At 34.5% G+C, this 57,671-nt stretch carries 35 protein-coding genes (1 of these 35 only partly in view); 2 read left to right on the forward strand and 33 right to left on the reverse strand.

Annotated features, from left to right (window positions below; all coding sequences use genetic code 11):
• The 10 genes from NQQ59_RS07805 to NQQ59_RS07850 all read right to left on the reverse strand — a co-directional run.
• A protein-coding gene (locus NQQ59_RS07805) for a SusC/RagA family TonB-linked outer membrane protein (RefSeq protein ID WP_222104881.1) crosses the window boundary here: on the reverse strand, positions 1–2,130 show its 5' portion. 1,020 nt of this gene lie to the left of the window's left edge; the window shows 2,130 of its 3,150 coding nt (coding positions 1–2,130); it begins with the start codon at positions 2,128–2,130; the stop codon falls past the left edge of the window.
• A 918-nt stretch (positions 2,131–3,048) separates the two neighbouring features.
• Positions 3,049–4,140 carry a TlpA disulfide reductase family protein gene (locus NQQ59_RS07810; protein ID WP_144215090.1) on the reverse strand — a complete coding sequence of 364 codons (1,092 nt, stop codon included), beginning with the start codon at positions 4,138–4,140 and terminating at the stop codon, positions 3,049–3,051.
• 48 nt (positions 4,141–4,188) lie between these two features.
• Positions 4,189–5,688, reverse strand: coding sequence for an aminotransferase class V-fold PLP-dependent enzyme (locus tag NQQ59_RS07815; protein WP_144215091.1), 1,500 nt, complete (start codon positions 5,686–5,688; stop codon positions 4,189–4,191).
• Between the two features lie 12 nt (positions 5,689–5,700).
• On the reverse strand, positions 5,701–7,707 hold the full coding sequence (locus NQQ59_RS07820; RefSeq protein WP_144215092.1) for a protein-disulfide reductase DsbD family protein: 2,007 nt from the start codon (positions 7,705–7,707) through the stop codon (positions 5,701–5,703).
• A 184-nt stretch (positions 7,708–7,891) separates the two neighbouring features.
• A complete protein-coding gene (locus NQQ59_RS07825) occupies positions 7,892–10,684 on the reverse strand; it encodes a M16 family metallopeptidase (protein WP_144215093.1) in 2,793 nt (930 codons plus the stop codon).
• 86 nt (positions 10,685–10,770) lie between these two features.
• Entirely contained in the window at positions 10,771–11,904 is a 1,134-nt protein-coding gene (locus tag NQQ59_RS07830) for a TlpA disulfide reductase family protein (protein ID WP_144215094.1), read from the reverse strand.
• A gap of 145 nt (positions 11,905–12,049) precedes the next feature.
• Complete coding sequence (locus NQQ59_RS07835) at positions 12,050–13,255, reverse strand: TlpA disulfide reductase family protein (protein ID WP_144215095.1); 1,206 nt, start codon at positions 13,253–13,255, stop codon at positions 12,050–12,052.
• A gap of 67 nt (positions 13,256–13,322) precedes the next feature.
• Positions 13,323–14,726, reverse strand: coding sequence for a RagB/SusD family nutrient uptake outer membrane protein (locus tag NQQ59_RS07840; RefSeq protein ID WP_144215096.1), 1,404 nt, complete (start codon positions 14,724–14,726; stop codon positions 13,323–13,325).
• 17 nt (positions 14,727–14,743) lie between these two features.
• Positions 14,744–18,310 (reverse strand): SusC/RagA family TonB-linked outer membrane protein, encoded by a 3,567-nt coding sequence (locus NQQ59_RS07845; RefSeq protein ID WP_144215097.1) that lies wholly within the window; start codon positions 18,308–18,310, stop codon positions 14,744–14,746.
• A gap of 220 nt (positions 18,311–18,530) precedes the next feature.
• A complete protein-coding gene (locus NQQ59_RS07850) occupies positions 18,531–19,679 on the reverse strand; it encodes a FecR family protein (protein ID WP_144215098.1) in 1,149 nt (382 codons plus the stop codon).
• A gap of 280 nt (positions 19,680–19,959) precedes the next feature.
• On the opposite strand from NQQ59_RS07850, the gene NQQ59_RS07855 reads away from it, so the two are divergent.
• Positions 19,960–20,571, forward strand: a complete 612-nt coding sequence (locus tag NQQ59_RS07855) for an RNA polymerase sigma factor (RefSeq protein WP_144215099.1) — start codon at positions 19,960–19,962, stop codon at positions 20,569–20,571.
• Between the two features lie 94 nt (positions 20,572–20,665).
• Here the strand turns inward: NQQ59_RS07855 and NQQ59_RS07860 are convergent, their stop codons facing one another.
• The gene (locus tag NQQ59_RS07860) at positions 20,666–21,421 is read right to left on the reverse strand and encodes an MBL fold metallo-hydrolase (protein WP_144215100.1); all 756 of its coding nucleotides are present in this window, start codon (positions 21,419–21,421) and stop codon (positions 20,666–20,668) included.
• A gap of 102 nt (positions 21,422–21,523) precedes the next feature.
• Here NQQ59_RS07860 and NQQ59_RS07865 point away from each other — a divergent pair, with 102 nt between their 5' ends.
• Entirely contained in the window at positions 21,524–22,399 is an 876-nt protein-coding gene (locus NQQ59_RS07865; RefSeq protein WP_144215101.1) for a LysR substrate-binding domain-containing protein, read from the forward strand.
• A 95-nt stretch (positions 22,400–22,494) separates the two neighbouring features.
• Here the strand turns inward: NQQ59_RS07865 and NQQ59_RS07870 are convergent, their stop codons facing one another.
• The 22 genes from NQQ59_RS07870 to NQQ59_RS07975 all read right to left on the reverse strand — a co-directional run bounded on the left by NQQ59_RS07870 (position 22,495) and on the right by NQQ59_RS07975 (position 57,385).
• The gene (locus tag NQQ59_RS07870; RefSeq protein WP_144215102.1) at positions 22,495–24,408 is read right to left on the reverse strand and encodes a sialate O-acetylesterase; all 1,914 of its coding nucleotides are present in this window, start codon (positions 24,406–24,408) and stop codon (positions 22,495–22,497) included.
• A 221-nt stretch (positions 24,409–24,629) separates the two neighbouring features.
• Positions 24,630–26,252 (reverse strand): GH35 family beta-galactosidase, encoded by a 1,623-nt coding sequence (locus NQQ59_RS07875; RefSeq protein WP_144215103.1) that lies wholly within the window; start codon positions 26,250–26,252, stop codon positions 24,630–24,632.
• Positions 26,253–26,491: 239 nt separating this feature from the next.
• Entirely contained in the window at positions 26,492–28,705 is a 2,214-nt protein-coding gene (locus NQQ59_RS07880; RefSeq protein ID WP_144215104.1) for an endo-1,4-beta-xylanase, read from the reverse strand.
• A 15-nt stretch (positions 28,706–28,720) separates the two neighbouring features.
• The gene (locus NQQ59_RS07885; protein ID WP_144215105.1) at positions 28,721–30,091 is read right to left on the reverse strand and encodes a glycan-binding surface protein; all 1,371 of its coding nucleotides are present in this window, start codon (positions 30,089–30,091) and stop codon (positions 28,721–28,723) included.
• 32 nt (positions 30,092–30,123) lie between these two features.
• Entirely contained in the window at positions 30,124–31,755 is a 1,632-nt protein-coding gene (locus NQQ59_RS07890; RefSeq protein ID WP_144215106.1) for a RagB/SusD family nutrient uptake outer membrane protein, read from the reverse strand.
• Between the two features lie 10 nt (positions 31,756–31,765).
• Complete coding sequence (locus NQQ59_RS07895; protein WP_257698167.1) at positions 31,766–34,933, reverse strand: SusC/RagA family TonB-linked outer membrane protein; 3,168 nt, start codon at positions 34,931–34,933, stop codon at positions 31,766–31,768.
• Between the two features lie 566 nt (positions 34,934–35,499).
• Entirely contained in the window at positions 35,500–36,156 is a 657-nt protein-coding gene (gene fsa, locus NQQ59_RS07900; RefSeq protein WP_144215108.1) for a fructose-6-phosphate aldolase, read from the reverse strand.
• 576 nt (positions 36,157–36,732) lie between these two features.
• A complete protein-coding gene (xylA, locus tag NQQ59_RS07905) occupies positions 36,733–38,058 on the reverse strand; it encodes a xylose isomerase (RefSeq protein ID WP_144215109.1) in 1,326 nt (441 codons plus the stop codon).
• A 13-nt stretch (positions 38,059–38,071) separates the two neighbouring features.
• Positions 38,072–39,553 carry a xylulokinase gene (locus NQQ59_RS07910; RefSeq protein WP_144215110.1) on the reverse strand — a complete coding sequence of 494 codons (1,482 nt, stop codon included), beginning with the start codon at positions 39,551–39,553 and terminating at the stop codon, positions 38,072–38,074.
• Between the two features lie 3 nt (positions 39,554–39,556).
• The gene (locus NQQ59_RS07915; protein ID WP_144215111.1) at positions 39,557–40,564 is read right to left on the reverse strand and encodes a GntR family transcriptional regulator; all 1,008 of its coding nucleotides are present in this window, start codon (positions 40,562–40,564) and stop codon (positions 39,557–39,559) included.
• A gap of 717 nt (positions 40,565–41,281) precedes the next feature.
• On the reverse strand, positions 41,282–43,015 hold the full coding sequence (locus tag NQQ59_RS07920) for a glycoside hydrolase family 43 protein (protein ID WP_144215112.1): 1,734 nt from the start codon (positions 43,013–43,015) through the stop codon (positions 41,282–41,284).
• 7 nt (positions 43,016–43,022) lie between these two features.
• Entirely contained in the window at positions 43,023–44,057 is a 1,035-nt protein-coding gene (locus tag NQQ59_RS07925; RefSeq protein WP_144215113.1) for a glycoside hydrolase family 43 protein, read from the reverse strand.
• A gap of 21 nt (positions 44,058–44,078) precedes the next feature.
• Positions 44,079–45,512 carry an MFS transporter gene (locus tag NQQ59_RS07930; protein WP_257698168.1) on the reverse strand — a complete coding sequence of 478 codons (1,434 nt, stop codon included), beginning with the start codon at positions 45,510–45,512 and terminating at the stop codon, positions 44,079–44,081.
• Between the two features lie 253 nt (positions 45,513–45,765).
• Positions 45,766–46,875 carry an endo-1,4-beta-xylanase gene (locus tag NQQ59_RS07935; RefSeq protein ID WP_144215115.1) on the reverse strand — a complete coding sequence of 370 codons (1,110 nt, stop codon included), beginning with the start codon at positions 46,873–46,875 and terminating at the stop codon, positions 45,766–45,768.
• 191 nt (positions 46,876–47,066) lie between these two features.
• Positions 47,067–49,676, reverse strand: coding sequence for a glycosyl hydrolase 115 family protein (locus tag NQQ59_RS07940; protein WP_144215116.1), 2,610 nt, complete (start codon positions 49,674–49,676; stop codon positions 47,067–47,069).
• Between the two features lie 111 nt (positions 49,677–49,787).
• Positions 49,788–50,951: a mannonate dehydratase gene (gene uxuA, locus NQQ59_RS07945; RefSeq protein WP_144219762.1), complete on the reverse strand. Its 1,164-nt coding sequence runs from the start codon at positions 50,949–50,951 to the stop codon at positions 49,788–49,790.
• Positions 50,952–51,067: 116 nt separating this feature from the next.
• Positions 51,068–51,805, reverse strand: a complete 738-nt coding sequence (locus tag NQQ59_RS07950) for an SDR family NAD(P)-dependent oxidoreductase (protein WP_144215117.1) — start codon at positions 51,803–51,805, stop codon at positions 51,068–51,070.
• A 16-nt stretch (positions 51,806–51,821) separates the two neighbouring features.
• A complete protein-coding gene (locus NQQ59_RS07955; protein ID WP_144215118.1) occupies positions 51,822–53,975 on the reverse strand; it encodes an alpha-glucuronidase family glycosyl hydrolase in 2,154 nt (717 codons plus the stop codon).
• A 277-nt stretch (positions 53,976–54,252) separates the two neighbouring features.
• Positions 54,253–54,795: a YbhB/YbcL family Raf kinase inhibitor-like protein gene (locus NQQ59_RS07960; protein WP_144215119.1), complete on the reverse strand. Its 543-nt coding sequence runs from the start codon at positions 54,793–54,795 to the stop codon at positions 54,253–54,255.
• Between the two features lie 86 nt (positions 54,796–54,881).
• Positions 54,882–55,718: a helix-turn-helix domain-containing protein gene (locus NQQ59_RS07965; protein WP_144215120.1), complete on the reverse strand. Its 837-nt coding sequence runs from the start codon at positions 55,716–55,718 to the stop codon at positions 54,882–54,884.
• A 59-nt stretch (positions 55,719–55,777) separates the two neighbouring features.
• Positions 55,778–56,806, reverse strand: a complete 1,029-nt coding sequence (locus NQQ59_RS07970; protein WP_144215121.1) for a LacI family DNA-binding transcriptional regulator — start codon at positions 56,804–56,806, stop codon at positions 55,778–55,780.
• Positions 56,807–56,938: 132 nt separating this feature from the next.
• A complete protein-coding gene (locus NQQ59_RS07975) occupies positions 56,939–57,385 on the reverse strand; it encodes a PepSY-like domain-containing protein (protein WP_144215122.1) in 447 nt (148 codons plus the stop codon).
• Between the last annotated feature and the right edge of the window lie 286 nt (positions 57,386–57,671).

Genomic DNA, 57,671 nt, shown 5'->3' on the forward strand with positions numbered 1-57,671 from the left:
TTTTTCCCATTTTAAATTTTTATCAGCAAAATTTGAGGTGTAAATACCTTGGTTTACAGTACCAGAACTTACATACGGGCTATATCCTAATACACCAATAGATCCGTAGTTTGGAATAGAATTGTTACCCGTTTCTCCATAACTTAACCTAACTTTCAAATTATTCAACCAAGTAGATTCCTTTAGAAAAGATTCTTCAGAAATACGCCATGCAAGCGATCCCGATGGGAAATACCCCCATTTGTTATTGGCTCCAAAACGGGAAGAACCATCAGCTCGAATTGCTGCCGTTAGCAAATATTTGCCTTTATACGAATAATTGGCACGAGCCAAATAAGAAAGCAATGACCACTCTTCTGAAAAAGTATTACCAGCATTCACAACACCAGCATTCAAAGTATGCACTAAATCATTTGGGAAATTTCCAGCTGTCATACTGCTCAAATCGGTACGTTGTTCTTGAGCAGAAAACCCTGCCAAAACATTCAAACTGTGATTTTCATTAAATTTCTTGTTGTAATTCAGTGTACTTTCCGAAATCCAATTGTTAGATTGTAATGTTTTGAAATCAGCTTGTGCTGGTACCCATCCAGAGTATCCCCAATTCTGACCTGCATTCCAATAGAAATTATGAACCGTATTCTCAATATTAGAACTCACAGAAGTTTTAAAAGTCAAATCCTTTATAATATCCCATTCTACAAAAGAAGTAATTATCGATACATTGGTTGTTTTTTTAGCGATTGCTTCTCTTGTTAATGAATACGGATGCCATAACTGGAATCCATATTTAGCAAATGTATTCCATATGGATGCGGGATCCTTAAAACCTAAACTTCCTGTTTCAACATAAAGAGGAAAAAACGGATCACTTTGCAGGGCCAAACCTACTACGTCACTTTTTCCAGCTGTACCATATGGTGCTTCTTTTATTTGGCTAAGACCAATATTGATCCCCATACGAACTTTATCATTAAACTTATGTTTCAGATTTGACCTCACATTAATTCTATCATATGTATTACTGTCCACTACACCTTCTGAATTTATATACCCCAATGATGCCATAAATTGTGTTTTCTCCGTTCCTCCCGAAGCCGACAGCTGAAAATTTGTATTAAAAGCCGTTCTCAATGCTACATCCTGCCAATCGGTTCCTTGTCCAATACGGGCAATCCAAGCTGGATCAGAGAATTCTGTGGGAACCGTTACGCTAAGACTTCTTGTAGCCGATGGATTTGCAGCAACAATTGTCGCCCATGAATTATTTCTTGCCGCTGTGTTGTAGGCAATAAATTCTGAAGAGTTCATCATATTAACCTTACGATTGACTTTAGAAATACCAGACTCGAAAATTGCATCAATTTTAGTTTTACCAGCTTTCCCTTGTTTTGTCGTAATGATCACAACACCATTTGCTCCTCTAGAACCATAAATAGCTGCAGAAGATGCATCTTTCAAAATATCAATCGACTCAATATCGTTAGGATTAATTGAATTCAATGGATTTCGATTAAAACTTAAATTACTTCCTCCACTAATTCCCGAATCAGTTGAGTTTGTTGTATTATCTTCCAACGGAATACCATCTATAACATAAAGAGGTGTAGTTCCAGCATTTATAGAAGAAGCTCCACGAATTTTTACTGTAGGCGCAAGACCTGGAGCACCTTGAGACTGTATAATTTGAACACCAGATGCTTGCCCTCCCAATGATTGAAGTGCATTAACATTTGACCTGCCTTCTAATTTATCTGCGCCAACGGAAATTACCGATCCGGTCAAGTCTTTTTTCTTGACAGAACCATAACCTACAACAACCACTTCGTCTAATTTGGCTGAATCTTCTTCTAATTTAATGGAGATATTTGTCTGTCCATTTACCAAAACTTCTTTTGTTTTAAAACCGACATAAGTAACCACTAATACTGCTTTTTCATTTTTTACTTTTAATGAAAATTGACCATCTAAATCGCTTTGAACTCCATTTGTAGTTCCTTTTTCAATAATATTTACTCCTGGCACGGGTAATCCGAAACCATCAGTAATTTTTCCTTTAATTTCTTTCTGTTGCTGCCCGTAAATCGGCATACATAATAATAGTCCTAGAAAAAATATATAATACTTCACTTTCATATGGTTTATCGGTTAGTTAGTTGTTCTAAAATTTTATGTTTTTCACCTTTAGTGAATTTGAATCGCTTTTTTAATTTGTCAATACCATTTTTAGATTAATAATTTGAAACTATAGAAGTGTAATGTGACACTCTCATTATTTACTTTTAAAAACATTTATCTGTTTTTCATGTAAATATTTCTACTGAGCGAATGACTTTATTGAGTTAGTCTTTTTCAGTTTTGATTTCTTCAGATTTTTTCATTTTACTTTCACATTTTGGATTGCTTAGTAAATGACACTGTTGTATTACAAAAGAAGTCGGAGCAAAAGATCAGGTCCTTTTAACCTGTCTGGAATTTTAAAAAGTCTTAATTTTTATTTTTTTTCCATACATTTTTTTTTTAGGCATTTATAAAACTTCTTCATTCTCTCCATTCATAGTTTTAAATAAATTTTAAGAAATAAAAAATCAAATATAAATAAATAACTATTAAAAATTATTAAAAACAAATAAAAAAGAAAGAAAAAGAAAGAAAAAGAAAATAAAAAGATAAAAATTAAAAAGCAAAATAGTTAGGAAAACGTGAATAAAAATTACCTTAAAACGAAATAGTCTGATGAAAAACCAAAAAATAGCTTAAATTTCCTATATTTTTTAGAGAAAAAATAAAAGTAATACCTAGCAAAAAAATCAATATATAAAGTTCAATTAAAAAAACAATCTACCTTTTCTTTATTTTCTTTTTCTTGAGTGCCATATCGCAGAAAATTAACGTATTGAATAGAGAAATACGTAAAGTGGCAAATTTTGAAGTTACTCCATTAAAAGAAGTTCAGAAATAGAGAAAAACGTTTTATGGAGAACGTTTTTAAAAATAAAAACCTCCAAAGTCAAATTAGATTTTGGAGGTTTTATTCTTAGTATGTTTTTATTTTTTTTGAGGCGACTTAAATTCTTTTAAAAGATTATCATACTCTCGTAGCTCTTTTTGAAGTGCTGGATTATTTTTGTCGGCAAGAATTTCTAATTTTAAAATTTCTATTGCTTTCTCCTGTTCTGCTATTGCCTCTTTCTCTTTGCCTATTTTAGCCAAAAGCATGGCAATTGCACTAAGCTGATAACGATCGACAGGTTTTTGACGAAGAATTTCAACACTTACTGCATAAATAGCTGGTGTCATATCCTCTCGTTTAGGCATTATCCTTGCAATTTCAAATGCGCCGTTATCGTTTTTGTTTTTTAAATCAACTAGATAAGCCAATGCTTTATCTTTAGACACATAATCGGCTAAAACTTTAAATTTCTGTATTTTATAAGCTGGGCTTGCACTTTTTGCAATTCCTGCATCAATGAGTTCAATAGCTTTATTATAATCTTTCTTGTTTAAAGCTTCATCTATTTTCATCTGCTCTACTCTTGCTTTCTCATAAAATGCCCGCTGTTCCTCATTCTGTTCTTTAAAAGCTTTCACATCAAATGTCCCATCGATAAACTGATCCATTAAACCATCAAGAGCAAAAGGATGCCCAATCCAAATAAGACTTCCTTCCCTGATCACAAAAGTAGACGGAAGTCCCTGACTTCCGACAGCTTCAATCCAGTTCTTTTTCATGTACTCGTCGTTACTATCAGCAAAACCTGGATATGTCATTTGATTCAAGTCACTGTTGATGAAGTCCATTACTTTTGGCAATACTGTTTCATAAGATTGTCCTTTTGTCTTTTCCATCACATTGACGCCCAAAAAGGAAGCTTTTCCTTCATACTTCTTTGACAGCTCAGATAAATGTCCCATTGCCTGTCTGCAGGCACCACACCACGTAGCCCAAAATTCTAATACGTACACTTTTCCATCTTTTACTGAGGAAACAGACTCACCCTGAAGCCATTTTGAATATTTTATTTCCGGAGCAACATCACCAATACTAAGTTGGTTCTTATTTTGAGAATTTATCGTCTGTATACTGAAAAATTGTGTTAGGAATAAACTCAACACAACCACTTTGTTCATAAGTTTCATTAGCTATTTCAATTGTGTTAACTTCTTTTAGTTTCTATTTTTTATGATTTATAAAACAAACCATTCTTTCACATCTTCCTCAATAGTTTCTTTAATCAAAAGATTATCAAACTCATTAGTAACAGGGTTATATTGATACGCTTTCTGCCAGCTTTCAATATTTAAAACAATCTCTTTAACCGAATTTGTAATAAACAAAAGCTCGTCATTTTTCATTGTTGGATGAAGCGAAACCCTTACCCAACCTGGTTTTTCAGTTAAATTCTTTTGAAGGATTCCATTAGTAATTTCGTTTGATTTTTCTTCATCAATACCTAGCAGAAAATGAGCATAAGTACTCGCACACGACCAACCTCCACGAACCTGAATTCCGAAACGATCATTTAGTAAACGTACCAAAAGATTGTAATGAATATTTTCTATCGTAAACGAAACACAGCCAATTCTTTCGGTTTTTAAATCTCCTAAAATGGTTAGGCCATGAATTTTCTGTAATTCAGAAAAACAAAGCTGAAGCAGTTCTGTTTCTCTTTCTTTCATTTTTTCAACTCCCATTTTATCTTTTAATTCCAAACACAAAGCTGTTCGCATTACCTGCAAAAAACCTGGAGTTCCACCATCTTCTTTTACTTCAATGGCATCGCTGTAGTGATATTCTCCCCAAGGATTGGTACATTTTACATTTCCTCCACCAGGGTTATCAGGAAAATTAGATTTATAAAGTTTTTCATTGAAAACTAAAATTCCACACGTTCCAGGTCCGCCGAGAAATTTATGCGGCGAGAAGAAAATCGCATCCAGCTGTTCTTCGGGATCTTTAGGATGCATATCGATTTTTACGTAAGGCGCCGAAGCTGCAAAATCGACAAAGCAATAGCCTCCATTTTGATGCATTATTTTGGCTAGTTCATGATACGGTGTAATAATTCCGGTTACATTCGAACAAGCGGTAAACGAACCGATTTTTAATCTTCTACTCTCGTATTTCTTAAGTTCTTCTGAAAGTATCTTAGGATCAACTAAATTGTTCTCTCCGCAAGGCAAAACCACCACATCTGCAATTGTTTCATACCACGGAACTTGATTGGAATGATGCTCCATGTGTGTGATAAAAACAACTGGTCTTTCGTCATCAAAATTCAGTTTTACATTGTAAATATTATCCTCAGAACGTAATCCCATGATACGCTGTAACTTGTTTAAAGCCGCAGTCATTCCGGTTCCAGTCGCTACTAAACAATCTGAATCAGATGCGTTAACGTGATCTTTTATCATCTTTCTCGCGTATTGATACGCATAAGTCGAAGCTTTTCCAGTCTGGCTGGAAAATGAGTGCGTATTGGCAATCATGGGACCGATTTTGCGAAGCATTACGTCTTCGATTGGGAAATACAATCTCCCGCTCGCAATCCAGTCGGCGTATAATAAATTTTGTGTTCCATAAATCGATTCGAAACTATGGTTTACGCCAATTGTATTTTCTCGAAATTCTGAAAAATAGTGTTCTAATTCGTTTGTTTTCAAAGTAACTTCCATTTCATTTATCATTTTAAAAGCATTTTACTTTTTAAAGTTTTTAATCCCAATTTGCAACCAATTGTAATATTCTTCAATATTCGGATTGTAAGCAGATGGTTCTGTCAAGTTTGCACTTTTATGATCTACAATTACATAAAACGGCTGCGCATTTGCTTTGTACGTTTTAATCTGTAAATCACTCCATTTGTTTCCAATGGTTTTAATCTTTTTTCCCGTTGTTTCAGAAACATATTGCTCATTTTCTGGCAGTTCTTTTTTATCATCAACATACAATGAAATCAAAACCACATCATTATTTAAAACACCCAAAACTTTAGGATCAGACCATACCAATTCTTCCATTTTTCGACAGTTTACACAAGCATATCCTGTAAAATCTAATAAAACTGGTTTTCCTTGTTTTTTCGCATATTCCATTCCTTTGTCATAATCATGAAACGTGATGATGTTTTGCGGACCGTGCTCTGCTCCTTCTGGCAGTGAACCTGTAATCTTTAGTTCAGAATTACCCGAAACTCCTAAACCATTTGGAGATTCGCTGTACTGCATTGGTGGTGGAAATCCGCTGATTAATTTTAAAGGCGCCCCCCAAAGTCCTGGAATCAGATAAATAGTAAAACTTAGAACAACCAGTCCAAAACCTAATCTTCCAACTGAAATATGATTTAATGGCGAATCATGCGGCAGCGTAATTTTTCCGAATAAATAAAAAGCCAGCATTCCGAAAACTGCAATCCATATCGCTAAGAAAGTTTCTCTTTCCAGCCAATGCAATTGCAATACTAAATCGGCATTTGATAAAAATTTGAAAGCTAAAGCCAGTTCCAGAAATCCTAAAACAACTTTTACCGTATTCAGCCAGCCACCAGATTTTGGAAGTGCATTTAACCAACCCGGAAAAGCAGCAAATAATGAAAACGGCAATGCAATGGCAATTGAAAACCCTAACATTCCAACGATTGGCGCGATTCCTCCTTTTGAAGCGGCTTCAACCAATAAAGTTCCTACAATTGGGCCTGTACAAGAAAAAGATACAATAGCTAAAGCCAATGCCATAAAGAAAATTCCAATTAGTCCTCCTCTATCAGCTTGCGAATCTACTTTGTTGGCTAATGAACTTGGTAATACAATTTCGAAAGCACCCAAAAATGAACAAGCAAAAACAACCAATAAAATAAAGAAAATCAAATTGAACCAAACGTTGGTTGAAAGTGCATTTAACGAATCTGCACCAAAAACAGCAGTCACGATTGAGCCCAATAAAACATAAATAATTACGATTGAAATTCCATAAATCATAGCGTTTCTAATTCCCGCCGCCTTGCTTTTACTTTGTTTGGTAAAAAAACTTACCGTCATTGGAATCATTGGAAAAACGCAAGGTGTTAACAAAGCTGCGAATCCTGATAAAAATGCTAAAATAAAAATCGTCAGTAATCCTCTTGATTCTGTTTTCTTTGGTGAATCTGGTATTGCACCCTGAACTTTTTCTTCGGTTTGAACAATTGTTTTTTCTTCACTAATTACAGTATCTTCTTTTACTGTTGAGTTTTCTTCAACTGCAGCAACTTTCTTTTCACTTGGAATTTTAAATGTCAATTCTTCCGAAGTTGGTGGTAAACAATTGCTGTCATCGCAAACCATAAATTCAACTTCTCCAGCAACATTTGAAATTTCGTCTGAAGTAAATTTTATTTTTTGGGTAAAAAGGGCTTTATCCTCAAAATATTTTATTTTCATATCGAAGATTTTATCCACTACTTCGTGTCCTTTTTCTTCGGTTGTTTTTCCGATAAGTTCAAACTTTTTATTCGAATTTTTGAAAGTAAAAGCAGTTCTTGAAGGTCCGCCTTCTTCAATATATTGTCCGTATAAATGCCAGCCAGATTGAATTACCGCCTGAGCTTTTAAAACATATTCTTTATCTGATATTTTTTCTACTGATGTTGACCATTTTACAGGATTGTACATTTGTCCAAACATACTGAAAGAGAACAACAAGAGTATTATAATTGTGGTATTTTTCATTGTTATTTTTGTTTTTGATAGGATAAAAAAAGAGCTGTCCGTAAACAGCTCTTAAGGCCTTTCACAGAAAATTGCTTACTAATTCAGATTCTAAAATGAAATAATGAAAGACTTTTTTAGTGGCCAGTCGCCGTCTCAGTTTTCAGTTAAAAATTGAACTGAAAACTGAGACTGAAAACTGAGACTATTTTAAAGGTAAACCGTCTTTATCAAGAGATCCAGATTTGATGATAATCATCTTATCCAATTTAACATATTTCTTAATCGCGTCGTTTACTTGTTGTAACGTTGCTTTATCAATGTCTTTTGGATATTGGTCGATGTAGTTTGGTTCTAAACCTCTTTCGATGAAGCTCAAAATAGTTCTTGCCATTCCGTTTGTGGTAGACATTCCAACTTTAAAACTTCCGATTAGGTTCGTTTTCTTGTTTTCCAATTCTTCTGCTGTGATTCCGTCTTTTACCCATTTATCAACCTGAACCATAGTAGCATCCAGACCTTTTTGGAATAAATTCGGATTGAAGGAAGCATTCACAAACCAGTAACCTCCTGTTTCAATATTTCCTCCCAAACCAGATGAAATGTTATACGTCAAACCGTCATTGTCGCGAACGGTCTGCATTAAACGCCCTGCAAATCCTGCTCCTAAAGTATAATTTCCGATGAAAAACGGAACATAATCAGCATCAGCTCTTTTTAATCCTGTAAACTGTCCGATGAATAATTCTGCACTTGGTTTTTCTGGAATTGTGACTACTTCTGTTTTTGCTGCGGCTTTTGAAGCTTCTTCAAATTTTAGTTTTTCTGTAACTCCGCCGTTCCAGTTTTTGAATGATTTTTTTAGGGAATTATTCAAGTTTGCTCCATCGGTATCTCCAACAATTACCAGACGCATTGAAGCCGTACCGAAATACTTTTTATGGAAAGCTTTTACTTCTTCCAATGTCGCTTTTTTGATATTTTCGATGTTGTCCTCGACACTTAAACTGTAGTTTGGATTGTTTTTGGTGTAAATTGACTGAGATAAGGCAATGCTTCCTCTTTCTCCTGGATCGTTTAAACTTTGTTGTATATTTCCAATAAACTGTTGTTTAAGGTTTTCAAATTCTTTGGCGTCAAACAATGGATTTCGCAATTCTTCAGCCAATAATGTAATGACCTGATCCAAATCTTTTTTCAGACATTTGAAACCAATATTCACTTTGAAGGCTGAGGCGTTTACATTTAATGAAACTCCTAATTTTTGAAGCTTTTCTGAGAATTTGAATTTGTCGTTAAGCGTTGTTCCTTTTGACAGCATCGAAGCTGTTAAAGCTGGAATCATATCATTTTTGCTTTCGCTGGCATAATTTCCAAGTGAAATACTCGCTGCAACAGTCACAAAATCTTTTGCTGAAGTTTTTACAGAAACCACATCAATTCCTGAAACTTTTTCTCTTTTAAAAGCAGAAGCCGTTTTTTCAATTGTAGTATCTAATGATTCATCTTCTGTTAGTATATTTTTTACTGATGAAGAAATAGCCGCTGAACTTTCTTCATGCAAATGCCCATCTTCTGAATGTCTGTAATAAAATGGTCCATTTTCTGGCATAAACTTCCCTGCCTGAGCTGTCTTTTGATTTTGAGATCCCGATTGTTTCGGAATAAAATAACCTGTTGTACTTTGGTCTTCTACTAAATATTGGTTTGCAACACGCAAAACATCTGCCGGAGTTACTTTTTTCAATCGGTCAACTCCTGTAATGTAATCGGTCCAATCTCCTGAAGCGATTGCCTCATTCAAAGCCGAAGCAATTACGCCAGAACCATCACGCGCTAAAACGGTCTGAGCGCTTATTTTTGCTACTACACGGTTTACCTCATCTTGAGTTACACCTTCCTTTTGAATTTTAGCTATAACCTCACTGATTTTTGCATCAATATCTTCATGTTTTGAAGTGGTTGGAAAACCTACACCAATTGTGAAAAGTCCCACTTCTTTGAAGTTTGTTGCACTGGCGTAAGAATAAATTCCCAAACGGGTATCAACGAAAGTTTTGTTCAGAATTGCCGATGGACCATTCCCAATAATTTGAGCCAGAATGTTTAAAGCTGGTAGATCTTCGTGCAAAGCGCCTGGAATTTTATAGGCTTTGTTTACAACACCCAATTCTCCTGGTTTTCTCACCACAATTTTACGTGCTCCATATTGCTGAGGCTCTTCTGTGTAGGGCTGTGGCATTACATGCGGCGCTTTTGTGATTTTTCCGAAATACTTCTCAATCAGTTCAAAAACATTTTCTTTTCTGAAATCTCCGATGATGGTCAGAGTCGCATTGTCTGGCCAGTAATAAGTATTATAGAAATTCTTTAAAACTTCAATCGGCGCTTTTTCAATATCCGATTTCCATCCGATTGTTGAGTGATGATATGGATGAGCAATATAAGCTGCCGCCCAGATTTCCTTGTCAAGCAAACTGTTCGGGTTGTTTTCTCCACGTTCAAATTCGTTACGTACAACGGTCATTTCAGCTTCTTTGTCTTCTTTCGTCAATAAAGAATTTCGCATTCTGTCGGCTTCGATTTGAAGCGCCAGTTCGATTTTATCACTTGGAAGTGTTTCAAAATAATTGGTTCTGTCATACCATGTTGTAGCATTTAACTGTGCTCCTGTATTTTGCAAAACATCCGTAATGGTATTTCCGTTTTTCTTATTGAAAGTTGGCGTTCCTTTAAACATCAAATGTTCCAAAAGGTGTGTTGATCCGGTGTTTCCTAAAACTTCATGTTTAGAACCTACACGATAGACAATTTGTACAGTTGCAACCGGAGAAGCATTGTCCTGCGAAAGCAGTACGCTCATACCATTGGGTTGGTACAAATATTCTTCAATTCCGCCTAACTCTTTTATTTTCTTAAAGTTAACTGATTTTCCCTGCGCTGACATAAGGGCACAGAAAGCTAATGAGCAATAGCCCAGAAAGATGTATTTTTTCATTTTTTTGTGATTGAAATTATCTACTAAAAATATAAAACAATTCTTACTTTTTGAATTGTTTTATATTTTTAACTACAGAATTTAACTTATGACTTGCTGAAAATCTCTTTTAGTTTAGATTGTAATTCAGCTTCTCTAAGGTTTTTAGCCACGATTTTTCCGTCAGGTCCAATTAAGTAGTTGGTTGGAACCATTTTTACACCATATAAAACAGCAGCTTCATTCTGCCATCCTTTTAAATCAGAAACATGTGTCCAAGTTAGACCATCTTTTTCGATTGCTTTTTCCCAAAGGTTCTTTTTATCATCTAAAGAAACTCCTAGTACATCAAATCCTTTGTCGTGGAAAGTTTTATAAGCCACAACCACATTTGGATTTTCTTTACGGCATGGGCCACACCAGCTCGCCCAGAAATCAACCAAAACATATTTCCCTTTATAATCTGATAATTTTACTACTTTTCCGTTTACATCAGTTTGTGAAAATTCAGGTGCTGTAACTCCAATTGCTGTTTTTTCGTTAAGGTCAATTGACGCTTTTAATTTTTTTCCGTAGAATGATTTTTGGATTTCTGGAGATAAAACAGCGTAATATTCTTTGACTTTTTCAGGAGTTCCGTAAGAAACAATTCTGTCTTCAATCACTAATGCTCCTCCCAAATTATCTTTATTTTTTCTGATAAATTTATCTGTCAAGTCATCAGCAAAAGTGCCAAGATCTTTCCATTTTTTATCCATCATAGCTTGTTGTTCAGGAGTCAGTTTTACTTTTCCATTTTGAGTTAATGAATCCGATAATTTGTAAATCGGTCCTGCAACTGCTTGAATTTTTTTGAATTCGTTATCGTAGTACGATTTGTACAATCCGTTCTGCGTAGCTCCTGTTACTTTTGCTACAAACATAGAATCCTTTTTAGCGTCGACTTTAATTTCTTCATTATCTAAAAGAAAATATGCTCCGTATTCTTGTCCTTTGATTTTAATGGTATGAAACAATGGCTCTCCTGTTTTTCCTGTAAAAGAAAATGCACCTTCTTTTACTTCAGCAGAATCAATGATTTTTTTATCTCCTTTTTCGTCAGCATATTCCAGATAAACAGTTCCTTTATCTAATCCTGCAATTGTTCCGTTAATTGTGTAGCCTTCTTTCTTTGCGCAAGAAGTCACCGCCGTTGCAAGCGCTAAAGCAAGCAATCCTGATTTTAAAATTGTTTTTTTCATGTTATATTTTTTTTATTGTTAAGATTGCGATGTTTTTTTCTAGTTTTCAGTCTTAGTCTTCAGTCACAGTCGCGGTTTTCAGTGATTAACTGGATAATTAAAATAAACTGTGACTGTGACTGTGACTGCGACTGAAAACTAAATACTAAGATTTCATAAGTTCTTTAAGCTTAGCTTCCAATTCTGCACCTCTTAAATTTTCTCCGACAATTACACCTTTGCCGTCTACTAAATAAGTTGCAGGAATTGCTTTTACATTAAATGATTTGCTCACTTTATCGTCGTCTAGAAGATTATGCCATTGCATATTTTCTTGTCCAAGCGCTTTTTGCCATGCTTTTTCGTCTTTATCAATTGAAACACTTAAAATTTCAAAACCTTTAGGCGCATATTCCGCATAAGCTGTTTTTAAGTTCGGGATTTCTTTTCGACATGGACCACACCAAGAAGCCCAGAAATCAACTAGAATATATTTTTTTCCTGCAACAATATCTTTTGCATTGAATGTCTTTCCGTCTTTATCTTTTAACCCGAAATTAGCAATGCTTGTTCCTACTAAAGATTTTGGATTCAAATCTTTATCTACAACCTGACCATAATAACTTTTCTTAGCCGCATCTGAAAACTGCTCGTAAATTGGTTTCTGTTCTGGAGTAAAATAGCTGTATGAAGTCATCATAAAAAATGGTCCCCACCAATTGTTTTTATGTTTTGCAATTAAATCAGCCGTTTTTGTTTCTACTTTCGTAAAAAATGCTTTTTCTTTAGCTTCAAATGCTTTCCATTCAGGAGAATTTCCAATAGAATCCATCGCTTTTTTATTTCCAGAAACTCTTGCCTTACCATACGCTTCTGCTATTTTTTCAGTTCCTTTGTGATATTCTACATAATCAGTTTCTAATTCTTGCTTAAAAGCAATTTCTTTAGCATAATAATCATGAGATTTAGAACCTGTTATTGTTACATCTTTAAAAGTGATATACTCTCCTTCTTTATCTGAAACCTTACCAGCCGCCGAAATTTTTATTTTTGAATTTTCGACCATTACAGAAATAGTTCCTTTGCTTTTACCAAAGACAACATAGAAAAAGCGAGGTTCTTTTAATTTTCCTGTGAAAGTAAATTTCCCCTCTTTTAATGTTGTTTCAGCAACTGGCAGTTCAGAAGAATGTGTTGCGCCCGGAATCAATTTTACAGCTGTTCCGTCTGTAAGTCCGGTAATATTTCCTTCAATAGAATAAGATGTTGCTGCTGTTGCAGCTGCTGTCTTTTTCTTTTGTGCCTGACCATTGTTTGAAATCATAAACAAACAAAGGCAGAATCCTAAAATTTTAAATTTAATTGTATTCATTTTTGATTGATATTTTAAAAAAGCTTCCCTTTCGAAAATTCTCCTAATCAGGAAGCTTTTGAGTTTATTATTTAGATACGTTTTGTGTTATTGTTCCGTTTCCTGGATTTTGCGTTGCTCCTTGTGGGAAAGGCGAAGTCCATAAATGAGAATCTGATTTTAACGTGTAAGTAGTTCCGTTTGCTACTTTTGTTAAACTAAATTTGTAAACACCCTCTGCATTAAGACGACGAGCATCTGCATAAGGAGTTAATGTATTAAGAAGTTCATTATTCTTTGTTTTGAAAATAGCATTCAAAGCCGTTGTTTTATCTGTCGTTGAAATATCCTGATAAGATGCTGGAAGAATACGAGTTTTACGAATTGTATTTAAAATCGCTAAAGCCTCACTGATTTTATTATCACGCGCCAAACACTCCGCTTTAATCAAATAAACCTCAACAGTTGTAATTCCAGCAAAGTTATACATACCAGATAATATTGAATAGTAATACGTATCGGCTCCTACCGTTCTTATTTTCCAACGTGATTTTAAACGTGCATCTCCAGTTTCAAAACGTGCTGCTCTTTCTACTGGTATACTTGTTTCTCTTCCTAATGAACGGTTTGATCCGTGTCTAAAAAAGTAATTTTCAGAATAAGTATAACCCATTGGAGACACTGCTGTTGTATAGGAATTTGGTACATCGATAATGGCTTTGTTCGCATTATAAAAACCAACCCAATCATACAACTGATTATTTTCTGCCAATGCCAAATCTGCATATTTTAAAGCCTCTGTATAATTATTCATTTGCAGGTAAACTCTTGAGTAAAATGCATAAGCCCCACCTAAATTTGGATGCAAAGCAGTTTGCGAAACTTTTGGCAAGTAAGGCAAAGCTTCTTTAATGTCATTCAGAATAAAATCATACATTTCCTGAATGGTTACCTGTTTACTTGGTGCATTAATATTGGCACTTGTAATCAACGGCACTGATAATTTTGTAGCAGCTGTTGAAGCAACATAAGTATCTGCATAAAAATTAGTTACATAAAAAAAGTTCATAGCACGCATTATTTTTGCTTGTGCCCAAACTATTCTCTGTTCTTGCTCAGTCGCTTTAGTTGTTGTTAGTGCATTTTCAATAATTAGATTAAAAGCTGCAATCCCTGAATAAGTTCCATAATAAGCAGTTTCATCTGACACTTTTAGTGCAATACGATCTGCATTTTCATCCCACATATAATTGGCATTATACAATCTATTGCTTGTTAAAGTTGCAGCTGTTATAAATTGGTCATTCAGTAATTGTGAAGCTCCTAAAATATCTAATCTTGTATTGTATTCGTCACGCAAAAAAGCTTCATAATCTGCCAATGTTTGTGGCGATTTTGCTCCTTTTGGAACATCACTCAAATAATCGTCGCAAGATGCCAATGTCAATCCTAAAGCTAAAAGGCACGCTACTTTTTTATATATATTTTTCATCGTTTAGTCTTTATAAATTAGAAATTAACATTTACCCCCATTACAAAACTTGGAGATATGAAACCGCCTAACATATACTTAGCATCTCTGCTTTTAGCAAAAGTATAAACGTTCTCTGCGTTTAAATTGAAACGTACTCCGTCTAATTTCACTTTCTTAATAATAGCACTTGGCATTTGGTAAGACAATGAAATATTGCTTAATCTCACATTTGAAGCATCCAAAATATTAATATCTGCATACGAATAAATGGTACGAGATTCTGAATTAAATTCTGGTTCGTATTCGTAAACCGCTCTTGGAACATTTGTAAAAGCTTCGTCACCTGGTTTCATCCAACGATCTGCAATATGATTGTTAACTACAGTAATATCTGTTACATAACCTCCAATTGCTCCATTGTAATTATTAGCTAACATTGGTAAGAATGTATTTCTTATTTTATGTCCTAACTCATAAATGAAAAGAGCTGAAAGCGAGAAGTTTTTATAATTTGCAGAAGTATGGAAAGAACCGCTGTGAGTAGGAACTGTCGAACCAAAATCTTTAATAGCATCTATCTGTGCTGGATTGTATTTTACTGCTGTTCCAGAAGCATCGTAAACCTGAGGAACTCCAGTATTGCTCAAACCAGCCCATTTGTATCCGTAAATAGAGTTAAAACTTGTTCCAACTCTAGGAAAAGCATTAGAATAATCTAACTGCAGATAATAAACTGGCGCTTTTACATTTACATAATCCACTACGTTTTTATTATAAGCATATAAAACAGCTGCGTTCCAAGAGAATGAAGGTGTTTTAACAAGTGTTCCACTTAAACTAACCTCGATACCTTTGTTAGTCATTTCTCCGTTGTTAAGTGTGTAAGTAGAATATCCAAAACCTTCTGTTGGAACTCCTTGACTGCTCGCTAATAAATTTTGACCTTTTTTATTATATAAATCTAAAGTTCCGCTTAATCTGTTTTTAAAGAATGAGAAATCTAAACCAATATTAGTAGTAGTTGTTTTTTCCCAAGACAATTCAGGGTTTGGTCTTCTTCCAACACTTCCTTGTGTCCCTCCAACGTTTGGATTAGCACTGTAAAAAGCAGTTAAATAAGGCGCAGTATCTTTGGCGATGTTTCCTGCAATACCATAAGAACCACGAAGTTTAAGAATATCAACCCATTCAACATTAAAAAATGATTCATTGTTAATATTCCATCCAGCACCTGCAGACCAGATAGGCTTGTTTTGAAATTTACTGTCTGTTCCCCAAAGATTCGAACGATCCCAACGTATACTTCCAGAAAGCGTATATCTTCTGTCGTAAGTATATCCTCCTGTTGAGTAAACTGAAACATAACGATTCTGCAATTCTTTTTCTAATGCAAATTCATTTTGTGACATATAACCGCTGAAAACAGATCCATATACTTTCAATAAATCGGCTTGATTTATATTGGTAAAAGATAAAGCTTGTGAATCATAACCATAACGAGTATTATCATTATACTCTTGTTTAGAATGACGAATCTCCATACCTGCAATCGCAGAAAAATCATGTTTCTCAGCAAAAGTCTGATTAAAATTCAACTGTTGACGGAAATTGTAAGCATTAGAAAACTGATTGGTATCTTTAATGATATCTCCGTAAGGTAAGTTATAAACTGCTTTATTATTAGCAATTGTTACCATACCATTTACTTTATTTCTAACATAGTAAGAATCTCTATCAAACAACTGACTTGCACGATCTGAAGCAAATTCATATTGGAACATAGCATTGTAAGTAAATGCATTGCTAAATTTCACATTAAACTTAGCATACGTTCTGTTTAAGAAATTTTTGTTTTCAATCAAGTTTCTACCAAATTCATCCATTGGCGTAATATCCATGTTGTAAAGACCATAAGTCTGCATAGAATTAAGCGTGAAATTATTGTAACGAGAAGCAGCGGTAGAAACAAAATTTGTTCCATCGTTATTCACTAATTGATTGTATGGCTGATATTTAAATTGTGGACTATTAGCAAAATAACTCTGAGTGTCACCTGTACCAAAATTGGTATAACTTCCTAAATCTAAAGACAACCAATCATTAATTTGTGTTGAATTTTTCAAATTAAGCCCAACAGTTTTATTATCTGTATATCGATCTTCAAACTGATTGTCTTTATAGGTTAAAGAAGCGGTAAAATTATTATTTTCAGTAGCCTTGCCTAAACTAAGATTGTGTTGTAAAAAGTACTGATCACGTTTTGCATATCTTGCAATATCATCGTAGTATTTATAACCTTGAGAACCTAATTGATTCAAACGATTATTCATTTCTGCCTGAGAAATATTTCCTGCATAACCATTTAAGATCGTCTGCATTCCTAAACTTGTAAATGCAGCATTATTCAATAATGATTGCGCATAAGTGTTTGCATTTGCTGCTTTTAAATTAGGATTTCCATCTGCCCATCCTTTTTCTAAACCAATAATATCACCAGAATCAGTTAAATTTCCAGTATAATTTCTATAAGGAGTAACCGTTAAATTACTTGAAAACGAGATATTTGTTTTACCTGCTTTTGCTTTTTTAGTGGTAATAACGACAACTCCATTTGCTGCACGAGCACCATAAATAGAAGAAGCCGCCGCATCTTTCAAAACTGTAATCGTTTCAATATCTTCTAAGTTCAAATTAGGAAGATTCTCTTCAATATTACTATATGGTGTTAATCTTGTATTTTCAACAGGAAAACCGTCAATAACGTATAAAGGCGCACTTACTCCATTCATAGAAGTTGTACCACGAATTTTTCCATCCTGATATCCAACAATACGTCCTTCTAAAATTTTATCTAAGCCACTTAATCGTTGCTCCTGAAAATCTTTTGCTTTTAAATTAGAGAAAGATCCTGTTGCTTTTTCTGCTGTAATATCTTGATATCCAGTTTTTAAAACCAGTCCTTCTAATTCTAGAACATCTTCTTTTAAAACAACGTTGATAACGCTTCTTCCTTCAACTTTAATTTCTTGTCTTACATATCCTAAGTAAGCAAAAGCTAAAGTAGTTTGGCTGCTTACTGCAATAATCTGATATTCACCATTAAAATCGGTATTTACGCCTCTTCCTGAACCATTATCAGAAATTGCTGCACCTACTAATGGCATACCTTTTTCATCAGTAACACGTCCTTTTACAATAAAGTCCGCTTCTGCTTTAGCAGGTTTATTATCTTCCGAAGCTTTTTTTGCCATAAGGACAATATGATTTCCTGAGACTTTAAAATCTGTGCTTGTATCTCCAAAAATGGTACTTAAGATCGTTTCGATAGAAACATTACTCTCATTAACATTAATTGTTCTGTTTAAGTCAACAGATCGTACATTATAAACAAATCTGTAATTTGTTGTGTATTCAAGCTTTTCAATGGCTTTTGCAACAGTCATATTATTTGCATTGAAAGACATTTTTGCTTTCTGCGAGTAGGTTACTCCCGCCTGCATCACTGTAAAAGTGGTTAAGATAAACAATGTGGTCAATTTCATTTTCAAATCGAATTTCAAAAAAGGCTCGCCGAACCTGATTTTGTTCAATAGTTTTTTCATACTTTTAAAATGTTTTTTTTAATGTTGGTTGGTTAATTAACTGACCGCATATACTCTACCGGGAAATGTTGGCGCATTTTCCGGTTTTTTTATAACGATCCTTCATTCTTGGATTTTGTTACATAGGCGCTTAATTTATTTTAGATTTTATGATTGTAGATTTCAGATTTTTCAATCTTTCTTCTTGTCTTTTTTCTATCTTCTATATTCTTCTCTCTCTTTACTTAATCGTAATTTTATCTCTGTCAATATTATAATCTATTGCATAACTATCGCTGAAATACTTCAAAACCACTTCAATCGGTTCATTATCAAATCGGGCATTGAAAATTTCTCTTCCGAGCATTTTATTTCTATTGATAAAAGTCACATTGTAATGACGTTCCAGTTTTTTAATAATATCTTCAAAAGATGCATTTTTAAACACCAAACTTCCTTTTACCCAGGCTGTATAATACTCTGTATTAACCTGTTCTTTTGTTATTGCCAGCTGTCCTTTTTCGTTTGAACCTTTTTCACCAGGTTTTAAATACACCTGATTTTCTTTTGTTTTCTGATCTTTGTAAAGAGACACTTTTCCTTCAACCAGAACAACATCTGTACTGGTATTTTCACTGTATGTATCTACATTGAACTTTGTTCCTAAAACCTCAATATTTACATTTTGTGTATTGACATCAAAAGGATGTTCTTTATCTTTTTCTACTTCAAAATAAGCTTCTCCAAGCAAATACACCTGTCGATTTTTATTTTTCACAAACTGCACCGGATAACGTAATGTTGTTCCGGCATTTAAATGTACCAACGTTCCATCAGACAATTGTACTTCAAACTTTTTACCGTAAGGAATTCTAATTGTATTGTAAACCAATGATCCGCCAGAATATGCTTTTGTGTAAACCAATCTGTCTTTTTCTTGTCTTCCAATTACATTTCCGTCTTTATCTGTAATATTTTTGTCGTCATTCGGATCCAGATTTTGTGATTCATTTCCAAGCTGCAATACAATCTCATCTTCTCTCGGAATCACCACATTTTGTTTTGAATGTGATTTTTCAGCATTTTTATAGAAATAAAAACCTCCTAGGGCTACAATCAAAATCGCAGCATATTTATAGTACGATGAAAATCTTCGTTTGTAAAAAACATTATTTTCTTTTTGAATTCTTTCTGAAAGCTGTTTTCTTACTTCAGTAGAATCAAAAGTGTTCAAAGCAGTATCAATAGCGTAATTGGTTTTTACAAAATCCTTAAACACCGTTTGATTCTCTTCTTCTTTTAACCACTCAGTTAGCTCCTCAATTTCTTCATGAGAAGCCTGATTTGTGATAAATTTAACAATTAGTCTCTCTGACTTTTTTACTGTCATTTTAGTCGTTTTTAATATTATTACGAAGCCAAAAAACAAAACCCTAACAATTTGATAAAGTTTTTTTCATTTTGATGAATTTTTTATTTTTCACAAGTTTTTTCGTTCAATAAATTCTACTAATTTGATAGAAATAAAAGAATAAAAGTTTTTATATTTGCCTTTTTTTCTGATTTTTATTTGTAATAAATTTCAAATAGAAAACGAAAAAAAACACGAATTTTACTAAATACTGGTCTAATTTAGACCATAAAAACTATAAATTTATATATTTGTTTATATGAAAACGGGTGATTACAATGATAATGCAATACTAATTGAGTCTCTACAAAATGGAGATGAAATGGCTTATGCCTATTTAATTGACACCTATCATCATAAACTTTGTGTTTACGCTAACAGTTTGGTTAAGAACATTTACAGTGCAGAAGATATTGTGCAAAACGTTTTTATCAAAGTATGGGAGCAGCGTACGAGATTGAAATCTGACCATTCTTTAAAAAGTTTTCTATACAAATTAACTTATAATGAGTTTATCGATTTGTACAGAAAAAATCAGTCTTTATTTTCACTGGAAAAATCCTATTATGATGCCTTGAACGGAATTGTTCAAGAAGAAGATTCAGAAGCTTTTCAGAGAGTTTTAAATGCCGTGAATAAAGAAATTCAGAATCTGCCGCCAAAATGCAAGGAAGTATTTATTTTGAGCAAAAAAGAAGGTTTGACCAATATTGAAATTGCAGAACATTTGGATGTTTCTATAAAAACCGTTGAAGCTCAAATCACTAAAGCTTTTTCTATACTGCGCTCTTCATTGGAAGAAAAAGTGAGAAGTGTTTTGTTCCTATTATTTTCGGCTAAAAAAAAATTCAGACTAAATAATTTAATCTGAATTTTCCTTTTATTGATTTAAAGTATAAACAAGTCCGATATCTTTCCTCTATTTTTCAATCAAAATAGTAATCTTGTGTCTTGCTTCTTTTATATCAGCTTGCTTCTTCCATCTTAATTCTTTCCTCTGCAAAATCTAAAACTGGCGTCTTCAAATCATGGTACAAAAGTACTTTCCAGTTTTCATCTTTTGCCTGCTGTTCCCATTTTTTACGAGATTCCATTGCACGTTTTCCGTCGAAATCTGTTTTGTAGGCAACAGGAATTTTTAAATATCTTTTTTGAGGCAAGTCATCTGCTCCATAAAAAACAATTTCGTCATCGGCCTTAATCCAAAATACTTGTTGAAATTGGGTATGTCCTGCTGTAACTTCAAAGTAAATTTCATCAGTTATATGACCGCTGTCTTCATTTAGTAATTCAACATTTGGTAATTTTTTCAGCTGATTTAATATTTCAGGAACGTACGACGGATTTTGTAATTGTTCTAAAGCGAAATCTATTTCTCGTTCTTGAATGTAAATTTTCGTATTTGGGAAATTTTGAACGAATTGACCATTTTCAAAATAACCGATTCCCTCAATATGATCTTTATGAAGATGCGAAACCAGAATTTTGGTAATCTGCTGAGGTTCGATATTGTTTTTTCTAAGCATTTCGTAAATAAACGGAACTCCGTTATTGACAAATCCTAAACCGAAATCTATTAAAATAACATCATTGTCTGTAATAACGACAAAAGGCTGAATGGCCATTTTTAAACCTAATTCGGTTGTATTCTCTTCTAAAAGCTGAAATTCTTTTTTAGAATTGACAATATAATTTCCTTCTTGTAAAGCTATAATTTCCATTTTGTTTTGCTTTTATTTTGCAACACAGCAAAGTTCTTAAGAATTTCTATATTTGTAAAACCTTATTTTTCGATAAAATCAATCGATAAAACCGATTTAGAAATGGAACTCAGACAGCTAAAATATTTTCTAAAGGCAAAAGAATTACTCAATTTTACCGAAGCTGCAACGGCACTTTTTATTAGCCAAAGCACTTTATCACAACAAATTAAACAACTGGAAGACGAGCTACAGGTTCCTCTTTTTAATAGAATTGGAAAACGGATTACGCTCACAGAAGCGGGAGATTTATTTTCAGTTTATGCCCAACAATCTGTCAATAAAGCAACAGATGGATTTGAACTTTTAAAAGACCTAAACAATCTTGAAACCGGAAAAGTGGCTATTGGCGTTACTTATGCATTGCGTCATGTGGTTACAAAAGCTTTGATTGTTTTTAGTTCTGAATTTCCAAAAATTCAATTTGAGATTGTCTTTGGAACTTCCCAAGAATTAATTCAAAAACTGAATCATTTTGAACTCGATGTCATTCTGACATTTGAAGAAATTGCTTCTGAAGCCCATTTTAAATACAGAGAATTGTTTACGTCTCCAATGGCTTTGGTTACCTCAGCTGAAACCTCTTTCAAAAATAAAAAAAGTATTTCGCTGAGTGAAGTCAGTTCTTTACCACTTGCACTTCCATCGAATGGTTTCAGTACGACCCAATTTATCAATAAGGCTTTTAAGAAAGACCATCTGAATCCGAAAGTGACCATTGAAATCAATGATATTCCAACTTTATTAGAATTAATCAAAACAGGAAAATGGCATACCATTCTAACAAAAACAACAATTGAAAACGAAAAAGATTTACACGCTATTCCAATAAAAGGAGAAAATATGACGCGTACTGCAATGCTTATTTCTCTAAAAGAAGTTTATGAAAAAAAAGCGGTAATTGCATTTTTGAAAACGCTTATGGATAATTTGAAATAATATCTTTTTATAATACTGAGAGAATTTCTCGCAAAGACACAAAGACGATAAGTTTTTTTTAGAAATTTTGCGACTTTGCGAGATTCAATACAATTCTATTGTAAATCTGCCTCAAAAGGCGAAGCGGGCAGTTTTTCTTTGTTATATAAATTAGCAGTATCCGGATTATCTGCCCAAGCATAACGAACCTTTCTCGGATTTCTAATTTCATTGCTCCAAACTATAATTTTATCACCCTCAATAGTTGCATTTGCCCAAACAAATTTTCCGTCCTGTCCGGCAATCGCAAAGCCCTTCAGCGTATTTCCTCCTTTGCTCATTAAGCCAGAACCGATAGATTTAAATTTCAAAATGAGCTGTTCGTCTTTTTGTTGCATCGAATCAAAAATTGGTCCTGAAGCAATTAATTTTTTCTCGCCATAAACCATTTTTCTTGCCTGAAGCGCTAATCGTCGTCCCACATCATATTTATTTAATGGATGAATGTCGTTCCATTCTCCTAAATCTATGGTAACCGCCAATCCTGTATTGTCAATTTTTACCAGATTGGATTGCTGTTGTCTTAAAGCAGCCCAACTGCTTTCTACAGGTTCCAATTTCGGATCCATATAATTGGTTAATTGAACCACAAAAAATGGTAATTTTTCCTGATTTAATTGAGCACGCCATGTCTCAATTAAGGTTTTCATTAAATCAAAATATTCGGATGGCTTTTTGGTATTTGATTCACCCTGATACCACAAAACTCCTTTTAAAGAATAATTTTTTAAAGGTGCAATCATCGCATTGTAAAGCCCTACTGGTTTCCAACGCACAAATGTTTGTCCAGGAAGTGGTTGCATTTTTGAACCTAATTTATATTTCCACTCTCCTTTTAAATCGATTGTTTTATTATCGATAATGAATTCATAAGGTTTGTCGCTTACAAAGCCGCCTCTTCCGGAATTATTGATTACACGAACCGTAATTTCGTTTTTCCCTTCTTTTAAAATAGAACTATTGAAAGAATAAATTCTTGGTGGATATTGATACGAAGTAGTTCCCACAAAATTTCCATTTACAAAAACGGAATCAGCATCTACAATTCTTCCTAAAATAATTTTTGCCTGAGTTTCTTTAATCTTTTCTAGTTTAAATTCTTTTTTAAACCAAACCGAACCATTTGTATTTCCAAGTTCTCCATCGGCCCAATAACCTGGAATATTCATTGTTTTCCAATCGGAAACGTTAGTAGAATTTCTCCATTTATTTTTTAAACCCAAATCTGTTTGATTCAGCATTTTGTACCAATCTGAACTTACTTTTCGATCATTTTCATCGATTTGTTTTTCTAGTTTTCCGTCTTTAAATTTTAAATATTCCTGATAATAATCGGGAAACTTTTTAACTCCTTCTTCATTAATCCAGGATTCTGCCGGCGAACCACCCAAAGCACTGTTAATTAATCCGATTGGAATTCTATACTTTTCATAAATTTCTGTAGCGAAAAAATAGCCAACACCTGTAAATTGTAAAACACTGACTGGATTTGCTGAAACCCATTGACCTGATGAAAAATCATTTCTTTCTTTCTCAAAATAATATTCATCTGGAACCAAAAATTGTCTAATGTTCGTATTCTCAGATTTAGCAATTTCATCTTTATATTTATCTTTCAATCTGTCCATTGGAAGTTCCATATTTGACTGTCCAGAACATAGCCAAACGTCTCCGAAAAGTATATTTTTCAGAATAATTGTATTGCTTGCTTTTAAGGTCATTTCAAATGGGCCTCCTGCTTTTTGTGATGGAAGCTGGATAGACCATTTTCCTTCTTCTGATGTTGTGGTTTTGTATTTTTTCCCTTTAAAATCCAGTTCAATATTCTCATTTGGTGATGCCCATCCCCAAATGTTAGTTTTTGTATCGCGCTGCAATATCATTCCATCACTAATAAGTCTTGGAAGTTTTATTTGAGCATTGATGCTAAAGGTTATTAGAAATGCTAGTAATAATGTTTTCTGTCTCATTTTATATTTTTTTTTTGCCACAGATTAAAAAGATTAACACAGATTATTAAAAAATCATTTTAATACTTTAATCTGTGGCTGAAATTTCTCCCGCAGATTTTGCAGATAACGCAGATTTTTTTTTCCGCCACGAATTTCACAAATTAAAAATTCGTGATATTTCAATATTATAGACAAAATATTGATTAGTGCAATTTGTGAAATTCGTGGCAGAAAAACCTTTATTCATAAGTATATAATTTTATTTTCTGGATTTCGTAATCACCAACTGAAATTCGTAAATGCCTTCCCTGATGCGTTTGATCGCCATTGAAATGTCTGATGGTTTTCCACTTTTCATTTTCAAATATTCCTTGATCTGTTTTTAAAATTCCAGCATTTATATTTTCTTTTAAAGGTTTAAAGGTTACTACAATTCCAGAACCTGCAATGTAAAATTCGTCTTTTGCAACTTCAATAACAATGGCACTCGACGTGGGCCAAACTTCTGCTTTTGCTCCATCTGACCAATTTAAAGTATAATCATGTTTGAAAGTGAACTCATAATCTCCTTTTTTGATAATCTGTGTGTTATTTTCTTTATCTAATAAAATGCCATCAATTTTTCCTTGTCCTTTATTAGCTTCAATTGTTGGTGTTAACTGTTTTACCAAATCGTAGATTTTACCAAGTGGTTCTTTTTTAGCATCAACAACAGATTCTATCGAAAATGGTGAAAAACCAATTGCTTCATAATGTCCAATGGCATATAAACCTTTGAAAGGAGCCGTTTCATCAAAACGGTGCTCTGGAATAAATAATGGATCACCTTGACGAGTAAATAAATCATTCCATTGTTTAAAGGACGGATTATAAAAATCCGGAGCTAAAAAGTCGATTGAATTTCCCGCTGCTTTCCAAACATCCATAATATGTGGAAGCGGTCCAGCACTCGGATATTGTCCTGGTTTCTTTTCTGGTGCATTTAAAGCAGCATTGACAAACATCGGAATTGGATAAACGTCTTTTCCCCCTTTGGCAACAATATTTGTAAATTTTGAAAAATACCAAGCCATAAAAATTTCATCAGTATGAAGTCCTTTTCCAAAAATTTCTTCCCAATTTCCTTTTGTTTTGAATCCGTTTTTCTTCCAGATTTCTAAAAATTCTGGAACTAGATTTTGTTTGTTTTTTTGTAAATATTGCATCAACTCTTTTGGAACTTCTTTTTGAAAAGCTTCATTTGCCAAAGCATGATAATCACGAGCCGTTGGCAACATTCCAATTTCATTTTCAACCTGAATCATGATAACCGTCTGCTCTTTTTGATCGAAATCTTTAATGTGAGTCATCAGTTTCTTAAAAGCATTTAAATCGGCTTTCAGATTATTTTCGCTGAAAGGCGTTAAAATTTCGTGACTTTTGTTTTTATCATCTTTAACCCTAGGATATTTTTTCTGATTTAATTTTATCCAAGCCGGAGCATGACTCGACATACTGTTTTTCCATGATCCAAACCATAGAAAAACTAATTTTAAATCTTCTCTTCTTGCTCGAAGAATTAAATCGTCTATTAACTGAAAATCAAATTTCCCTTCCTCTGGTTCTATCAGTTCCCAATAAACTGGTGTTAGAACGGTATTCAGGTTCATGTCCGTTAACTTTGGCCAAATCGTTTCCATGCTTTCCATACTGGTTGCAGAAGAATTTCCTAGTTCTCCTCCACGTATCAAAAATGGTTTTTGATTGACAACTAATTGGGTTTTATTTCCTTTTTTTTGAAGATGAGGTAGATTTTGACTCCACATAAATTGTGTTGTCAAAATTGCGATTAAAAGAAATGTATTCTTTAAAATAGTCAACATATTTTTTATTTTAATCTGTTTATATCTGCTTTAATCTTTTTAAATCTGCGTGAAAATCTATACGCAAAAGTATTTCACGCAGATCTGCGCAGATTTTAGCAGATTAAATTAGATTTTATTTATTAATTGAAAAACTTTTTCTTCTGTTGCATTCAAAGGGTTACAACTAAACAAAGCAGCTTTGCCAAAGTTAAAACCTTGACAAAGCTTTTCTGAAACTCAACAGTTTTTTAAACTATTTATGGTTTTACTAACTCACCCGAGAATCCTAAACTTACATCTTTTCCTGCAAGCCCATCTGCGGCGCCTTTGTAAGCATGTTTGCGAACATAATTGGCATCCCAAAGGTTAGGGGATTCATTTGGAAGCCAATATTCATGTTCTTTGGCGTTATCAGAAACGCCCCAAATTGTGATACCATATTGCTGCGGAACAGGAATGTATTTTTTGTACATATCGATTACGTATTGATACATTTCTGCTTGTGAAGCTTGTTGTGCAACTGTTGGCGTTGCCGTTCCTAACCTTACATCTAACTCAGAAATTTTAATTAGTTTTCCTGAAGCTGCTAGTTTTTGGAACATCTGAACAATTTTATCTTTATCAGTAGTTAAACCAATATGCATTTGTGTTCCAATTCCATCAACTTGAGCGCCTTGACTTTCAATATATTTCACATATTCGATAATTCCGTCGCACTTATCTAATCTTGATTCTAGATTATAATCGTTGATGAAAAGTTTATCGGTTGCATTTCCATATTGACGTGCTAATTTGAATGCTTTTACAGCATAATCTTTTCCAAGATATTTTACCCATGAGAAATAATCTGTTGCGGTATCTCCTTCGGTTCCGTTTCTTAAAGTTCCGTCTTCTTTCATTGGCTCATTTACTACATCCCATGCAAAAACACCTGTTTTGTAGTGTGTCATCATTTTAGAAATCCAATCGGTCATGGCATCCCCAATAATTTTAGTTTTCTCGGCATCCGTTTTTTCAATTGTGATTGGTGCTGTTGGGCCACCTCCAGAACCTTCTACAGACAATACTACTTTATCAATCAAATAAGTTGTAGCAAATTGTCCAAAATCAAAAATAACTTTTGTAAGATCTTGTTTTGTTGGTTTGATTGTCAACGAAATTGGAGTCCAAGATGTACCTACACTATTTCCTCCATAATAATCTGCTGCGTTCCCTGCAGTATTTTGAGTCTGAATCTGTACCGTAGTTCCAGGTGCTTCAGCCTTAATCATACAGGTAAAAGTATAATTTTGTCCTACGGTCAAAGGAGCACTCAAAGTATAAACCTGTTGTGCACTATAATTGTTCGCCGCGGTTGGATTAGTAAGTTTCATAGCATATCCTCCATTGTAACCTTCTCCATTTGCAGAAATAGATCTTGTCGAACTATTTCCCCAGCCACTCCAGCCATTAAGATTTCCTCCTTCAAAATCGCCGTTTGAAATTAAATTAACAGGCGCTGTAGTAGCGTCAAGATCTACAACTGCCAATGTATTAGCATCAATTAAATACGTTACGTTTGGCAAATATCCTAAATCGATATTAAATTTAAATCCTGTTGCAGTTGTTTGAAAATCGCTTGGAGCCAGTTTAATTTTAACTTGTTTCCATGATGAAGTTGTAGCAAAAGCTTCGGTTTCTGAACCAGTATTCATCCAATCTTTAAAAGGATATTTTTGTTTTAATGATGCATCTGCATCAAAAGAAATACGTCCTTTTCCTGCTACATCTGATTTGATATAAAAAGAAATTTCATAATTATGCCCTGTTACGATAGGTATTGTAGGAGTTGTTAATTGTAAATTATAGGCCAAAGAAGAACTTGCGCTCGATGCTAATTGAATAGCTGCTGTATTTGGAGCCAGACCTAGATTTGCAACTGTTGCAATTCCTTTACCTGAATTATATTTAGTCCAGCCTGTAAATGTTCCAGCTTTAATTGGTGCTAAATCTAAAACATTTGTTCCGCTTGAACCTGGAATTACTGTTGGGGCAATAATACCGTTTAGATAACTTGCATTTTGATTCGAATGCCAAATTAAAGTATGTCCAAAAACTGTTAATCCAGCACTTTTTGTTGCTGCAATGAAAGCATCTACATTGGTAAAATTAATTTCTCCTTTGGAGTTTACCATTGCAGCGTGTTTCATTTCGTACCCAGGAACTACTTCATCAAAATTTTCGTTTACGATTTTTCGATATGCAGGATCGCTCATGTACAAACTGATTCCAATTCCGTTTCCTAAAGGAAAATCAGAATAGTTTTTTAATGGTTCGTAACGGCTAATTTTTTCTACTAAAGCTAAAGGAAGTTCTGCTCCTGTTACAGCTCCGTGTTCTGGGTCTTTTTTCCACTCCATCAAATTATCATCGCAGGATGATAGAATCAATAGTGATGAGGCAATTATTGGTATGATATATTTTGATTTCATTTTGTGGTGGTTGAGTTAGTTAAAATCATTATAAACCGGCGTATCTAATGGTACAATTCTCCAGTTGTCTGTGTATACTTTTACAGAAGTAGCTTTTGAAGGAAATTCTACTTCACTTGTATTTCCAAGTACATCTTTCATTTTTACATCTGCATTTTCGAACCAAATTCCAAAGTTTTGATAAGTTGCCGTTTCACGATAAGTTAAAACAGCTTCAAACGTAGCAGCTTCTTTAGACCATTGATAAAATTTGTTAAATGGAATTGTTACCGTCATCCATCCAGTAGTTTGAAATGCCACTGATTTTCCATCAACAAGCCAAGGAATGTAATTGTAAACTCCACCAGACCATGTTCCAGCATTGAAATTATTGATGGTACATATTTTTAAATATCCAGAATCTTTCCAAGCATCTGGAACATAGATATCAAATTGAAATGCTACTTTGTCAAGTGGTGTAGTTGCCGGAATATAAGGAGTTAATTGTGCTCTCCAGTTATCAACACCTGTTCCTCCTGTCCAAACTTCTGTAGCTCTTCCCGTAGCTGCTGCGATTGAAGTGAGACGAGACGGACGATGCGGTACATATTTGCCATGAGAAATATTTCCAGTTCCTATAGAAGCTGATTCTATATCAGTTCCCAAAATCATTCCTGTCGCTGGTGGTGTTCCCCAAAAACTGTGTTGTCCCATTCCGTCAAAATCTAAAATAATTCCTTTTTTGAAATTAAAATAGCTTGGAGAATAAACTCCTCCATTAGATGTTTCTGCATAGATTGATCCGCCTAAATCTGAAATTCCGGCTGGAACTACAACTGTAAATAATTCCCCATCTTCATCTGAAGTAATTCCAGATGTAACCTCTACATTTCCAGGAAAAACTACTTTACTAACTTCTGTCAGCCCCGTTCCATAAACTGTAATCGTTTCTCCTGCATTTGGTAATGTATTTGAAATTTGTGTAATAGCAGGTTTTCCAGCACGAATTTGAAATGGAAATGTTACTTCATGAGAATCGTTTACAAAACGAATGGTATTTCGTACTGATGGATCTGCATCTGCCACTGGTGTATCTGCAGAAACACTTACCAACATCGAATTATTAGATACAAAAACCACATTAAAGTAAGTTGAATATCCATTAATGTACACTTTTTTCAAGCCTGTAAATCCTGTACCTTCAATACGTAATGTCTGTCCCAAACGGGCAAAACTAACTTCACGATCCTGAACAGTTGCATTTACATCTTCTAAAAACACCCTTGTAATTGTAATTGCTCCTCCTTCTGAATCATTATTGTCACAAGAAGTAAACAGCATACCCAAAACCATCATACTAAGAAGTGCGATAGGTGCCCAATACTTTTTATTTAAAATATATTTCATATTTATGTCTTTAAGTTTTTTTATTTCTGAAACTAGAATAAGTCTTTTATTTTCTCTTCTTTAAACTCATATGGTACAGGATTTTCTCTTAATAACGGATTCTGAACTAATTCAGACTCTGGATAAGGAAGCGTGAAAATTGTAGCATCTATTACACCAATAGCTCGTGGACTTGTACTTTTTGAAGCATCTACAGTAACTGTATTTGTCGCCGTGTCATACAAAATTGGCGTGATAACTCCTCTGTTTTGCCCTGTTACATAATTAATTACTTCTTGCTGTTTGTAGTATGCTCTTCGAACTAAATCATACCAGTATTGCCCTTCCATACATAATTCTATCCTTCTTTCGTGAGTAAGATCTGCATAAGTCAGAGTAGTTTTTGGATCTAAACCTGCACGTGTTCTTAATCTATTTACAGCCATGATAGCCGTTGCATCTGCTGTTGAAGCATTATTTCCTAAAGCAGCTTCGGCATAATTTAGATAAACTTCTGCCAAACGTAACATATATGTATTCAAAGCAGAATTCATACGTGTAATTTTAGAATTGTCTTTCGTTGAACCTACAACTCCTTTTTTAACGGTAAGGAAATCATTTCCATGATCAACAGTATATCCGCCATTAGCTTTATTGATTTCCGCATAATGATCTTTGTTTCCCATAAAAGTAGCTCTTCGACGGAGATCTTTTGACTCATATTCTTGCAAAACATTATAAGAAGCTCTTGTCCAGTATCCCCATGCAGCATCATCTCCAGTAATATCGGATCCTAATGCAAAATAAGCCTGCTGTGTATTGTTTACTCCAAAATCACCGTTTGGAACCCATTGAAGAGCAAACATAGATTCTGTATTGTTGTTATTGTCAATCATGAATAAATCTTCATAATTTGTCATTAAAGCGTATGGTCCAGAACTCATTACTTTTTCTGCTGCTTTTTTTGCTAAGTCAAGGTATTCCTGATTACGAGTTCCGCTGTTCGGGTTATCACTAACTCCAGAAAATGACAAGTAAACACGAGACAACATTCCGAATGCACTATATCTTGTTAAACGTCCAGCCTGTCCAGCAGTTTCAGGAAGATATTTAGCCGCAAATTCTAAATCACGCATAGAAAATTCATAAACATCCTTCATCGGATTTTTATTTACGATTGGATTCTTTACCAATTCTCTCGGATCTGTTGAAATGATAACATCTCCCCATAAAGAAGCCAAATACCAGTAGGCTGTTCCTCTCATAAAACGAGCTTCGGCAATGTATCTGTTTTTAATTGCATCGTTTAATGTACTTCCTGAAATCCCAATAATCACATTATTGGATTGCTGTACCACATTATACAAAGATCCCCAAGCTGACACTAACGGTCCTGTCAATCCTGTTTCTGTTAAATCTGTAAATGGATACACATAATCTGAAAATGGAGCATACATATTTGCAGCGCGTCCGTCTCCTAAACCATAGTAAAATTTATCATTAAAATCAAACCATACTTTATTGTACAATGGTCCTGTTGCGGCCTGAAAATCAGACTCCGATTTATAAAAGTTTTCTTTTGTAATTACATCATTTGGTTCAACGTCTAAAATGTCGCTGCAACTCGTCCAAACAAATGGCAATGCAATAATTAAAGCCGTGTAAAATATTTTCTTTGTTTTCATTGTGCAGTTTTTAGAAATTAACATTTAATCCAATTGTTGTAACCATTGGCGAAGGATAACGTCCGTTATCGATACCACTTAAAAGCAGATTTTGGTTAATTGAACCTACTTCTGGATCATATCCTTTATATTTTGTAAAGGTTAATACATTCTGCATATTAGAGTATACTTTTATATTTGAGATTCCGTATTTAGAATACAAGCTTTTAGGAAGATTATACCCAATTGAAATGTTTTTAAGCCTTACATAAGAACCATCTTCTACAAATCGGTTACTCAAACGATAATTTGAAGCTGACGAAGCTGATGAAGCTCCAATTCTTGGCATATAAGGATCTCCACCCACAATTTGCACATTTCTATAGTCATTTGGTCCATTCGGATCAATAAGTTCTAATTGTGCATAACCTAAAGCTGATTTCAATAAATTGGTGTTTTCTCTAGGATTTTCCAACCATCTTCGTTGATAGTTCAAAACGTCATTTCCATAAGAACCTGTAAATAGAATACTTACATCAAATCCTTTGAATGAAAAACTGTTGTTGAATCCAAAAGTAAAATCAGGATTTGGATTTCCGATGTAACCAGCATCTTTCTCGTTGATAACGCCATCTTTATTTACATCTTCAAACATATAATCTCCAATCCAAACTCCATTTTCTCCAATTACCATTCCTTCTGGCAAAGCTGTTGGTTTTACAGTTCCACTGGCATCTTTATAATAGAAATCTGTAGCTTTTTCAAATCGTCCGATTACTTTGTATCCATAAAATTGTCCTATTGGCTGACCAACCGCAGAACGTGTAACTACTGTAACATCTGAACCTTGTTGTAAGGTTTGATCGTAAACTCCAGATTCTGTATTTAGTTTTAATACTTTAACTCTGTTGAAAGTGAAGTTTAAACTTGATTTCCATAAAAAATCAGGTCTCTCCATGTTTATTGTATTGATCACAAACTCTAACCCTTTATTTTCTAAAGATCCGATATTGGCATAAGGTGGTGCTGTAGAACCTTGTCCTGTTGTCCCTACATAAGCTGGAAGTGATAATCTTAACAATAAATCGTCTGTTTTTTTGTAATAAGCATCAGCCGTAATTTCAAGTCTATTATTGAAGAAACCAAGATCTAAACCAATATTAGTTGAACTTGTTCTTTCCCATTTCAAATCGGGATTAGCTGTATTAGTTGCAATTTGACCGCTTCCCCAGTTTGTTGCAGAAGTACCATAAACAGAAGTATACGCATTGTTTGGTACAGATGAGTTACCTACAATTCCCCATCCAGCACGTAATTTCAAATTATTAACAGTTGGATTATTTTTTAAGAAACTTTCATTTGAAATTTTCCATGCTAAGGCCGCAGATGGAAACCAATCCCATTTATTACCTTCAGCAAATTGAGAAGATCCGTCTCTTCTGATAGTTCCAGTTAAAAAGTATCTATCATCAAAAGAATAAGTTCCCCTTGCAAAATAAGAACTAAGAGCACTTGTAATACTTGCATTTGAATTTCTAGCCGTTGTTGGATCTCCTGCGTTTAAATCGGTAGCTCCATTTGTTAAATATCCGGAACGATAGCCGTAAAGATTTTCCCAGTTTCTTTCTTGAAGCTCTTGCGCTAACATCGCAGTAACATTATGTTTTCCGAATACTTTGTTATACGTCAAAACATTGTTCCAAATCCAGTTTTCGCTTGTAGATTTTGTTCTAGACCCTTCTCTTACTTCATTTGATAATGCTCCAAAAGTATACGATGGATTAAAAGTATATCTGTTTCCAAATCCGTAATCGATAGAATATTGTGTTTTAAGTTTTAGATCTTTTGTAAAACTAATTTCAGCGTAAGCATTTCCTCTAAATCCATAATCCTTACCATAATTATCTTTTAATATAGCAATTCCTAGTGGATTGGTCTGAACGAATTCTGTTGTATCTGGACCATCAAAAGTTCCATCGGCATTTCGAGCTGCAACGTTTGGAGTTTGTTTTAAAGCGGTTAAGATTACAGAATCGTCATTCACTGTTGTAACCTGATTGGTTTTGAAAACGTTCATATTTACTCCAACTTTAAACCATTTTTTTACCTGAGAATCAATAACTCCACGAAGATTCAAACGATCAAAAGATGATCCAATTACAGTTCCTTCCTGATCAAAATAAGACATTCCTAATGCATAAGTAGTATTATCAGATCCCCCAGAAGCAGATAAATTGTAGCTTTGAATTAAACCAACTTGAAACAACTCATCTTGCCAATTTGTTCCTTCACCCAATAAATCAGGTCTGATAAAAGTATTATCACGCTGTACAATTCCTAAATCTGCACGAGTATTTTTTAATGTTCCGTATTCTCTTAAATTAAGAACCTGAAGTTGTTTTGGCATTTGCTGCCATCCAATATAACTATCGAATTTTAAAGTCAAATCTCCTTTTCTACCCGTTTTAGTAGTAACCATAATTACTCCATTTGCTGCTCTAGAACCATAAATAGCGGTTGCAGAAGCATCTTTTAAAATATCTATGGAAGCAATATCAGCAGGATTGATTCCAGCAAGTGGATTGATATTTAAAGAACCTGAGTTACCATCTATAATAACTCCATCTATTACATAAATTGGCTCATTTGAACCTGTAATTGAACTGATACCACGAATACGCACCGAAGAACTTCCTCCGGGTGTACCACTGTTTTGTTGAATCTGAACACCCGCTGCACGACCTTGTAAAACCTGATCGATAGTCGTTGCAACAGATTGCGTAATTGCAGCGCTAGTTACAGTTGAAACTGCTCCTGTTAAATCTGCTCTTTTTGCTGTTCCGTATCCAATAACAACAACCTCTTTTAAGTCATTTAAATTTTCTTCTAATAAAGCATCAACTTTAGTTTTATTATTCACTAAAACTTCAAGCGGTTTATACCCTATAAAGCTAAATACCAAAATACTCTGTGCTGGTACAGATTGAAGTGTATAAGTTCCGTCGAAATTAGATACTGTACTCGTTTTAGTTCCTTTTACAATAATATTCACACCTGGTATGGGTCCATTACTATCAGATACAGTACCTGAAACAGTAATTTGCGCATTTACCGCAGCAGAACATACTAGCATCAGGATCAAGAACCCCAAATTCTTAAAGTATTTTGATCTGCTTTTAGTAATTAAAAAGTTAGTCATAAATAATTGGTTTAATTAGTTAATAGTATGGTTTAGTTAGTTTCTTGTTTATTGAGTTACGGATTATTAAATTTTAACAAATCCATAACTTATAGTCAAAACAAATATATGCAAAAAACAACAACACACAATCGGTTGCGTTAATTTTTTTTATCGATTTATAAAAAACATCATTCAAAAAAAACATTTTATATATTTATATTCATAAAAACTTAAACAATCATTAAAAACACAATTCAATACAACGAAAACGTTAGAGAAAACAAATAGAATTGCATAAAATCTTAAAAAAAATATAAAAAGTTAAAATTTTATATTTTATCGAAATTTACTAAAACGTTATCGTTACAAAAAGAAATTAAGACAACAGACAAATCACATTCCATCCCTTATAAAACAAGACTTCAAGACACTTATTAACTAAGAACCAATCCATTAAACTCTAAACAATATATTTCTTACAAACCATACAAAGAAACAATCGGTTGCTTTTATTTCATAAAAAAACTCCCTTCCAAATAGCTGGAAGGGAGTTTTATAATTATAAAAATGAGAAATAAAGAAGACTATAAATTCATTTTCTTAGCATCTTCAACAAATTGTTTTAAACCGATATCTGTTAAAGGATGTTTCAGCAATCCTTTAATTGCAGAAAGCGGCCCAGTCATTACATCTGAACCGATTTTGGCACAATTGATAATATGCATAGTATGCCTCACAGAAGCTGATAATATCTGCGTTTGATAATTGTAGTTATCGTAGATTTCTCTGATTTCTGAAATCAAATGCATTCCATCTGTCGAAACATCATCTAAACGTCCTAAAAACGGAGAAACATACGTCGCTCCTGCTTTAGCAGCTAACAATGCTTGACCAGCCGAAAATACTAAAGTTACATTGGTACGAATTCCTTTTGAAGAAAAATATTTGCAGGCTTTTACTCCATCGCCGATCATCGGTAATTTCACCACAATCTGCGGATGCAAAGCTGCTAATTCTTCTCCTTCTCTTATCATTCCTTCATAATCCGTTGAGATTACCTCAGCAGAAACATCGCCATCAACGATATTGCAAATCGCTAGATAATGGTTTAAGATATTTTGTTTTCCGGTAATGCCTTCTTTTGCCATTAAAGACGGATTGGTGGTTACACCGTCTAAAACGCCTAAAGCCTGTGCTTCTTCAATATCCTGAAGATTAGCAGTATCAATAAAAAATTTCATGTTTTTTGTGGTTTTTTGGTTAAATATAATGTGTTTATTCGAAGAGTATAACCGTAAAGTTTGTCATTTCGACGAAGGAGAAATCTCCACAAGTAGCTCCGCAATGTAGATCGTCAATCTTTGTCGAGTTTCTTACGAAGATTTCTCCTTCGTCGAAATGACAAGATTACGTGGTATTTCTTTGTGTAGGTAGAGACACACTGTAGTGCGTCTTAAAATTCTAGCGAGAAAAAATGTGCATTTCGATTGATTCTGCTCTTCAAAAAACCTTCAATAAAAATCTAACTCACTATTAATCTTTATCAAACTGACTTTATTTATTCTTTTAGATTATCAAAAACAGCAACTAAACCTTCAAACTATTTTATTCAAATTTAAAATCAAAAAAAGCCATTATCTTAATACACATTTTTCGTTTTTCATCTAAAAAGTAGTTTTAAAAACATTCAAACGTTTTGTAGCTATCACATTTAAAAACTTGAATCTTTTTAGATATTTTGTCTCACTAAATATTTTGTAGAAACCTAACAGATTGTGAAAATCTGTTAGGTGTAATTAATTTTAAAATCTTACCAATTAAATATATTGGTTGATGATGTTTTCAAACAATTCTTGTTTACCGCTTTGAAGATTTAATTCTCCATTTTCGTGAGCGATAGTGTAAAGATCTTTTAAGCCTAATTTTCCATCAGCAAAATCTTTACCTTTTCCAGAATCGAATGAACTGTATCTTTCTTTTCTTAATTTCTCGTATGGAGAAGAAGAAATGATTTTATCAGCTGTCAATAACGCTCTTGCAAAAGTATCTGCTCCACCAATGTGTGCTAAGAAAACATCTTCTAAGTCTGTAGAGTTTCTTCTGATTTTAGCATCAAAGTTAACTCCACCACCTTGCAATCCGCCAGCTTTTAAGAAAACCAACATTGCTTCAGTTGTTTCCTGAATGTTATTTGGGAATTGGTCTGTATCCCATCCGTTTTGGTAATCTCCTCTGTTTGCATCGATACTTCCTAACATTCCCGCTTTTGCAGCCACTTCTAATTCGTGTTGAAAAGTGTGTTGTGCCAATGTAGCGTGGTTTACCTCGATGTTGATTTTGAAATCTTTATCTAAACCATAATTTTTTAAGAATCCAATTGCAGTTGCAGAGTCAAAATCGTATTGGTGTTTAGACGGCTCCATTGGTTTTGGCTCGATGAAGAAAGTTCCTTTGAAACCTTGTGCTCTTGCGTAGTCTCTAGACATTGCTAAGAATTGTGCCATGTGGTCTAATTCTCTTCCCATATCTGTGTTCAATAAAGACATATAACCTTCTCTACCTCCCCAGAATACGTAGTTTTCTCCACCTAAAGCGATAGTTGCATCCAAAGCTAATTTTACTTGTCCTCCAGCTCTTGCCACAACATTAAAATCAGGATTTGTCGCTGCTCCGTTCATGAATCTTGGGTTTGAGAAACAATTTGAAGTTCCCCAAAGCAATTTAATTCCAGACTCAGCTTTTTTCTGTTTTAAATAATCTGTAATGAAAGCCAAACGTTTTTCTGATTCTGCGAAAGTTGGCCCTTCGTTGATCAAATCGTAATCGTGGAAACAGAAATAATCGAATCCCATTTTGCTGATAAATTCAAAAGCAGCATCCGCTTTATCTTTGGCCGCTTGATACGGATCTGATGAAGCATCCCAAGCAAAATTTTGAGTTCCAGGTCCAAATGGATCACCACCTTGTCCGCAGAATGTATGCCAGTAAGCGATTGCAAATTTAAAGTGCTCACGCATTGTTTTTCCAGCTACAACTTGGTCCGGATTGTAATATTTAAATGCCAACGGATTGTCAGATTCTTTTCCTTCAAATTTAATTTGGCCAATACCTTTGTAGTATTCTTTATCTCCTAAAACTATCATTTTATTTATTTTTTTATTTGTTTGTTAATATTAATTCTAATTCTTGTTTCCATTTTTTATAAGCCGTTTCATATTCCTCTTTATTTTTTAGAGGTAAAAAGGTCATTACGTGATCGTTTGTGGTAATTCCTGAACCAAATTTTTCAAAGTCACCATCTGTCAAGCCAACAGCTCTCGCCGCGCCTACTGCCCCGGTTGTATTGTAAATTTCGATTTCATGTCCAATTAATGTTGCCACCGTATTAGAGAAAATCTCAGAACGGAATAAATTATCATTTCCAGCTCTAATGACATTAATAGTTGCATTATCATCTTTCAAATATTCCATTCCGTACACAAACGAAAACGCGATTGCTTCCAAAGATGCTCTGAATAAATGCGCGTTGGTATGAATATTAAAATTCAGGTTTAAAATATGAGAGCCAATATTTTTGTTATTGAACATTCTTTCTGCGCCATTTCCAAACGGAATTACAACCAATCCTTGCGAACCTACATTGATCTGAGATGCTTTTTCATTCATTTCTTCATACGACTCATTTCCGATATTGTTTCGCATCCATCGGTATTGAATTCCCGCTCCGTTTATATTCAGCAGTTTGCCAACTCTCGGATTTGATTCTGTATAATTTACATGAACAAAGTTGTTTACGCGAGTACTTTTTCCAGAATTGGTTTCTGTAACAGCATAGAAAACGCCTGACGTTCCACCTGTTGCCGCTACTTCACCCGAACGAAGCACATTTAATGACAAAGCATTATTCGGCTGATCTCCCGCTCTGTACACAATCGGAATTCCCGCAGGAAGACCCGATTCTTGCGAAGCTTTTTCAGTCACAACACCTTGATTGGTAAAATTCTCTACAATTTTCGGCGTCAACGACTGATCGATTCCGTAGTAATCCAAAAGCCAATCTGCTACTTTATTTTCTTTATAATCCCAAAGCATTCCTTCAGACAAACCGTTTTTGGTTGTCGTTACTTCGCCCGTTAATTTCAAAGCGATGTAATCTCCCGGAAGCATGTATTTAGAGATTTTATTGTAAACTTCTGGTTCGTTTTCTTTAACCCATTTCAGTTTCGAAGCAGTGAAATTTCCCGGCGAATTCAATAAATGCGACATGCATTTTTCTTCTCCAATTTCGGCGAAAGCCTTGTTTCCAATTTCAACCGCGCGACTGTCACACCAGATAATTGAATTTCGTAATGCAGTTCCCTCTTTATCAACAATTACCAATCCATGCATTTGATACGAAATACCAATTCCCTGAATTTTAGAAGCATCAATATTAGCTTCTTTAATTGCTCTTTTTGTTGCCGTACAAATGTATTGCCACCACATTTCTGGATCCTGTTCTGCCCAATCTGGGTGAATCGAAAGGATTTCCATTTCGTTTTGAGGCTCATTCAGCACAATGATTTTTTTGCCTGTTTCTGCTTCCACCAAGGCTGCCTTGACAGAAGAACTTCCAATATCATAACCGATATAATACATAACTTACAATGATTCTCTTATTATTAATTTAGTCGGCACATAACACTTCGTTTCTTCGTCATGTGTAATAAATGCCGCTGCTTTGGTTCCCATTTCGTTAAAATCAGTCGAAACAACTGAAATTCCTTTATATATAAATTTCTTCATTGGCGTTTCGTTATACGAAAGCAAACCAACATCTTTTCCGGGTTCAAAATCCTTTTCTTTGCATTGCTCCAAAAAGTATCCCAAAATCCTGTCACTTACACTGATATAAGCAATCCCTTTTTCGATATTGAACTTTTTCGGATCTGTGATAATGTCGTATTGAAAGCCAAAATCAGCACAGAATTTCTTGAAAAACTCTACCGTTTCCCACGGATGATTCGTGAAATCCGGATATACAAAATCTATTTTTTTATACTTTTTAAACAAGTCAACCGCTTCTTTTAAAGCATCATAAAACGCCTTTCCAAAATCCTGAAAAACATAATTATTCGCTTTATCCGCTCGGATATTCCAGTCAATCAAAAGCAATTTATCCTTTGAAATCGCCGATAATGCTGGCGGAATCTCCTTGTGATCAAAGTTCATTATCACATATTTGTAATACTTCCCGATTCCATTATTAATGATTGTTTTAAAAACATCAATATTATAATGGTGAAACTGCACATCAATAATCACATTATCAGGCAAATTATTCACAACCGAATGATACAAAACCTCTTTATAAGCCTTAAAAGTATCTAAAACCAAAAGCACTTTTCTCGTTTCGCCTGCAACATAATAGCCTTTGTTCGGCACAGAATCGATTACATTCTGATCTTTTAAAATCGAGTATGCCTTAAAAACGGTATCTCTCGAAAGCTGATACGTTTTGCAAATCACATTCACAGACGGAAGCAAATCTCCCTTTTGCAAAATATTCTCTGCAATCGCATTTGTAATTCCGTCAACCAACTGCTGGTACTTCGGAATATCACTTTCGTGATTCATTATAAACTCAAATTTTCCTTCTTCTTTTGGCATACCGTTCTGTTCCGTTCTGTTATGCTAAAGTAGGTAAAAATCTTTTACAAAAAATTATTTTTCAGGTTAAAATTGTTATTTTTTTAAACGTGTTAATCTTGATAATTTGGGCGTGCCCCTCCGGGTCGGGCTATCCGTTTCAAGTCCTCGCCTGCTCGTTCCTCGCGTCTGTGGGCTTTCCACTGCTATCCCTCACGCGAACGCTTTCATAAGGATGACGGGGCATTATTTTTGCAAAAGCTTCAACAATATGATTTAACCGCAAAGTTCGCGAAGACTTACACAAAGAACGCTAAGATTATCCTTTCCAAACTTCCACCAACTTTGTCATTCCGAGGAACGAGAAATCTCCACGAGTAGCTCTACAAATATTGGCGACATTATGTGCGGAGTTACTTACGAAGATTTCTCGTTCCTCGAAATGACAAACTGAACGTCTATTATGCGTAATTTTGTCATCCTGACGAAGGAAGGATCACACTAGAAACTCCACACAGAATGTCGCCAATATTTGTCGAATCCCGCGTGTGATTCCTCGTTCCTCGGAATGACAAACTAAACCAAAAGCTCCAAAGGAGCGTAATATTTATAGGAAATCCAACAACGGCAACAAAAAGCTCCAGCGGAGCGACACATTACGAAATATATTTCACCCCGCTGGGGCTCTCTTGCTTGACCGTATAATTTCTATAAATATTTCGTCCCGCTGGGACTTTTTTAAAAATGCTTAATCGAAGCATACATCCCCAAATAAGTCCCCACAAAACCACCAGCTTCTTTCGTACTCAAAATAGAACCATCAACATCTTTAATCAACAAATTCCATTCTCCTTCATCTGACGTTTTATAATAAAAACTATACAATCTTCCGTTTCCTTCAATCTTCACCAATAACGGTTTATCAGCACCTAAAAGCTCTTTTTTGGAAATAATTTCAGACTTCCCTTCATTAATTTTAGAAGCTGTTCTTTCCACAAAAACTTCCAATTTATTATCCGCATTCAAACGTTTTCCAATCAAGAAATAATGTTTTTCATTTTGAAAAGCCGTTAAACCAGCTGCTTCCAAATTATCTTTCGGATTGAATTCTAACTTTACCGAAGCTTCAAATTTTAAATGCTGCTGTCTTCTTCCAATAAAAGAAAAATTGCTTTCGGTATGAATCGATTCTGATCTTGGCTTAATTAGCAATTTTCCATTAACCAATTCGTACCATTTCTCTTTTGGTGTTCTTATGAAACTCCATTTAAAATCCAATTCATTCGAATTAAAATCATCTTTTGAAATAAAATTTCCATTCAATGGTTCAATCTTTTCTTTCGAAATTGGCAAATTCGGACGTTTATGAATCACAGGAATCGGTTCGTTTCCGCCAACAATTTCCGGCCAGTCGTTTTTCCACTCCACTGGCATCATAAATGTTTCTCTTCCTAAATTATATAAATCTGGGCCATAAGGTCTGCATCCTAAAAATACCGACCACCAATCTCCGTTTGGCAATTCTACAAAATCAGCATGACCTGTTGTAGAAACTTGATTTTTACGATTCGGATCTAAATGCTTCTGTGTCAAAATCGGATTCTGAGCATAACTTTCGTAAGGACCATAAATGGTTTTGCTTCTAAAAACAACTTCTGAATGATTGAAACCTGTTCCGCCTTGAGCGCAGATTAAATAGTAAAATCCGTTCTTTTTAAGCACATGCGGACCTTCGATCCAAACGGGCTTTTTAGACATATCGGTTCCGCCGTTAATAACCAATTTGGGGTTTGTTGTGGTTTTTTGTGTTTCCAAATCGTATTCCAACATATAAATGGCGCGATGGCCATCATGAACTGAAATATTATTTGGCGGAGGGCCGTTATGCGTAATATAAACTTTTCCATCTTCATCAAAAAAGATATCAGGATCGATTCCGTTAACCTCAGGAAGCACAATCGGATTGGACCAAGGTCCAGCAGGATTTTTAGCCGTAATAATAAAATTGCCGACACCGCTTACATTGGTGCAAATCACATAAAATATTCCTTTATGGTAACGAATTGTCGGCGCATACATACCACCTGATAAACGCGAATTTCCGAAATCGGCTTGTTCAGCACGATTGATAATATTTCCGATTTGTTTCCAATGCACTAAATCGGTGCTTTCAAAAATGGGCAATCCAGGAAAATAGCAAAAAGAAGAATTGACCAAGTAAAACTTATCTCCAACCCTGCAAATCGTAGGATCAGGATAAAAACCAGCCAAAACAGGATTTAAATAGTCAGCATCCGATATTGATAAATTTTGATAGGCTTTGTCGTTTCCTCGATAATCAAACCAGTCAAAAGCAACATAATCGGAATACACAACCGATTGTGAAGTTTGTGAAATTTTTTTACACGAAGAAGTGGCACTCATCAAAAGGACTGCTGCAATAATTTTTAAACCTGTTTTTCTTCTTTTCATCTCTTTTTTAATCAATTAATCTTCTTATTCCGTAAGGATCAATCGTGATAATCGAACCGTCTTCTAAATAATCGATTTTGGTTACTTTCATACTTCTCAAATGCGTTACGCCCTTTGACAAACTTGAATCGTGATAGAACAAATACCATTCGCCTTCTACTTCACAAATCGAATGATGTGATGTCCAACCCACAACTGGATTCAGTATTCTTCCCTGATAGGTAAACGGTCCATACGGATTATCGCCAATTGCATAACAGATAAAATGTGTATCTCCAGTTGAATAAGAGAAATAATATTTCCCATTGTATTTATGAACCCAAGAAGCTTCAAAAAATCGACGGTCGTTATCACCCGCTTTTATAACTTCTCCTTTTTCATCCAGAATTAAAATCTCTTTCGGCTCTTCGTCAAATTCCAGCATATCCCCTCGAAGTCTAGCCACGATAGGCCCCAACTCTTTTTCATCTGCTGTCGGTTCTTCGTTATTCTGATCGTATTTATTATTTCGATATTTCTGAAGCTGTCCGCCCCAAATTCCGCCAAAATAGATATAATGTCTGCCATCTTCATCTTCAAAAACCGCTGGATCAATACTGTAACTTCCTTTTATCGCCTCTTTTTCTGGAATAAAAGGTCCTACAGGAGAATCTGAAATCGCAACTCCAATCTGGAAAATTCCGTTGGCACGTTTGGCAGGGAAATACAAATAGTACTTTCCGTTTTTATGTGCTGCATCTGGCGCCCACATTTGTTTTTCAGCCCAGGCAACGTCATCTACGTGTAACGCAATACCATTATCTACAGCTTCTGATGAAATGTCTTCCATCGAAAAAACGTGATAATCTTGCATACCGAAATGATCTCCATTATCGTTAAACGGAATTCCCGCATCGATGTCGTGCGACGGATAAATATAAATTTTACCATTGAATACATGCGCCGAAGGATCGGCTGTATAAATATGTGATACTAAAGGCTTTGAAATCGCCAGTTCATCAATTTCCTTGAAATTAATGTGTTCAATGCTATCTTCAGGCATAGTGCTATTTTGTTTAAATAATTAAGTTCTTCTTTGTTTAAGGTCTGTTTCGATCTGCACTTCCATTTCTTTATTGATTTTATAGAAAAACAGCAATCCAGCTCCGATTAAAAAAGGGATTGCAGGGAAAATACTCACTAGTAATTTGATTCCATTTATAGCTGTTTCTGACTGTTGAGGAGCATTTGGAACGTAATGAAAATAACCTAAAAATAAGGTTGTTAAAGCTCCTCCAATACTCAATCCTGCTTTTAATCCGACCATCATGGCAGAAAAGATAATCGCAGTGGCGCGACGGTTGTTCAGCCATTCTGAATAATCGGCAACATCCGCAATCATCGCCCAAAGAATTGGTATTGTTATTCCGTAGAAAAAACCGTGTAAGATTTGAGAGAAGAATATCAATCCGATTGAAGCTGGCGGGAAAAAATAGAAAGCGATAATGAATAAAGTCGAAATGAATAAAAACAGTCCAAAAACATTTCGTTTTCCGTATTTGTCAGCTAAATTTTTAGAGAGTGTAATTCCAACAATCATAAAGATAATTCCTCCTGCATTAAATAAACCGAAACCTGCAGAAACAGGATCGTTACCAAAATGATTCAATCCAATTGTAGTTAGAAAATCCAATATTGGCTGAATAAAAACGGCTAATTGTTCTTTGTTTACATAATTCTCAAAATAATACACATACGAACCGCCTTTCATCGCCAAAGTCACAAAAACCAAAGTCGTTAGCGTAAGCATAATGACCCAAGGTCTGTTTTTAATTAAATCGCTCAAATCTTCCTTAACACTTGACTTTTGTTCTGGTTTAGGAATGATTCTTTCCTTGGTCGTCAAAAAAGTAATTAAAAGCATAATCGTTCCAATAATAGCCAGAGCGGTCATTACTTTCTCAATTCCAACTGCTTTATCGCCGTTTCCAGCACTTTTGATAATGCCAAGCATGAAAACCTGAACGAAAAACTGAGCAAACATAACCGCTACAAAACGATACGATGACATACTGTTTCGTTCTTTCATATCGCCCGTGATTACACCGCTTAAAGCAGAATACGGTAAGTTATTTGCGGCATAAAAAAGCAATAATAAAGTATAGGTTGCAACAGCATAAATAACTTTTCCTTTATAAGAGAAATCAGGAGTTGAAAATGCTAATAAAACCACTACTCCAAGCGGAATCGCGGTTATTAAAATCCACGGTCTGAATTTTCCCCATTTGGTGCTCGTTCGGTCTGCCAAAACCCCAATAATCGGATTAAAAATAAAGGCTGCAACAAGACCAACGATCAGCATAATGATGGAAGAATCGGTTGGAGATAAGCCGTAAATATCGGTGTAAAAATACGCCAGATACGTCATCAAAGTTTGAAAAACCAAATTAGCAGCCAAGTCTCCTAAGCTGTATCCTATTTTTTCTTTGATGGATAGTTTTTGTGAAATGTTAGTCATTCGTGGGTTTGTGGTCATTTTGTTGATTAGTTATGTAAGCAAAAGTGGTTTCTAAAAAATAAAGTTAGTCAGTTTTTTGGTCATTTCTCATCCCTTCAAAATGATAAGATTGTTTAGATTTTCATTTAAACAATCGGTTGTGTAAAATTAGACAAAAAAACATATTATGCAAATTTACTTCACTTTATTTAAGTTATTTTCAAACCACAACCGATTGTTGATAAATTTATCAAAACTTATGCTTTTTTAGTATTTATTCTTTAGTTTCTTTAAGATTTAAAATACTATCGTAAGCTTTTTTATGTCGCAAATCTTTATCAAACGGCAAAGGATAATTTGTTCTTCCTTTTATTGGCCAGTCGTTTAACCAAGATTGTCCGTCCTGAACACCCCAAAAAGTAACTCTGCTGATTTTATCTTTGTGTTTCAAAAATAATTTAAAAATCGAAGCGTAACGTTCTGCAAGCTTGTTTTGAATAGAATCTGGCAAAGCATTCGGGTACGGATTCATTTTCGCACTTCCTTCAAATTTCTGACTGATCTCTGCTCCTTTTAAATCCCACGGATTTGGTAAAACTGTAATATCCAATTCGGTAAACGCAACTTTAATTCCTAACGCTGAATATTCTAAAATGCTTTTTTCAATTTCTTCTATTGACGGACTGTTTAATCTCCAATGTCCTTGAATTCCAACTCCGTCAACCTTTCCTCCTTCTGCTTTTATTTTTTTGATTAAAGTAATTGCTCCTGCTCTTTTTGCTGGTTCTTCAATGTTATAATCGTTATAATACAATTCAGCCTTTGGATCTGCTTTTGCCGCTAATTTGAAAGCATCAACTAAATATTTTTCGCCAAGTGTTTTCAAAAAAACCGATTGCCTCAAAGTTCCATCTTCGTTTAAAGCTTCGTTTACAACATCCCAAGAATTGATTTTTCCTTTGTATTTTGAAACAATCGTATTGATATGATCCTGCATAAAAGCCTTCATTTCTGTGCTATCAGCGATTTTCTCCATCCAAGGTGCTAATTGACTGTGCCATATCAAAGTATGACCGTGAATAAACATTTTATTCTTCTCACCATAAGCCACGAATTTATCAGATAAAGTAAAATCATATTTATCTTTTTGCGGATGCGTGTACATTGATTTCATAATATTCTCAGCTGTAATGGCATCGAATTCTTTACGAATCAACGAATCTTCTTTCGCATTTTTAACTTCGATTTGATCAGCGCTTAAAGCAGTTCCAATATAGAAATCGTTTTTATAAGCATCCTTTAATGAAGCAGTTTCTTTCTGCGAAGTACAACTTACAGCCAGCAAGGTCGTGACGGCAAATAAATAAGGTTTAATGAATTTCATATGTTTTGGTTTAAATAGTTAATCGTCTCTTCACTTTTAAATCTACAACGGTATTTCTCAATCTTGTCATTCCGACGAAGTAGGAATCTCCGTAAGTAGCTCCTCAACGAGAATCGCCAATCTTTGTAGAGTTTCTTGTGGAGATTCCTCCTTCGTCGGAATGACAAAAAGGACGTGTTTCCGTTATGTTATTACTCCTTCCTAAAACTTTCAGGTGGTCCCAAATACGACTCCAAAACCTTTCCTTCTTCCGTTTCAATTACAATTTTCTGAAACACCAAAGCCGAATCAATCGCATAAATTTTCAAAACATGATTTCCTGCATTTTCTATTTGATGCGTCGAGGTTATAATCTTAATATTATTCGCCACCGATTCTGCCCAATTTTTCTCTGATGAATCTGCGTTGAGGTTCATGATTTGTGGTTTCTCCGAATCGAAAGCAATTCCGTATTTTAATCCTTCTCCAATTTTAAAATTGATTGTCGGCGAAAAATAGGCGTTTACCTTTACTTTTCCTTTGCTAAAAAAATGAACATCATATTCTAATCTTGGCGATTGTTCTGAAATATCAATCGGCTGAATATTCGAAGGTTTTATTGTTATTCCTGCATCTGTTTTACCAAGATTCGGAATTACAGTCCATTTTACTGAATCTGAATTTATGGCTTTTGAATAATTTTTGCTTTCTATTGAAATATAACCGTCGTTCTCTATAAAACCATGAACTTCAGCTAAATATTGATTTTTGCTAGTTGATGTTTCCTTTTTTGCCATCTCTTCAGCACTTATAACTTTTATCGCTTGAACTTCAGGCGCAATTTTCCTTGTTTTCGGAATCACATTTTTATCCGGCTGTTGCCAATTATCATAACCAATATGCGTCTGAGACATCATATGATTCCATTTGCCGTTTGCTAATTTTGTGTGATAATAATTCGTCAGTTCACTGTCTTTTTTGAATAACTCTTTTACTTTTTCAGCATACTCATTTGCAAGGGTATTTCCCTGTTCTGCATACAAATGATTTTTAGCGGTTGCAACATACAATTCATTCAAATTCGAGCTTGCCAAAACAGGAAACAAAACCAGCTGATAAAAAGCATCTTTATATTCGGGTTGTAATTTTTCGTTTATCGAATTGGCTTTTTCTACCAATTTTTGATAATCAGCAACAACTCGATCAGCTTCATTATAATTAGTTATGCTATAAGTTTTAGCATCCAATAATTCTGGTTTTCTGCGCGCATTGTATTTGGTGTACAATTTTAAAATTTCGGCAATTTCTTCTGCAAACTGATTTCCGAAATTCTCTTTTGCCCAATTCACATAATAATCTTGTAGATTTCCAGCGTTAAACTTTTCAGGATTCCAAGCCATATCCAAGAAAAACTCAATCGGAAATTCCATTGGTTTAATATCGCCTACATTTACAATCCAAATTTTATCAACTCCAGATTGATACGCCAAATCCATTTGCTCCCAAGTTCGTTCAATTTGGTTCGTGTTGATCCATTTGTAATTTCGTGGACCGCCGACATAGTCAAAATGATAATAAATTCCGTAACCTCCTTTTCTTGGTTTTGCATTTAGTTCTGGCAATTTGCGGATATTTCCCCAATTGTCATCGCACAATAAAAGCGTCACATCATCCGGAACTCGCATTCCTTTGTCGTAATAATCTTGAACTTCTTTGTAGAGTGCCCACATTTGAGGCGTTGCTTCAATCGGTTTTTTGGTTACTTCCTGAATGATATTTCGCTGGGTTTTGACAATATTTTCCAATAAATCAATTGCAGTTCCTTCCGTCATCGGTTCGTCACCATCGCCACGCATTCCAATTGTGACAAGGGTTTCTTTGTTTCCCATTCTTTTAATTCCCTCTTTCCAGAAATTAATCAAGGCTTCCGAATTGGTATTGAAATCCCATTTACCATTTGCTTTTCCCCATTCTGCATGAGCTCGCGTTAAGGGTTCATGATGCGAAGTTCCCATTACAATTCCGTATTCATCGGCCAAGACAGCATTTTGGGGATCTTCGACATAAAACATTCTGCCCCACATTGCAGGCCATAAATAATTTCCTTTCATTCTCAGGATCAATTCAAAAACAGTATCGTAGAATTTCGAATTGAATCCGCCGTATTTTTCAAAAGCCCAACCCGTCAAAGCTGGAGCTTCATCGTTTATGAAAATACCGCGGTATTTTACTTTTGGCTCACCTTGCGAATGAACACCAGACAAAACATGCAATTCTGATTGTTTTTTCACCGGAACATCTGCCCAGAAATACCAAGGCGAAATTCCAATCTGACTCGATAAATCGTAAATTCCATAAATAGTTCCTCTTTTATCTGAACCTGCAATAACCAAAGCTTTCTTGATTCCTTTAAATGGATTTTCAACAATTTGAGTGGTAAATTTTTCCCATTTTCCTTGAAGTTCATTCTTATCAACTTTTCCTTTTTTGACTAATTGATCAATGATTTCGCTTTTTCCTAATGTGCCAATTATGACAACAAAATCTTCTGCTTCTGAGATTTTTTTAATTCTTTTTGGATGTAAATCTGAAACTTTAAAAATGTCATTTTCTAAATGTCCCACCACTTTTAAAACTCCTGCATAATCTTTATCGCTCACCAAAATCGAAGCTGTTTTTCCTTTTGAAACTAAAGGGAAATTTTCGCTTGAAGATTGATTTACTATATATTTCTCTGGATTTATAGCGTACGATTTTGTGCTTAATCCGATTAGGAAAAGCAGTGAGATGATGTAGGAAGTTTTGTTTTTTAAAGAAGTCATGGCAAGTTTTTTATTTAATCTCGCAAAGTCGCAAAGTTTTATTTAAAAGCTTAAAAGAAAAAGTCTTTGCGCCTTCGCGTCTTTGCGAGAAATTTTCTGCGCAAAAGACTTTTACAAATTCAATTTGTAAGCAATTCCCATTTCTAAACCTCTCAACTCGGCAAGACCTTTTAATCTCCCCGTTAAAGAATAGCCTGGATATGTTTCTGTTTTTTCATCTACTTCGTGAAGAAAACCGTGATCTGGACGCATGGGCAGACTTACTTTGGTTTTATTCATCACCAGCAATAATTTTTCTACAATTGCACTCATATTAGCATCACCATTTAAATGCTCCGATTCTCTGAAAATAGTTTCGCTTTCGCGAATGGTATTTCTTAGATGCAAAAAATGAATTCGGTTTTCGTGGTCATCGATTATTTTTTCCAGATTATTTTTTGGATCAGCGCTTAATGAACCCGCACAATAACACAATCCATTGGTTATAGAAGGAACTGCATTGAAAATCGCTTTCAAATCGGCTTCTGTTGAAACAATTCTTGGAAGTCCCAAAACCGAAAACGGTGGATCGTCTGGATGAATTGCTAATTTTTGTCCGTTTTGCTCTGCAATTGGCGTTACTTCTGATAGAAAATAAATCAGATTTTCTCTTAGTTTTTCATTATTGATGTCAGCATAATTTTCTAAAAGAGCTAAAATCTGTTCTGCAGTAAAATTGATTTTACTTCCTGGCAATCCCAACAAAACATTTTTAAATAACAACGCTTTTTCATCTTCAGACAATTGATTTCCAAACTGCAACGCTTTTTCTTTTTCAGCATCGGAATAATCATTTTCTGAATTTGGTCTTTTCAAAAGAAACACATCAAAATACGTAAACGCATCTTGGTTGTACAGCAAAGCTTTGCTTCCATCTGTATTTATAAAATTATGATTGGTTCTCACCCAATCCAAAATCGGCATGAAATTGTAGGTAATGATTTTGATGCCGCAATCTGCTAGATTCTTTAAACTGATTTTATAATTTTCAATGTATTGCAAATAATTTCCAGAAGCGCGCTTGATTTCTTCATGAACTGGGAGACTTTCTACAACCTTCCATTCTAAACCTGCATTTCGAATCATCTCTTGTCTTTCCTGAATATCTTGAACCGACCAGATTTCACCAACTGGAATTTGATGCAAAGCAGTTACGATTCCTGTTGCTCCGGCTTGTTTAATGTCGATAAGTTTTACGTTGTCTTGAGGTCCAAACCAACGCATGGTTTGTTGCATTTTTATCATACTTCTTTTTTTTTATGCCACGAAGGCGCTAAGACACTAAGTTTTTTTCTTTACAATCTTTTAAAATAAATCTTTGTGTCTTAGCGCCTTTGTGGCATTTCACACAATTAAAACCCAATACTATTTCCTCCATCAACTGGCAAAATAGTTCCAGTAGTATATTTTGATTCGCTCAAAGCAAAATAATAAACCGCATCTGCAATATCAGAAGGTTCTCCTAAGAACCCCATTGGAGTTCTTCCTAGTACTTTATTTTTTCTTTCTGGATCATTATCCAAAGCTGTGGCAGACATTTTGGTTTTAATAAATCCAGGAGCGATACAGTTTACACGAATTCCCGCTGGAGCTAATTCTGTTGCCATAGCGCGTGTCATAGACTCAATTGCACCTTTACTTGCCGAATACGCTATTACTTTTGGAATTCCGTATTGAGATGCCATCGAACTAATATTGATGATACTTCCACTTCCATTAGATTTCATGTTTTTAACCACTTCTCTACTTACTGCAAAAACACTCAATAAATTAGTATGAATTATCGAAAGAAAATCTTCATCAGTTACCTCTGGAATTTCTTTTTTCATGTTGATTCCAGCGTTATTTACCAAAATATCAATTGGATTTTCTTTTATGATACTTTCAATCATCGCAGGAATTCCAGCTAAATTATTCAGGTCAAAGATTACTGGAATAGCATTTTCTCCAATTTCCTTACAGGCGTCTTCTGTTTTTTCTTTTGATCTTCCGATTATGTAAGTTTTAATTCCGTTATCACAAAGTTTTTTTGCTGTTGCAAAGCCTAATCCCGAATTTCCTCCGGTTACAATTGCTGTTTTATTGCTCATAATTTTTAAAATATATTTATCCATTTCCTGGTGCAAATGGGAATTTTAATGATTTAAAATACTCTAAAGTCTGCGTTGGTTTTTCTACTCCCGTTGGAAGTTCTTTTCCAGAAAACTGTTTAAAATAAAGCAGACAAGCATCACGCCACCATTTTGCTTCTTTGTACTGAATTTCTAACAACATTTCAACTTCGTGAAAACGCTCGCTGTCAACATATTTTTCAGTTTTCTTCCAAACATTCTGCATTGCCGCGACCTGATTTACGCCTTCCTGATATTTCAACGCCATACCATTCCAAAGCGTTTGACCATTTTTCAGTTTGTAATCCCATGAAACATGATGAAACCATAAAAGATCTTGTTCTGGACAAGTTTCTAAATTATCAAAAAGTTTCTCGACTTCAAGCGCATATTGTGCAGTTGCATTCGTTCCTGTTTTAGATCGGTCGAAACCTATTCCGTTTTTGTCTGCTTTATGGTAATACGTCGGATTCCATTCCGGTCTTGATAAATTAGAAACCCACGGACCTGGTCCGTAATGATGTCCTGTGTCCATAATATGATGTAATCCAAGTGGCGTCATGTAATTTACAACCGCTTCTCGAGATTCGATCATCATATTTTTAACAGGTTTAACGAAATTTTCATCGTTTGAAAAAGTGCTTCTCAACCATTCATCAGCAATAATTTCAGAATCTAAATAAGGATTCCAAGCCAATCTTCCGAAACCATACCAATTGGCCTGTGCAAAAGGATGTCCTGTCCAGTTTAAATCATTTCCAATATTGGCAACGCCGGCAATTCCTGTTAGTTTATTTTGATATAAAGTTCCGTCAACAACTTTGGCAACAGTAGAACCTTTTCCTTTTTGATACGTATCTGATTCTAAAACCTCCTGAAATAATTTTGGCAGAAAAACCAAATGCGTGCTAAAACCTAAATATTCTTGCGTAATCTGAAATTCCATCATTAAAGGCGTTTTCGGCATGGCACCAAATAATGGATGAAAAGGTTCTCTCGGCTGAAAATCGATTGCTCCATTTTTAACCTGAACAATTACATTTTCTTTGAACTTTCCATCATAAGGCTGAAATTCAGCGTAAGCTTGTTTCGCACGATCATTGGCATCATGTTCTGAATATACGAATGCTCTCCACATAATAATACCTCCAAAAGGAGCAACAGCATCTGCAAGCATATTGGCTCCGTCAACATGATCTCTTCCATAATTTTGTGGTCCAGGCTGACCTTCTGAATTGGCTTTCACCAAAAACCCTCCAAAATCTGGAATTCGTTTGTATATTTCTTCTGCTTTATTTTTCCACCAATCAATCACCTGAGCATCTTTTGGATCGGCAGTTTTTAAGTTTCCTATTTCGATTGGTGCCGAAAATCTTGCTGTTAAATAGACTTTTATTCCGTAAGGTCTAAAAACATTCGCCAAAGCTTCCACTTTTTCTAAATATTGAGGAGTCAGAATTAAAGCATTTGCGTTTACATTGGTCAAAACCGTTCCGTTGATTCCGATTGAGGCATTCGCTCTAGCGTAATCAATATAGCGCTGGTCAATAAAATCAGGAAGTTTTTGCCAATTCCAAAGCGAAAATCCAGCGTAACCTCTTTCCACTGTTCGGTCTAGATTATCCCAATGATTTAGGATTCTTATATTTGTTTTTGGAGAATCGGCAATGTTTAAATTCTTAACCGATTTATTAGTCTGCAATATTCTAAAGAAATTAAAAACTCCATATAAAACCGCAATGTCATTTTTTCCTGTAATGATAATTTGCTTTTTGCTTTTAATCGAAATGGATTTGATGATAAACCCTTCACCATTTATTTTATCAAAATCAGATTTTAATTCGTTTCTGATTTCGGCATTTAAATTGGATTCCGAACCAACGATTAGATTGTTCTCTCCTTTTATATCTGATTTGATTTCTTGAATAGCTCCCAGCATATCTTGAAAACCCGTTCTAAGTTCTTTCTGAGCAATTTTAATAGTTTCTGATTTTCCAAAAACAACAATTCCTTTAAGATTGTTTTTATATTCTGAAGCTAATTCTGAATTAGTCACAGCATTGTACAGAAGCCACAATTTATAATCCTTTTGTGCCACAGCCGAAAAGGAAATCAAAAGAAACAGGAAAAAAAATCTTAATGAAGTCATTTGGTTTTAATTTATTCTTTAAAATCTCTATTTTGAAAGAATCAATATTTTATTCCTGAATACAAGTATTTGATAAAATTTTAATTCAAAAAATACATTATCCTAAACAAAACAGCAATTGCAATCGGTTGCGTAAAAATATAGGATTGTTATTTAAGAAAAAAATTTTAGCGCTTATTTTTTCAAAAAATAATTTCATTTAACAAATAAAGGCAGGATAATTTAAAAAACTATCCTGCCTATAGTGAGTGTAAATTTTAGATTCTTTATTTATACTTTATCTTTTGTAATATGCTACAATACTGGCTTTTGCCAAAGTCTGGTTCCAAAGATTAAATCCTACTACTGCCGGATTTGTATTTTCATCTGTTCCCAATTTATCAGTTTTTAAAGCATAAACCGTAATAATATATTGGTGGTATCCGTGACCAACTGCCGGACAAGGTCCTCCAAAACCTTTGATTCCGTAATCAGTAACACTTTGGATTGCTCCTTTTGGAACAAGATTTTTAGTTCCTGCATTGGTTACCAATTCATTTACATTTGCCGGAATATCAACCACAACCCAATGCCAGAATCCGCTTCCTGTAGGTGCATCTGGATCGTACATGGTTACAGCAAAACTTTTGGTTCCTTCGGGAGCGTTTTTCCAAGATAGTTGCGGAGATTGGTTTTCACCTGAACATCCAAATCCATTGAATTCCTGAACTTTAGTTGTTTCTCCTCCTAAATCTTTACTCGTTAAGGTAAATGTTTTTTGCGCAAAAATTGATGTCGAAAAAATCGCTGACATCGCCAAAATTAAACTTAGCTTTTTCATTCTATCTGATTTAAAATTTTAAGCAAAGTTAGATTTGGAACAGCTAAATAATTTTAGGCAAAGGCTCAAAAACTGTTGCTAAAAGCTCAAATCGTTTTATGATGTTTAGGTGTTACGCCGTATTTGATTTTATAAGCTTGACTAAAGCTTGAAAGGTTTTCGTAACCAGCTTCAAAATAAACTTCAGATGGGCTTTTTTCTTGACTTAACAAGTAATGCGCATGTTCCAATCTTTTATTTTGAAACCATTTTATAGGCGATTCTGAATAGTATTTTTCGAATTCTCTTTTAAAAGTCGAAACACTCATATTACATAAAAAAGCTAATTCTTTTAAAGTCAGTTTACTCAAATGCCTATTCTCGATGGTTCGAATGAATTTTTGTGCAGCATCATCACTGTTTGTTGTTAAAGAATAAAGAAAGTCTGTTCCGTATTTATCGGTCAAATAAAGCATAATTTCTTCAAACTTAACTTCTAATAATTTTGACTGAACCGCTTTTGAAAGATTAGAAATATCACTTAAACTATCTACAAAACGTTTTAAAAAATCATCGTAATCAAAGGCATAAACTGATTTTGGTTCGATTGATTCTGATCTTTCAGATTCCATTTTTCTAATGAAATTATGAAGCATTTCATTAGAGAAAAACAAAAGAACGCTTTTATAAAGAGAAGTTTCAGAAACTCTTTTTTCTGTCATTAAACAATTTCCAGATCGCATTAAAATAAACTTAGAAGGTGTTATCGACAAGGCTTCATTATCAAAAATGACTTCTTTTGCGCCTTCAATCAAAAAACTGATTATGTTCTGATTTAGAATTATTTGCTGTTTCGAAACGTCTTTAGAACTACTATAATCTACAACATGAACTTGTTGTGATTCTTCTAAATTCATTTCGTCTGGAAGTGTAATTGTTTTCATAAAAAATCATGGCTTACCAAACGAATTGATAAGCCTTATTACTTAGAATGTTCTTGATTTTATTTTTGAGTAGACTCTCTCGCGAGTACTTCTGTATTTAAAAAGGTAATTTCTTTAGCATCATCATTTTTCGCCGATTTTAAATTCTTGATAATGATTTCTGCCGCCGCTTTTCCCATTTTTTCTGCTGGATGCGTGATAGTCGACAGATTGGGATCGATAATCTGCGAAATTGGATCATTATTAAAACCAATTACTTTAAACTCTTCTGGAACCTTTATTCCACGCTTTTTAGCAGTCTGAACAGCGCTTACGGCAATAATATCTCCAGGAGCAAATAATCCGTCTGGCATTGGTTTTAAATCAAATAAAGCATTGCTCGCTTTCACACCATCTTCATAAGTAACTGAATTTAAATTAATAATCAGATTTTCGTCTATATCAACATTATGATCTTTTAAGGCTTCGATGTAACCTCTTTTCCTTTCATTGTATAAATTACCTAATTCTGATCCTGCCGTAATGTGCGCAATTCGAATACAACCCTGCTCGATAAGGTGCTTCGTCGCTTTATATCCAGCCGAATAATTATCAATTACAACTCTGAAAGTATTATAATCTTTCGGAACCCTGTCGACAAAAACTAACGGAATATTATTGTTTGAAAATTGATGAAAATGCGATGTATCGCGAGTTTCCATTGCCAAAGAACAAATTACACCGCTCACACGGTTGCTGTATAAAGATTTCGCCATATTAACTTCTTCTTCATACGAGTCGTGCGACTGCATGATGATTACGGTATAATCAGATTTTTGAGCGGTAATCTCAATCCCGCTGATTAATGACGATAAAAAGGGTTGTGTAACGGTGGGAATCAAAACGCCAATAGTTTTGGTTTTGTTTCCACGCAGACCTGCAGCTAAAGTGTTGGGGACAAATCCCATTTCTTCAGCCGTTTTTTTCACTTTTTTAATCGTTTTGTCACTTATAGTATGATGATCTTTTAAAGCTCGTGAAATGGTTGATGTCGCTAGATTAAGTCTTTCAGCAATATCATAAATCGTTACATGTTTATTTTCTTCCATGAAATAAAAAATAAAGATGTAAATATAAACTTTTTTCGCTCAAGATGTTCTATTGCAAGATTTCGTCAAAATAAAATTTCTCCGAATCTTAAATGGCACAATGACCAGAAAATTGATCTGTGCCATCTTTTTTTATTTTTTAACACCTTTCTTTTTGTCTTTTAGAATTTTACCATCTTTGGTAAATTCTAAATCAATTTTATTGGTTAAATCTACATCCAGATCTTTGTGACCGTAGTCGATATGTGTTATTCTTTCATTAGGATGATTTTTGGCAACATAGGCCTTAATATTATCTGGAATAAAATCAGTCGGAATTGCGTTATCTCCGCCATCAACTTCCCGATACGAACCGTCTTTCCAGAATTCTACTTCTGTCCCGTCATTTAATTTCACTTCAAACCCTTTTTCTCCGTGCTCAGGATCCTTTTGTGCTTTTTCCACTGAAGTATAACTAAAATGTTTCTTTAAAAATTCCTGTGCCGGTTTTGGCAATTCTTTCACTTCGATTTTCTTTTGGGCGCTGGCCGATATTGATAAGAATAACAATATAAAGGATAAAAATATTTTCGTTTTCATAATTTCAAATTTTAAGTATACTATTACTAATTTACAAAAAGAAAAGCTCTCCCAAATTCAATTTATGAAACATTTAATGCCCAGTCGCGACACATTAAACTCATTTACAGCATTTATTTATGGCGTTCCCCTCCGGGTCGTGCTGTCCGCTTTATCTTTTGCGGGAGGGAGTATTAGGTGAAGAAACAGGGATTCAGCCCCCGCAAAAGGATGCCGCTCCCATCACTAACGCAGTACTGGTTATGTTTGAATGTTCTGTTTTCAGAAGTAGGATTACAAAACAGTC

The organism is Flavobacterium panacis (genome assembly GCF_024649945.1).
In the GTDB taxonomy this organism is placed as follows: Bacteria; Bacteroidota; Bacteroidia; order Flavobacteriales; family Flavobacteriaceae; genus Flavobacterium; species Flavobacterium panacis.

What these genes read in the sequence shown, in the direction of transcription:
- NQQ59_RS07865 (WP_144215101.1), top strand. Translation starts at nt 21,524, where the DNA reads ATGGAACTCAGACAGCTAAAATATTTTCTAAAGGCAAAAGAATTACTC.
- NQQ59_RS07910 (WP_144215110.1), bottom strand. Translation starts at nt 39,553, where the DNA reads ATGTATTATATCGGTTATGATATTGGAAGTTCTTCTGTCAAGGCAGCC.
- NQQ59_RS07955 (WP_144215118.1), bottom strand. Translation starts at nt 53,975, where the DNA reads ATGACTTCATTAAGATTTTTTTTCCTGTTTCTTTTGATTTCCTTTTCG.
- NQQ59_RS07920 (WP_144215112.1), bottom strand. Translation starts at nt 43,015, where the DNA reads ATGAAAAGAAGAAAAACAGGTTTAAAAATTATTGCAGCAGTCCTTTTG.
- NQQ59_RS07845 (WP_144215097.1), bottom strand. Translation starts at nt 18,310, where the DNA reads ATGAAAAAACTATTGAACAAAATCAGGTTCGGCGAGCCTTTTTTGAAA.
- NQQ59_RS07965 (WP_144215120.1), bottom strand. Translation starts at nt 55,718, where the DNA reads ATGAAAACAATTACACTTCCAGACGAAATGAATTTAGAAGAATCACAA.
- NQQ59_RS07860 (WP_144215100.1), bottom strand. Translation starts at nt 21,421, where the DNA reads ATGGAAATTATAGCTTTACAAGAAGGAAATTATATTGTCAATTCTAAA.
- NQQ59_RS07925 (WP_144215113.1), bottom strand. Translation starts at nt 44,057, where the DNA reads ATGCCTGAAGATAGCATTGAACACATTAATTTCAAGGAAATTGATGAA.
- NQQ59_RS07835 (WP_144215095.1), bottom strand. Translation starts at nt 13,255, where the DNA reads ATGAATACAATTAAATTTAAAATTTTAGGATTCTGCCTTTGTTTGTTT.
- NQQ59_RS07895 (WP_257698167.1), bottom strand. Translation starts at nt 34,933, where the DNA reads ATGACTAACTTTTTAATTACTAAAAGCAGATCAAAATACTTTAAGAAT.
- NQQ59_RS07935 (WP_144215115.1), bottom strand. Translation starts at nt 46,875, where the DNA reads ATGAAATTCATTAAACCTTATTTATTTGCCGTCACGACCTTGCTGGCT.
- NQQ59_RS07970 (WP_144215121.1), bottom strand. Translation starts at nt 56,806, where the DNA reads ATGGAAGAAAATAAACATGTAACGATTTATGATATTGCTGAAAGACTT.
- NQQ59_RS07820 (WP_144215092.1), bottom strand. Translation starts at nt 7,707, where the DNA reads ATGAAAAATACCACAATTATAATACTCTTGTTGTTCTCTTTCAGTATG.
- NQQ59_RS07850 (WP_144215098.1), bottom strand. Translation starts at nt 19,679, where the DNA reads ATGACAGTAAAAAAGTCAGAGAGACTAATTGTTAAATTTATCACAAAT.
- NQQ59_RS07890 (WP_144215106.1), bottom strand. Translation starts at nt 31,755, where the DNA reads ATGAAAACAAAGAAAATATTTTACACGGCTTTAATTATTGCATTGCCA.
- NQQ59_RS07930 (WP_257698168.1), bottom strand. Translation starts at nt 45,512, where the DNA reads ATGACTAACATTTCACAAAAACTATCCATCAAAGAAAAAATAGGATAC.
- fsa (WP_144215108.1), bottom strand. Translation starts at nt 36,156, where the DNA reads ATGAAATTTTTTATTGATACTGCTAATCTTCAGGATATTGAAGAAGCA.
- NQQ59_RS07815 (WP_144215091.1), bottom strand. Translation starts at nt 5,688, where the DNA reads ATGATAAATGAAATGGAAGTTACTTTGAAAACAAACGAATTAGAACAC.
- NQQ59_RS07950 (WP_144215117.1), bottom strand. Translation starts at nt 51,805, where the DNA reads ATGAGCAATAAAACAGCAATTGTAACCGGAGGAAATTCGGGATTAGGC.
- NQQ59_RS07975 (WP_144215122.1), bottom strand. Translation starts at nt 57,385, where the DNA reads ATGAAAACGAAAATATTTTTATCCTTTATATTGTTATTCTTATCAATA.
- NQQ59_RS07880 (WP_144215104.1), bottom strand. Translation starts at nt 28,705, where the DNA reads ATGAAATCAAAATATATCATACCAATAATTGCCTCATCACTATTGATT.
- NQQ59_RS07940 (WP_144215116.1), bottom strand. Translation starts at nt 49,676, where the DNA reads ATGACTTCTTTAAAAAACAAAACTTCCTACATCATCTCACTGCTTTTC.
- NQQ59_RS07885 (WP_144215105.1), bottom strand. Translation starts at nt 30,091, where the DNA reads ATGAAATATATTTTAAATAAAAAGTATTGGGCACCTATCGCACTTCTT.
- NQQ59_RS07960 (WP_144215119.1), bottom strand. Translation starts at nt 54,795, where the DNA reads ATGAAAAAGCTAAGTTTAATTTTGGCGATGTCAGCGATTTTTTCGACA.
- NQQ59_RS07825 (WP_144215093.1), bottom strand. Translation starts at nt 10,684, where the DNA reads ATGAAAAAATACATCTTTCTGGGCTATTGCTCATTAGCTTTCTGTGCC.
- NQQ59_RS07840 (WP_144215096.1), bottom strand. Translation starts at nt 14,726, where the DNA reads ATGAAAAATATATATAAAAAAGTAGCGTGCCTTTTAGCTTTAGGATTG.
- NQQ59_RS07830 (WP_144215094.1), bottom strand. Translation starts at nt 11,904, where the DNA reads ATGAAAAAAACAATTTTAAAATCAGGATTGCTTGCTTTAGCGCTTGCA.
- NQQ59_RS07915 (WP_144215111.1), bottom strand. Translation starts at nt 40,564, where the DNA reads ATGCCAAAAGAAGAAGGAAAATTTGAGTTTATAATGAATCACGAAAGT.
- uxuA (WP_144219762.1), bottom strand. Translation starts at nt 50,951, where the DNA reads ATGCAACAAACCATGCGTTGGTTTGGACCTCAAGACAACGTAAAACTT.
- NQQ59_RS07875 (WP_144215103.1), bottom strand. Translation starts at nt 26,252, where the DNA reads ATGTTGACTATTTTAAAGAATACATTTCTTTTAATCGCAATTTTGACA.
- NQQ59_RS07810 (WP_144215090.1), bottom strand. Translation starts at nt 4,140, where the DNA reads ATGAAACTTATGAACAAAGTGGTTGTGTTGAGTTTATTCCTAACACAA.
- xylA (WP_144215109.1), bottom strand. Translation starts at nt 38,058, where the DNA reads ATGATAGTTTTAGGAGATAAAGAATACTACAAAGGTATTGGCCAAATT.
- NQQ59_RS07855 (WP_144215099.1), top strand. Translation starts at nt 19,960, where the DNA reads ATGAAAACGGGTGATTACAATGATAATGCAATACTAATTGAGTCTCTA.
- NQQ59_RS07870 (WP_144215102.1), bottom strand. Translation starts at nt 24,408, where the DNA reads ATGAGACAGAAAACATTATTACTAGCATTTCTAATAACCTTTAGCATC.